Genomic DNA, 53,225 nt, shown 5'->3' on the forward strand with positions numbered 1-53,225 from the left:
CCACCTCTTCCCATTCCGAACAGAGAAGTTAAGCCCTGCAGCGCCGATGGTACTGCGTAAAAGTGGGAGAGTAGGTCGCCGCCGACCTTAGAAAGAAGCCGATTCAGAGATGAGTCGGCTTTTTTGTGTTTATGGTTAAACGCAAAGACGCAGAGTCGCAAAGTTTTTTTATATTTCTTATATGCCTTATATGGTAAAAAAAACTCTGTGCATCTCCGTGTTTTCTCTATGTCCCTCCGTGTAACTATAATTGCTTCTACGTATTTTGTTTCTCTAATTGACAGATATCTTACAACCTCTCGACCCAATAGCCAATTGACCTTATTACCCTCAATTAAAATCTTATGTGCGTTATGTGGTGAAAATTAACCACAAAGTTCACAAAGAGTACACATAGTTCACAATATCCATTGCGTTCATTGTGATAACATGGTGTCCATAGTGGTTAAAACCTTATGTGCCTTATGTGGTTCAAATTGCACACCTACGGAGTGCCGCTCGCCAGAGAGTTGTTATATTTCTATCAACATTTGTCACCTACGGCGACACTCCCAGCGATTTTTATAATGTTTTTAATACCTAATTATGATTAAATTCCATCACGAAAACTCGTTCCGGTTTCCTGTTTCCGATCTCCTGTCTCCCTTTCCCTGCGCCTTTATGTGTCTTATGTGGTGATTTTATGCAGAAACTGCCATCTTTGCAGGAACTACATTCCTTTGCTTTTTAAATTCTTTAAACAAGGCAGCTTTGTTTTTAAATTTCAATGTCTCAACAATCATCTTGTTGGTGTTGACTATTACACCTTGAAATCGCCCCATAGAGCACGAACCGCAGTTTATATATTGTTTTTTGTTTTGCAGATAGTAAGTTTTATAGGCTTCGAGTTTATGCGTGTGACCCATAATTACCATATCATATACTTTCAATAACTTTAGAGCATGTTTAAGATATTTATACGAGTTGTATTTTCTAGGAACTCTGTTGATGGCGTCATCAAATTCCAGAATTTTGAAATAGGTTTTATGAGCCCATTTAAATTTGATGATATGTCTGAGTATGGTATGAAGAAATGTTTGAATTTTGCGCCCTATTCTTGATCCGTTCATGAAATCAACACTGTGGCCGTGCTCTATAAATATGGTTTTGCCATCTTCATTTGTGATGGTTAAATTCTCCCTTGCTTTACCATTTATTGCATCGTGATTTCCCTGTAGCATTACGAATTTGGGATTTTTGAAGTAGGTAATAAGTTTATGCTGAGTCTGACATATTTCTTTATAAGTATACTTGTATAGTTCAAAGATGTCACCATTCAAAACTACCTTATCTATTTTGGCTTTTTTTATCACCAATTCCATGGATTCTATAAACTCATCAGCATTCCAGCCAAATGTTTCAAAAAAGTCGTTGTTGCCTATGTGAAGGTCCGCTATAACCAAAATATTCATTTTGATGTATTGTTAGGTTGTAACTATGAATTTAGATACTTGGGGTGTTCCGTTTCTTAGCGAAGCTTTTTGAATGTTCTGTTTGTAGTAATCCAGTTTCCCGGGATCTCTCAACAAACTTCTGGTTTTTAAGGGAAGTTTGTTAATGTCACGCTCATATATTCCGAGGTTGTTATCTCGTACAAATTCCATATTCCCTTTTTCCTGTTCCCAAATATAATTGTTGATTACGGGAATTTTCCCGCTTAATAATATCTCCATAAAAGTACTTGCGCCGCATTTGGTAACAACTATATCTGCAATGCTAATTAATTCATGCACGAAGTCGATAAACGTATATAGTTTTAGATTCTGAAATTGATGCTTCGCTTTCATCTTTTCTGCTTTTCGGTACAACTCTTTATTGTTGCCACACACAATTGCCACATAGTCATCAGGGTTGTCCTGAAGGAATGATTTTAAAATCTTTTTCCCTTTTGGAATTCCGTCTCCTCCTCCGAGTATAAGAATTATCTTCCTCTCAGGTTCAAAGCCAAGTTCTTGCTTGATTTTGTTTGTTCTCTCACTTGGCATGGGTTGGGTGAATTTCTCATCGAGAATAAAAGGGAAATGTGCTACCCTGCTATTTTCAATACCAATATTCAAGCAATGTTCTTTTAGTCGTTGGGAGAAAACAATAAACTTTGGCGTTTTATCAAGGAACCAGATGGGGTGTGCAGTAAATGGGTCGGTAACAACCACCATAACTGGTATTGAAAGGTTGTTTTTGTTGATGATCTCTAGTATTGGTTTAATGAGAAAGAAATGAAATATGACTATTTTATCTGGATGTTCCTTCATGATTTTTTTTTCGAGGCTCTTTCTGATAAAAAGGGAGACAATAAACGTGGTGAATAAAGCCACAGGCTTTATTTTATTAATGGCGTACAGTAATTCAAATACCCAAACAGCAGAGGATTGAGATATTCTGTAGCCATCTTCAATAAAAAACTTTATCCATTTGCCTGAATTGGCAAACCCGTCAAACAAGTCAATATTTATGTTGTTCTGATATTTTACCTTGATGTATTTTGCAACGGATTTGGCCGGAGCCAGATGTCCACCTCCCGTTTTTAAATAAAGAAAAAGATAGTTTTGCTGCATGGTTTTGTTTGAATAAATGGTTTGTTGAATTCATTATTAAAACCGAACATACATGTTCGGTTATTTTAAGCTGTTATCTTAATATCTGTGTTTCTCAGAATAATCAAACCCTTTATAATTATTCGTACTGCTCATATTATCTACCAATACAAAACTATTTGACAATTATTACTTAATCATTGAGTAAATGTTATGATATTGAAAACTTTAGTGGTGTTCATTATTGTAGTGAATCGTTTGATTCAGGCATCTGTCCGTGTTGTATAAAGTATTCTATATTGTATGTTCCATTTTTTCGTGCTTTGAGAAACCCTGCCCACGCAGCTTCTGCCAAACGTCCTTTGTGTAGCATGTCAGTTAGCCACTGATCGGTATAGACCGGATTCTCCTGTTTAACGCCTGCTTGTATTTCCTGAAGCCACTTTTTATTGAATCTTTCCTGCGAACCAATGGTTGGCGTCATAATTATTGGAATGCCAAGCGCACAATAAAATGAAAGTTCGCTGGGTTTGCTCCATAGAATATCTGTTGTTTGTAGGGCATCGTTCATTTTGTCGAAGTATTCATATATGTTATTGCTGTAAATAACCTTTATGCTTTCTGACTGAATGCTCTCTTTAACTTTTTTGAAATAGTTGGCAACTTCCCGACGAGTTCCGGCCACCAGGTTTAGCTTAATTTCTCCCTTTTTTAGTTTTGCCTTAAGACTGATGGCTATTTGTTCTCCGATTTTTGCCTGCGCACCTGCCCCTCCCACGGCATAGGTAATGGTTAAAACTCTGGAACTTTTGAATTCGCAGTTTTCTTTGCCCAGAAAGTGCTTAACGCTCTTTTTATATAGAGACCAGAACCTTTTGTTGGGATCCAGGTAATGAAGTCGTTGCCCCAAATTCTTTTTCAGAACTGATAATTCTTGATCCCCCAGCAGCTCTTTTGGAAGAGGAAACCCGGTTATATGAATATGATTTTCCGGAACACCGTATGCTTTAAGTCTTCCGGCTGTTCTTCCACATGGAGCAAAATAATTGATGTTGCTTTCCCATGGCTCTTTTCTAACCCAAACCCTGTTCAAATCGGTATCGCAAATAATACAGAAAGTGCGAGAATATCCTGCAATATCAGCGGCTATGGCAGGCGCATAAAAACTGGTGGTCAGAGGCAAACCGGACAGGGAAACTTTTTCTACAATACTTCTGCAAAGGCCATTTTTTATACTGGATTCAAGCATTCTCACCTGAAATGAGCTTTTTGAAAGGTTGCGGTATGGATAGTACGACGGGATCATCAGAAAATAATCCAGTATTTTAAAAATTTGATTCCCGATTACGGGAATCTCACGTGCTCTGGAGAGTAATTCATATATCTTAAGAGTCCTTCTCCACAGTCTTCGCTCCGATGCAGGGGTGTTTTTATTGTTACCGACAGATACGATGTTTCCTTGTCCAATATTTCTCAACGGATAAATTGCCCTCTGATGGCCGTAGCCCATATCTGCTGTTACAAGCCAGGTTGTTTTTTTTGAACTGTTTTGCATTTTGTCGGTTTTCTATATGCTTCTTTTATTTAATTCACTTGCTATTTTTATAGCTGGTGTCAAGTCAACCGTAAAAAGACGGGCTAGTATTGTGCGTTTGGCTTTCCCCCTTGGCTTCGGTGTGAGACTTCGGTGTGAGCTCAGTCGAACACTCAGCCGAACGCTCAGCCGAACGGGGTTAGGGGTGAGCTAGGGAAAAAAATCAGGTTTGACTTGACACTGGTTTGTTGTATTGCCGAAATGTTGATGGCTCAAATCTACCCATTGTTGATAAATAGGTATTTGCATTCATGTTAACTTTTTATTGCGATACTGTTAACGACTGGATGCAATAAAAAAAGGAGATGAATTTCTTCATCTCCTTTCCTTACCAATATTTAATCTCAAATTAATTTGCAGCGTATAAGTTATTCACGTTTACAAAAAGCTCAGGATAATAACAGGCAATAAGGCCTAAAGCTCTTTCCAGCGGAAGTTCTCCGTTGCTTAAACGTGCTTGGTACGAGAGTGCTTCACTGGATAAAAACAGCATGTTGGTTTGTTCTGGAAGCATTGCGTATTGACTGTTTATTCTTTCAGCTCCAAATCCCGTCCTTTTACAAGTGTATTGAACTTCCATTACATTGCTGCGCACAATATAGTCGGTGCATCTTCTGCGCTCATTAACCAGAATGGTGACTGGTGCAGCTCCGTTTTCATACGTCAATTCAAATTTGCGCATGGTGGCATTACCAACTTGCTCCGGCTCAACTTCCACGATGGTGTAGTCACCAAGTATGGATGGAGTTTCTCCTTGTAATTTTAAAGTTTCAGCTGTTGCAAAGTTTACACTCGCGAAAAACATAACCATTGTTATGACTCCAGATAAAATGTTTGCTCGTTTCATATCGTTTTGTTTTTAATTGTTTTTAATTTGTATGTGATAGATTAAAGTCAATCTGTGTGCCAAATATTGTAAGAGTCATAAAATCAGTATAAAAAGGTGTTTTAAATTGAAGTGTGATGTTCGGAAACGGATAATTTGTGTTCGAAAACGAACATTTGGGAACGATGATAGAAAATCTATAATTTGGATTGTTTATATCTCTTTAAGTGCCATATTTAGAGGGTTTATATGGTTGTTTGAGTTGCTTGATTATTATTCGTTTACAGTTGATTATTTTTGAAGACTGATAAAATGTAAGATTTAAGCTCTGAAATTTAGTTGTGATTGAAAAATGTGAGTGTGATGGTGTTTTAAAAGACATAAAAACAAGCAGATAGGGGGTAGTTATAATATGTAAGCTGGGTTGGTTTTGTTCTTGTTTTAAAGCATTGTTTTTATATGGAATGAATGGTGTGTATATTTGCACAAAAATGAACTCATGATTTCTGTTGAAAAAATTGAAGCTGCTCGCCAACAAATAAAGGAGGTTGTGGTGCGCACGCCATTGGTATTCGATCCTGTTTTGTCTGAAAGATACAATGCGAACATATATTTAAAGAGAGAAGATCTACAGGTTGTAAGATCCTACAAAATAAGAGGTGCATATAATAAAATCTCCAGTCTGAACCGGTCTGAACTAAAACATGGAATAGTTTGTGCCAGTGCAGGTAATCATGCACAAGGGTTTGCATACTCTTGCCGGAAACTTGATATCTCCGGAAGAATCTTTATGCCTGCCACTACCCCTAAGCAAAAAATCAGGCAGGTGCGCATGTTTGGGAAAGATCATATTGAAATAATTCTAACCGGCGATACTTACGATGATGCCTATAAGGCAGCAATGGAAGATTGCCGGGAGAAAGGGAGCGTTTTTATTCATCCCTTTGATGATGAAATGGTCATTGCTGGACAAGGGACAGTAGGGTTGGAAATTCTTGAAGATGCAAATTTCGCCTTAGATTATGTTTTAGTTCCAATTGGTGGTGGCGGATTAATATGTGGCCTTGGTTCCTATTTAAGGGAGAAAAGTCCCGAAACAAAAATAATTGGAATTGAACCCGAAGGAGCTCCTGCCATGAAACAGTCTCTTGATAAAGGAGAACGTGTTGTTTTGGAAAATTTTGAAAAATTTGTGGATGGAGCAGCAGTTTCCACTGTAGGTGAAATAAATTTTGCAATGGCCGAAGAGGTCATCGATGAAATGGTGTTGGTTCCCGAAGGAAAAGTTTGTACAACCATTCTTCAGTTATACAATGAGGAAGCAATTGTGGCTGAACCTGCCGGCGCATTAAGCATCGCCGCATTGGAATCCATGCGCCATCAAATTGCGGGAAAAAATGTAGTCTGCATTGTGAGCGGAGGTAATAACGATATAACCAGAACTGAAGAAATTAAAGAGAGGTCACTGTTGTATGAAGGGTTGAAGCATTACTTTATTATTAAGTTTCCTCAAAGAGCAGGTGCATTAAAGGATTTTTTAAATGATGTTCTTGGTCCGGATGATGACATTACCCATTTTGAATACACTAAGAAAAATAGTCGAGATGCAGGACCGGCATTGGTTGGTATAGAAACAAAAACCAAGGATGATTATCAACTTTTATTAGAACGAATGAAGGAGAAGAGAATCAACTTTACACCGGTAAACGACTCCCCGGATCTGTTTCATTTGCTTATTTGATGAATGATTGAAAACTATATGTAAAATTAAACGGGAAGTGCCTGTGGCAACTTCCCGTTTAATTTTTTGTTGGTCATAGTAAACAATAGTTCGCTAATATTTTTTTTATTTGCGTAATTAACCGGCGTTTACGAGTTCGCTGTCAAAATATTCAATTGGTTGATAATAGCTTGTTTGCTCGTGTCTAATATCTAATAATCTAACGTTCTATCGACTATCCTCTATTGTTGAAACTGTCCAATGTTTTCTGCTTCCGCGTTGCGATCAATCTTTTTTATCAACCCCTGAAGAACTTTACCCGGCCCAATTTCAGTAAAATGGGTTGCTCCGTCGGCAATCATGTTTTGTACTGTTTGCGTCCAACGTACAGGTGCTGTCAATTGAGCAATCAAATTTTCTTTAATCTCAGCAGGATCGGTAAAAGGTTTTGCACTTACGTTTTGATAAACCGGACATATAGGCTTAACAATATTGGTCTCTTCAATTGCTTTGGCAAGTTCTGCTCTGGCAGGTTCCATCAGGGGAGAGTGGAATGCTCCGCCAACAGGTAGTTTAAGTGCTCGCTTTGCACCTTTCTCTTTTAAAACTTCACAAGCTTTATCAACTCCTGATATCGATCCGGAAATCACCAATTGTCCGGGACAGTTATAGTTGGCGGCAACCACAACTTCTTCAATCGAGTCACAAACCTCTTCAACCACATTGTCCTCCAGCCCCACAATGGCAGCCATAGTAGATGGTTCTTTTTCACAAGCTTTTTGCATGGCCAATGCCCTTTGAGAAACAAGCTTTAAGCCATCCTCAAACGAAAGAGCTCCGGCTGCAACAAGAGCAGAGAATTCTCCAAGAGAGTGCCCCGCAGTCATTTCAGGTTGAAACGAATCGCCTAATGTTTTGGCCAATATCACAGAATGCAGGAAAATTGCCGGCTGTGTAACCTTTGTTTGTTTCAGATCTTCGTCGCTGCCTTCAAACATCAGTTCAGTAATCCGAAATCCAAGGATTTCGTTCGCTTTCTCAAACATCTCTTTGGCTAAGGGAGATTGCTCGTACAAATCTTTACCCATTCCGGTAAATTGTGCACCCTGACCAGGAAATACATAAGCTTTCATATAAGTATTGTTTTGATGTAATTTGAAATTACTGGTTTTTATTAAGTATCTGATTTTGTTTTTTGTTTCGCTTCTTTCCCTTCATGTATAATTTATGTATGATAATAGTTCGTTAATCTTTTTTATTTGCCTAATTATCAAATATTTATGAATTCGCTGTAATGCCGTGCAATCAGCTGATAATAAGAAACTTACTTGTGTTTAGTATCTAATAATCTAAAAGTCTAACGATCTATTGTATGATGAAGAGATTAAAAAAAACCGGTGCAAAGATAGAATTATTTTTTGACGTCAAAATGAATGTCCATTTTCCCGGTGTTGCATATTAGCGCGTTTTTAGTCCCACAGGCACTAAAAAGATGTTAAATGGATAATTCTCAGCAAAAAAGAAGGTTGGAGTTTTTTTATTTATAATTTAATTTCCTACTTTTGCACCGCTTTTTGTGCCAAGGTGTGAAATTATTTGAAAATCAGCGGGGTTTTTAAATTAAAAAATAATACCTTTGCAACCCGTTTTGAACGAGATTATTATAGTTTAAATTTAAGTATATATGCCAACAATTCAGCAATTAGTAAGAAAAGGACGTAATAAGCTGGTAGAGAAAAGTAAGTCTCCGGCTTTGGATTCATGTCCACAACGCAGGGGTGTATGTGTAAGGGTATATACCACCACTCCAAAGAAACCAAACTCAGCCATGCGTAAAGTTGCAAGGGTACGTTTGACCAATGGAAAAGAGGTAAATGCCTATATTCCCGGAGAAGGTCATAACCTACAGGAGCACTCCATCGTTTTGGTAAGAGGAGGAAGAGTAAAAGATCTGCCAGGTGTACGTTATCACCTTGTACGTGGTGCATTGGATGCATCCGGAGTAGATGGTCGTACCCAGCGTCGCTCAAAGTATGGAACTAAGCGTCCAAAGAAAAAGTAATTAACTGACTGATAGTTTTGTTTATTGGTTTGTGTTTAGGTTGAGTAAATGAAACAAATCATTGAAGAGTCAAATACAGCCAGTAAATTTTGAAAGACTAATAAACAAAAAGAGAAATGAGAAAAAGTAAACCAAAAAAGCGGGTATTGCTGCCCGATCCCAAGTTTAACGATACTTTGGTAACACAATTTGTGAACAACCTGATGTTAGACGGGAAAAAATCCATTGCTTATACCATTTTCTATTCTGCTCTTGATTTGATGAACGACAAAGCAGAAAAAGAGGGTAAACCAGCCCTTGAGATGTGGAAAAAAGCACTTGAAAACATTACCCCTTCTGTTGAGGTAAAAAGTCGCCGTGTTGGTGGTGCCACATTCCAGGTTCCTACCGAAATACGTTCCGAGCGTAAAGTGTCATATAGCATGAAGAATATGATTCTTTTCGCACGTAAAAGAAGCGGAAAGTCTATGGCTGAAAAACTGTCCGCTGAAATTGTTGCTGCATATAATCAGGAAGGTGGCGCTTACAAGAAGAAGGAAGACATGCATAAAATGGCTGAAGCCAACCGCGCTTTTGCTCATTTCAGATTTTAATAATCAGTTGATTGAGATAGACAAATGGCAAGAGATTTAAAATATACAAGAAACATTGGAATTATGGCTCACATTGATGCCGGAAAAACAACCACCACTGAGCGGATTTTGTTTTATACCGGTATCACTCACAAGCTGGGAGAAACCCATGATGGCTCCGCCACCATGGACTGGATGGAGCAGGAGCAGGAGAGAGGAATAACCATTACTTCTGCAGCCATAAGTACCCAATGGAATTACAACAACGAAGAGTATAAAGTCAACATCATTGACACCCCGGGACACGTTGACTTTACTGTAGAGGTTGAGCGTTCACTGAGAATTCTTGATGGTGCTGTTGCTCTTTTTTGTGCTGTAGGAGGTGTTGAACCACAGTCGGAAACTGTTTGGAGACAAGCTAACAAATACGGGGTGCCTCGTATTGGCTTTGTTAACAAGATGGACCGTTCAGGAGCTAATTTCTTTGAAGTTGTGCGTCAGGTGAAGGAAGTATTAGGAGCAAACCCTGTGCCTCTTCAGATTCCAATCGGTGCGGAAGAAACCTTCCGTGGAGTTGTTGACTTGTTAGACAACAAAGCTGTGGTATGGTATGAAGATGATGTACTTGGACAGCGTTATGAGTTGGAAGCAATTCCTGCTGATATGGTTGACGAGGTAAATGAGTGGAGAGGAAAACTGATTGAAGCTGTTGCTGAGTACGATGATCAGCTTATGGAGAAGTTTTTCGATGATCCGGACTCAATTACACCAGAAGAATTAATCAATGTTACCCGCCAGGCTGTTGTGGACATGAAAATTGTTCCAATGCTTTGCGGTTCTGCATTTAAGAATAAAGGAGTTCAGCGTCTGCTGGATGCTGTAATTCGTTACCTGCCTTCACCAAATGATGTAGGCGAAATTGAAGGAACCAATCCTAAAACGGATAAAACAGAATCACGTCCACACGAGGAAGACGCTCCGTTTACTGCATTGGCATTCAAAATTGCTACCGATCCTTTTGTTGGTCGTTTGGCGTTTATGCGTGTTTATTCAGGTAAACTTGAAGCTGGTTCTTATGTATATAACACCAGAAGCGAAAAGAAAGAGCGTATCTCTCGCCTTTATCAGATGAAATCCAATAAGCAGATGCCAATTGAGAGCATTTCTGCAGGAGATATTTGCGCAGGTGTTGGTTTCAAAGATATCCGTACCGGTGATACTTTATGTGATGAGAAACATCCAATTATTTTGGAATCTATGGATTTTCCGGAACCCGTTATTGGTATTTCTGTGGAGCCCAAGAGTCAGAAAGATATGGATAAACTTGGAACCGGTTTGAGCAAATTGGCCGAAGAAGATCCAACCTTTAGAGTTCATACCGACGCCGATAGTGGTCAAACTGTTATCAGCGGTATGGGTGAGCTTCACCTTGAAATCATCATCGACCGTTTGAAACGTGAGTTTAAGGTTGAGTGTAATCAGGGACGTCCTCAGGTTGCATATAAGGAGTCTATTAGCCAGACTGTTGACCACAGAGAAGTTTTCAAAAAGCAAACCGGAGGTCGTGGTAAATTTGCCGATATCATCGTTAAAGTAGGTCCAATTGATGAAGGTAAGGAAGGGCTTCAGTTCAACGATTTGGTTAAGGGTGGTAACATTCCGAAAGAATATGTCCCATCGGTTCAAAAAGGTTTCCAGAACGCTATGCAAAATGGTGTTTTAGCCGGATTCCCTGTTGAAAACCTAAAAGTTGAATTGTTGGATGGTTCATTTCACCCTGTTGACTCTGATCAGCTATCGTTTGAAATATGTGCGCGCCAGGCATTTAAAGCTGCCTGTGCTAAAGCAAAGCCAACCTTGCTTGAACCAATCATGCGAGTGGAAGTAGTAACCCCTGAAGAGTATATGGGTGATATTATTGGCGACTTTAACAAGCGCAGAGGTCAGGTTGAAGGAATGGAATCAAAGGCAGGAGCCCGTGTTGTTAAGGCCAGAGTACCTCTGTCTGAGATGTTCGGTTATGTGACTGCATTGCGAACCATATCTTCAGGTCGTGCAACTTCTTCCATGGAATTTTCTCATTACGAAGAAGTATCCAAGGCTATTGCCACTGAAGTTGTGAAAGAAGCTAAGGGTAAAATCGAATTATTGTAAGAACTCTTTTGCATATACTATTATGAATCAAAAAATAAGAATAAAACTGAAATCATACGATCACAACTTGGTAGATAAATCTGCCGAGAAGATCGTAAAAACGGTAAAGAGCACAGGTGCGGTTGTAAGCGGCCCCATTCCATTGCCAACTCACAAAAGAGTATTTACCGTTTTGCGTGCCACCTTCGTCAATAAAAAGTCAAGAGAACAGTTTCAGTTGTCAAACTATAAACGGCTGATTGACATCTACAGTTCTACTGCTAAAACCATTGACGCTCTCATGAAGTTAGAACTTCCCAGCGGTGTGGAAGTAGAAATAAAAGTGTGATAATTAATTGAAAATCGAAAAGCAATGCCAGGATTAATTGGAAAAAAAATCGGAATGACATCCGTTTTCAGTGCCGATGGAAAAAATGTTCCATGCACTGTTATCGAAGCTGGGCCTTGCGTCGTTACACAGGTTAAAACGGTGGAAACCGATGGTTATGATGCCGTACAATTAGCCTACGACGAAAAAAGAGAGAAGAGTACCACCAAGCCCATGAAAGGGCATTTTCAAAAAGCAGGTACCACTCCAAAGGCCAAACTGGTTGAATTCAAGGATTTCGAGCAAGAGTTCAAACCGGGTGACGTAGTCACCGTTGACATGATATCGGAAGATACGTTTGTGGACGTATGCGGTATCTCTAAAGGGAAAGGTTTTCAAGGCGTTGTAAAACGTCATGGTTTCCGTGGGGTAGGAGATGCTACTCACGGTCAGCATAACCGTTTGAGAGCTCCCGGATCGTTAGGTGCTTCTTCATACCCTTCAAGAGTATTTAAGGGCATGAGAATGGCCGGAAGAACCGGAGGCGACAGGGTTAAAGTTGAAAACCTGCGAGTGTTAAAAGTGATTCCCGAAAGCAATCTGTTATTAATCAAAGGATCTGTGCCGGGCGCGAAAGGGTCATATCTAATTATTGAAGTGTAATGGAACTGAATATATTAAACATCAAAGGAGAAGATACCGGCAGAAAAATTGAGTTGCCTGATTCAGTTTTTGCTATTGAACCCAACGACCACGCCATTTATCTTGATGTAAAACAGTATCTGGCCAACAATCGTCAGGGTACTCATAAAGCCAAAGAGCGTAATGAGATTGCCGGGAGTACCAAAAAGATCAAGAAACAAAAAGGAACAGGTACTGCCCGAGCTGGTAGTATTAAAAGTCCTGTTTTTAGAGGTGGAGGCCGCATTTTTGGGCCCAGACCACGTAACTACAGCTTTAAATTGAATAAAAAGCTAAAAAGATTGGCGCGTTTATCTGCCCTCTCATATAAAGCTAAAAACAATTCAATAGTAGTTGTTGAGGACTTTTCTATGGAAGTTCCAAAAACCAGCGAATTCAATAACATCCGTAAAAATCTGAAACTTGACGGAACACGTTCATTGCTGGTGTTGAAAGAGATGGATCGTAATGTATTTCTTTCTTCGAGGAACATTCAGAGAGCAGAAGTATCTGTTGCTTCAGGACTAAATACTTACAGCATCATGAAAGCCAATTCATTGGTGTTGACTGAAAGTTCTGTAGAGCAAATCGGTAAACTATTTAATGAATAAGGAGATCAGTCATGGATGTTATTGTAAAACCCATAGTCACTGAGAAGATGACCCAACAGGGAGAAGCCCTGAACAGATACGGCTTTATTGTGAAGGATCGCGTAAGCAAGTCCGAAATCAAAAAAGCAGTAGAAGAGATGTACGATGTTACTGTTGCGACTGTAAATACGATGCGTTATAGCGGCAAATTAAAAACCCGTTATACCAAGAGCGGAATTCTTTCCGGACGTACCGCATCATATAAAAAGGCCATAGTAACATTAGCCGAAGGAGATAAAATTGATTTTTATAGCAATATCTAATCAAAATGGCAGTAAGAAAGCTAAAGCCCACAACACCGGGGCAGAGACACAAAATTATTGGTGCATTTGATTCGATTACCTCGAGTGTACCAGAGAAGTCCTTGCTGAGGCCTTTGAAAAAATCCGGCGGTAGAAATAATACCGGAAAAATGACCATGCGTTATTTAGGAGGCGGTCACAAAAGGAAGTACCGGGTAGTCGATTTCAAACGAAATAAAGACGGTGTTCTTGCAACAGTTGATTCAATCCAGTACGATCCTAACAGGAGCGCACGAATCGCTTTGCTGGTATATGCAGATGGTGAAAAACGTTACATCCTTGCGCCAAACGGTTTACAGGTTGGTAGTGAGTTGAATTCAGGAAGCGGAATCGCTCCAGAAATCGGTAATGCTTTGCCTCTGGGCGAGATTCCATTAGGAACCATCGTTCATAACATCGAACTTCAGCCTGGAAAAGGTGGAGCATTGGCACGTAGTGCCGGTACTTTCGCTCAATTGGCTGCTCGTGAAGGAAAATATGTCGTGTTACGATTACCTTCAGGTGAAACGAGAATGGTACTTACAACTTGTCGTGCCACTGTTGGTGCGGTAGGGAACTCAGATCATGCGCTTGAGAAATCAGGAAAAGCTGGTCGTAGCAGATGGCTAGGCCGTCGTCCGAGAGTTCGTGGTGTTGTGATGAACCCGGTTGATCACCCAATGGGTGGTGGAGAAGGACGTTCATCAGGAGGACATCCACGTTCCAGAAAAGGATTGCTTGCTAAAGGGTACAAAACACGTGCTCCTAAAAAAGCATCCAGTAAGTATATTCTCGAAAGAAGAAAAAAGTAACCGCTTAATTATTTGAGATTATGAGCAGATCATTAAAAAAAGGTCCTTTTATCGATTATAAGCTGGAACGTAAGGTTTTAACCATGAACGATTCCGGTAAAAAATCAGTAATTAAGACATGGGCCAGGGCATCAATGATTTCACCTGATTTTGTAGGACATACCATTGCAGTTCATAACGGAAATAAATTTATTCCCGTGTATGTTACTGAAAACATGGTTGGTCATAAATTGGGTGAATTTGCCCCGACACGAACTTATCGTGGTCACTCAGGTAATAAAAAGAAATAATACCTGAAAGTGTTAATATTTTAATGCAAAAACAATGGGTGCAAGAAAAAGAATAAAATCCGAACAACGAAAAGAAGCCAGAAAGACACAGGCTTACGCCCGCTTGCGAAATGTTCCGACGTCACCACGTAAAATGCGCTTGGTGATTGACTTGATTCGCGGGAAAGAGGTGAATCTGGCCCTTGATATTCTAAAGTTTTCTACCAAAGAAGCTTCACGCAAGGTAGAAAAGCTCTTATTGTCCGCTGTTGCCAACTGGAAAGAGAAGAATGAAGGTGTGCGCATCGAAGATGCGAACCTTTATGTAAAAGAGGCTTACGTGGATTCAGCGAGAATTCTGAAAAGATTAAGACCTGCTCCACAAGGACGGGCACACAGAATCCGTAAAAGATCCAACCACGTGACATTACTCGTGGATAGCAAAGTTTCAATCGTAAACCAGGAAAATTAATAGCCAGATGGGACAAAAAGTAAATCCAATAAGCAACAGGTTGGGAATCATCCGCGGATGGGATTCCAACTGGTTTGGCGGAAAGAACTACGGCGATAAATTGCTGGAAGATTCTAAAATCCGTAAATATCTAAATGCTCGTTTGGCTAAAGCCAGTATTTCGCGCATTATTATTGAGAGAACTCTTAAGTTAATTACCATTACAGTTTATACCGCTCGTCCGGGTATCATCATCGGGAAAGGCGGTCAGGAGGTTGATAAGCTGAAGGAAGAGCTTAAGAAAATCACCGACAAAGAAGTTCAGATCAATATCTTTGAAGTAAAACGTCCTGAGTTGGATGCCATGATTGTTGCCAACAACATCGCACGCCAGGTAGAAGGTCGTATCGCTTACCGTCGTGCCGTTAAAATGGCCATTGCATCAACCATGAGAATGGGAGCAGAAGGTATTAAGGTACAAGTTTCCGGACGTTTGAATGGAGCTGAAATGGCTCGTTCAGAAATGTATAAAGAAGGACGTACGCCTTTACATACATTCCGTGCAGATATTGATTATGCCAAAAGTGAAGCACTTACTAAAACCGGACTGATTGGAATCAAAGTCTGGATTTGTAAAGGCGAAATTTATGGCAAGCCGGACTTGTCGCCAAACTTCAACGTCAAAGAAACTGGCGGCGGAGGAAAAAAAGGCGGCCAGGGAGGTGGTTTTAAAAAGAGAAGAAAGTAATCATCCGTTAACTGTTTAATCGACTTAGGAACGATGTTACAACCTAAAAAAGTAAAGTTTAGACGCCAACAAAAGGGAAGAATGAAAGGAATTGCTCAACGTGGGCATGAACTGGCATTCGGGTCTTTTGGAATAAAATCCCTTCAAAGTAAATGGATTACAGGACGTCAGATAGAAGCGGCAAGGGTTGCCGTTACCCGTTATATGCAACGTCAGGGACAAATATGGATCAGAATTTTCCCGGATAAACCAATTACCAAAAAGCCAGCCGAAGTAAGGATGGGTAAAGGTAAAGGTAGCCCGGAAGGATTTGTAGCTCCAGTTACACCCGGACGCATACTCATCGAGTGCGATGGAGTACCTTTTAACGTAGCTAAAGAGGCATTGCGCCTGGCAGCTCAAAAGCTACCCGTTACCACTAAATTTATAGTGAGAAGGGATTTTGTTGAATCTTCAAATGCTTAAACCGATGAAAACTTCTGAAATTGTAGAGATGACCATCAGTGAAATTGAGGAGCGTTTGGATGCCCAAAAAGCAGAGCTGACACGCATGAAACTCAATCACCATATATCTCCATTGGAAAACCCAATGAAGATTAGAGAGACACGTAGGAACATCGCACGTATGCTGACCATTCTGCGTCAGAAACAAGTTAATGAAAAATAATTCAAGCAGATGGAAACAAGAAACTTGAGAAAAGAACGTATTGGCGTTGTGGTGAGCGAAAAAATGGATAAAACCATTGTCGTTAGTGTTGTTGTTCGTGAAAAACACCCGATGTACGGGAAGTTTATGAAGAAAACCAAAAAGTTTTACGCGCACGACGAGCAGAACAACAGCCATGTCGGGGATACTGTTAAAATAATGGAGACCCGCCCGCTTAGTAAAACTAAACGTTGGAGATTAGTTGAAATCCTAGAAAGAGCTAAGTAATCATGATACAGCAAGAATCCAGATTAGGCGTTGCCGATAACAGCGGTGCAAAAGAAGTTTTATGTATTCGTGTTCTTGGAGGAACAGGACGCAGATATGCTTCAGTTGGCGATCGCATAGTGGTAACGGTTAAGAGTGCTGTTCCCTCTTCAGATATGAAAAAGGGAACAATTAGTAAAGCCGTTGTAGTGCGTACAAAAAAAGAGGTTAGAAGAGCTGACGGATCATATATCCGTTTTGACGATAACGCCTGTGTACTGCTAAACAACGTCGGTGAAATGAGAGGAACCCGTATTTTCGGACCTGTTCCCCGTGAATTACGCGAAGGATACATGAAAATTGTATCTCTGGCACCAGAAGTGCTTTAATCTATAAAGATTTAATCAGCAATGGGAAAATTACATATTAAAAAAGGCGATATAGTTGTTGTTAACGCCGGAACAAGTAAAGGGATGGAAGGAAAAGTCCTGGAAGTGTTCCCCGAAAAACAACGTGCTATTGTTGAAGGCGTCAATATGGTGAGTAAACACACCAAACCAAACGCCGAAAACCCACAGGGAGGTATTCTTAAGAAGGAAGCTCCCGTTCATATCTCAAATCTGAATTTGAAAGATCCTTCTTCGGGTAAACCAACCCGCATCGGACGCAGATTAGGAGATGATGGAAAATTGGTTCGTTATTCTAAAAAGTCAGGAGAGGAGATCAAGTAATGAGCTATACACCAAGTTTAAAAACAAAGTTTCATGACGAAATTGTACCATCTCTTCAAAAAGAGTTTGGTTTCAAAAGCGTTATGCAGGTTCCACACCTGGAAAAGATCGTGATCAACCAGGGTGTTGGTGCAGCTGTGGCAGACAAAAAACTTATTGAAACTTCAGTAAATGAACTGACTGCCATCACCGGACAGAAAGCTGTAGCTTGTCTTTCTAAAAAGGACATCTCTAACTTTAAACTAAGAAAGAAGATGCCTATTGGAGCAAAGGTTACTTTGCGCCATAATAAAATGTATGAATTTTTAGAAAGGCTTGTGAAGGTTGCTCTACCTCGTATCAGAGACTTCAAAGGTATTGAAAGTAAGCTCGATGGAAGAGGTAACTATACCTTAGGTATTACCGAGCAAATCATTTTTCCTGAAATAAATATTGATAATGTGAGCAAGATTATGGGTATGAATATTACCTTTGTGACCTCAGGAAAAACTGATGAAGAAGCATTTGCGTTGCTTCGTGAGTTTGGATTGCCTTTTAAAAACCTAAAAAAGAACTAGTTATATGGCAAAGGAATCAATGAAAGCCCGGGAGGTTAAAAGGGCCAAACTTGTTGCCAAATATGCAGATAAGAGAGCAAGGCTAAAAGAAGAGGGAGATTATGAAGGGTTGCAGAAACTTCCTAAAAATGCCTCGCCTGTTAGAATGCATAACAGATGTAAACTGACTGGTCGTCCTAAAGGATATATGAGACAGTTTGGTCTGAGTCGTATCACATTCCGTGAAATGGCTGCAGCAGGTTTAATACCGGGAGTAAAAAAGGCCAGCTGGTAACAGTTGGTAAGTGTTAAATATTGTCCCGGCTTGCCGGGATCAATTTAAACTTAATTTAAAATGACAGATCCAGTAGCGGATTTCCTGACACGAATCAGGAATGCCATCATGGCACGACATAAGGTTGTTGAGGTTCCTGCCTCTAACCTTAAAAGGGAAATGACCAAGATCCTTTATGACAAAGGATACATCCTCAATTACAAATTCCTTGAGGATGGAAAACAGGGAATTATTAAAATCGCTCTTAAGTATGATCCGGTATCCAAAATACCGGCCATCAAACATCTGAGCCGTGTATCATCTCCAGGGTTGCGTAGATATACCGGTTATAAGACTGTTCCCCGAGTACTTAACGGACTAGGAGTAGCGATTCTTTCCACTTCTAAAGGTGTAATGACCGATAAAGAAGCCAGGAATGAGAAAGTAGGTGGTGAAGTATTGTGTTACGTTTATTAAAAAAGGAGGATTGTTATGTCAAGGATAGGAAAAGCACCCATCAGCATACCCGCCGGCGTAAACGTAACGGTGAAGGATAACTTGGTTACTGTTAAAGGACCAAAAGGAGAACTTCAGCAGGAGATTCACCCTGAGATGAAAGTAGAAATCAATGACGGTGTTCTTAGTGTAGAACGTCCTTCTGAGGAGAAAAGTTTTAAATCATTACATGGTTTATATCGCTCACTTATCAACAACATGGTGGTAGGTGTATCAGAAGGTTATCAAAAGAAAATGGAACTAGTAGGTGTTGGTTATCGTGCCGCTTCTACAGGACAAATTCTTGAACTATCACTGGGATATTCACATGCCATTCATATACAGTTGCCTAAAGAAATTAAAGTGGAAGCTGTTACCGACCGGAAAAGTAATCCGATCATAACACTTGAATCCATCGATAAACAACTCTTAGGGCAGGTTTGTGCCAAGATTCGTTCATTGCGTAAGCCAGAGCCTTACAAAGGCAAAGGTATCCGCTTTGTGGGTGAAGTGATTAGGCGTAAGGCCGGAAAGAGTGCAAAAGTTTAATTTGATTAATTTAGTGTTATGGCTTTTTCAAAATTAGATAGGCGATTAAAAATAAAAAGACGCGTCCGCAGCAATGTTAAGGGCACTTCAGACAGACCCCGGATGAGCGTTTTTAGAAGCAATAAAGAGATTTCAGTGCAGATTGTTGATGACCTAAAAGGCAGTACACTTGTAGCTGCATCTTCACTGATCAAAGATATTGCCGAACAAAAAGGAACCAAAACAGATAAGGCAGCTCTGGTTGGAAAACTAATTGCTGAGCGTGCTAAAACCGCAGGCATCGAATCAGTGGTATTCGATCGTAACGGGTATCTGTATCACGGTAGAGTAAAACAATTAGCGGATGCTGCTCGCGAGGCAGGTCTTAAATTCTAAAAATATTATGGCAGGAAATACAAAAAGAGTTCGTACAACTAACGACCTTGAATTGAAAGACAGATTGGTGGCCATTAACAGGGTAACCAAAGTAACTAAAGGGGGTAGAACTTTCAGCTTCTCAGCCATTGTTGTTGTAGGTAACGAAAACGGCATTGTAGGTTGGGGACTTGGTAAAGCCAATGAAGTTACCACCGCCATTGCCAAAGGAGTGGAAGCCGCTAAAAAGAATCTGGTTAAAGTTCCTATTGTTAATGGAACCATACCTCACGAACAGGCTTTTCAATATGGTGGAGCCAGAGTTTTTATGAAACCAGCTTCTCATGGTACCGGACTGGTAGCAGGAGGTGCGATGCGTGCGGTGCTTGAAAGTGCCGGTGTTATTGACGTTCTTGCAAAGTCTAAAGGTTCATCCAACCCTCACAACCTTGTTAAAGCAACAATTGAGGCGTTATGTGAAATGAGAGACGCTCACACTGTGGCTCAACACAGAGGAGTAGCTCTTGATAAAGTGTTTAACGGATAAGTTATTTAGAAATGGCTAAGATAAAAGTAACTCAGGTTAAAAGTAAAATCGGAGCAACCACCCGTCAGAAAAGGACTCTGGAGGCTCTCGGTTTGAAAAAATTAAATAACACCGTAGAACATGATGACACACCTCAAATCATGGGTATGGTGGATAAAGTGAAACACTTATTGAGTGTTGAGAAATAATTGGTTTAACGATACTTTGAAAAACTAAAGATGTTTTTCATGAAACATCTCTTGGTTTTTCGATTTCAAACTATAGAAAAATGAAACTGAACGAATTGAAACCTGCATCCGGATCTACGCACAGCGAACGTCGCATCGGACGTGGTCAGGGTTCCGGATACGGAGGTACCTCCACACGTGGACATAAAGGTGCCAAATCCCGCTCAGGTTATTCCAAAAAAATCGGTTTTGAAGGTGGTCAGATGCCACTTCAGAGAAGGGTTCCTAAATTCGGATTTAAAAACATCAATAGAAAAGAGTACAAATCAATCAATATTGATGTGCTTCAGGGATTGGTAGAGAAAAACGGATGGAGCGTAATTAGCCCTGAAAACCTTATGGAAGCCGGTTTAATCAGCAAGAATGACCTGGTTAAAATCCTTGGAAATGGAAGCATTTCTGCAAAAGTTGAAGTAAAAGCTCATGCTTTTTCTAAAAGTGCAGAAGCTGCCATCGAAGCAGCACAAGGAACTGTTGTGAAACTGTAGAATAATGAAACTGGCCATACATTCAAATTACCATCATGTAATTTGAATGATGGTAAGTTACATTTAGCAAAAGATTCAAAATATATTTTACATGAAGCTATTTGAAACCATCCGTAATATTTGGAAAATCGAGGATCTCAGAAGTCGGATACTGACTACTCTGGGTTTTATCATGATTTACCGTCTGGGTTCTTTTGTTGTACTGCCCGGTATTGATCCCAATCAATTAACCGCACTGGCAGACCAAACCAGTTCTGGTGTTTTAGGATTGTTAAATATGTTTTCCGGAGGAGCATTTGCCAATGCTTCTATTATGGCATTAGGTATTATGCCATATATATCCGCTTCAATTGTAATTCAGTTGATGGGAATTGCCGTTCCCTATTTTCAGCGATTACAGCGTGAAGGTGAAAGCGGACGTAGGAAAATTAACCAGATTACCAGGTATTTAACCGTTGTGATCTTGTTGTTCCAGGCTCCAGGTTATATTGCTAACTTATATGTACAGCTGCCTGAGAGTGCTTTTGTTACTACAGGATGGAGTTTCACAATTACCTCTACCATCATTCTTACAGCAGGTAGTATGTTTGTTATGTGGCTTGGTGAAAGAATAACTGATAAGGGTATTGGTAACGGAATTTCTCTGATCATTATGATTGGTATCATTGCCATGTTGCCTTTCTCACTGTTTGCTGAATTTGTTTCCAGAGTTGAAGAAGGCGGAGGGTTGGTAATGTTGCTGATTGAGTTCGTATTCCTGTTCTTTGTTTTCAAAGGTGCTATTCTGTTGGTACAGGGAACACGTCGTGTTCCTGTTCAGTACGCTAAAAGAATCGTTGGAAATAAGCAATACGGCGGAGTTCGTCAGTATATACCGTTAAAGGTAAATGCTGCCGGTGTTATGCCTATCATTTTTGCCCAGGCAATTATGTTTATTCCTATTGTTTTTGCAGGATATGTAGATAGCGATGCAGCTACCGGATTTGCTGCCACTTTTGGTAATTTTACCGGATTCTGGTACAATTTCGTGTTTGCGACATTGATTATACTCTTTACCTATTTTTACACAGCTGTTACCATTAATCCGACGCAAATGGCAGAGGACATGAAGCGTAACGGTGGTTTTATACCAGGTGTAAAACCAGGTAAGAAAACAGCAGAATTTTTGGACTCAGTTATGTCAAAGATCACTCTACCAGGTTCTTTCTGTCTGGCCTTTATAGCAATTTTGCCAGCATTTGCAATGCTTGCAGGTGTAGATCAGAATTTTGCTCAGTTCTTTGGAGGAACCTCGCTATTGATTTTGGTTGGTGTTGTGTTGGATACTCTGCAACAAATTGAGAGTCATCTGTTGATGAGACACTATGACGGACTACTGAAGACAGGACGAATCAAAGGACGTTCTGGCGGTGGTGGAGCTGTATTGTAGAAATAGAGGTAGTATATAATAAATGGTTTATTTAAAGACTGACGAAGAGATTGAGTTGTTGCGGGAGAGCAATCTTCTGGTAGCAAAAACACTTGGGGAATTGGCAAAGGTCATTAAACCCGGAGTTACTACGCTCCAACTGGATAAAATTGCAGAAACTTTTATCAGGGATCACAAAGGTGTTCCCGGATTCCTTAATTATCAAGGATTTCCGAACACTCTTTGTACTTCTGTTAATGATCAGGTGGTACATGGAATTCCGAACGATAAGCCCTTAAACGATGGTGATATAGTTTCTATTGATTGTGGAGTTTTATTAAACGGCTTTTATGGCGATTGTGCCTATACTTTTGAAGTAGGGCAAGTTGACGAGAAGATTAGAAGACTTTTACAAACAACAAAAGAATCTTTATATAAAGGCATCGAACAGGCTTTTGAAGGAAACAGATTGGGAGATATTGGGCATGCTGTTCAAACCTTGTGTGAATCCAGAGGATATTCTGTTGTACGAGAGATGGTGGGACATGGAATCGGACGTAAACTGCACGAACCCCCTGAAGTACCCAACTACGGACGAAAAGGATCCGGAATTAAGTTGAGAAAAGGGATGGTTATTGCTGTGGAACCAATGATAAATCTTGGTAAAAGAGATATCAAAATGTGGAATGATAACTGGACCATCAGTACTATTGATAAAAGCATTTCTGCACACTATGAGCATACCATTGCCATAGGAAAAAATGAAGCTGATATATTATCTAGTTTCAAATTTGTAGAAGAAGTATTAACTTTGCAGTCTTAAAATCAAAAAAATAAATTGAGCTATGGCTAAACAAGCCTCTATAGAACAAGACGGAACCATCGTAGAAGCACTATCTAATGCCATGTTTCGCGTGGAATTAGAGAACGGACATGTGATCACCGCTCACATTTCCGGTAAAATGCGAATGCATTATATTAAAATTCTACCCGGTGATAAAGTGAAGGTTGAAATGTCACCTTACGATTTAACAAAAGGTAGAATCAGTTACAGATATAAATAATACTCAATACTTATTACAATGAAGGTAAGAGCATCTGTTAAAAAGCGTAGTGCCGACTGTAAAATTGTACGTCGCAAAGGCCGCTTGTATGTGATAAACAAGAAAAATCCAAAGTTTAAACAACGTCAAGGATAAATTTTATAGAATATGGCAAGAATTGCAGGAGTAGACATCCCGGCAAACAAAAGGGGTGAAATTGCATTGACCTATATTTATGGAATCGGACGCAGCAAAGCGAGCACCATTTTGAAAGAAATCGGTGTAGATCCTAATATGAAGGTCAAAGAATGGCAGGATGACCAAATTACTGCTGTTCGTGAGTACATTGGCAACAATGTTAAAACCGAAGGTGAGTTACGTTCTGAAGTACAATTAAATATCAAGCGATTAATGGATATTGGTTGTTACAGAGGAATTCGTCATCGTATTGGATTACCAGTGCGTGGACAATCTACAAAGAACAACGCTCGTACACGTAAGGGTAAAAAGAAAACTGTTGCTAATAAAAAGAAGGCTACTAAATAATCATTAGAAAATGGCAAAAAAGGCAGGATCATCTAAAAAAAGAGTTGTAAAAGTTGATGCACTTGGACAGGCGCACATTCACTCGTCGTTCAATAACATCATTGTTTCTCTTACAAACTCTAACGGCCAGGTTATCTCCTGGTCAAGTGCCGGTAAAATGGGATTCCGCGGATCAAAAAAGAACACCCCATATGCCGCACAAACCGCTGCAGCTGATTGCGCAAAAGTAGCTTATGACTTAGGCTTGCGCAAAGTGAAAGTGTATGTTAAAGGACCGGGTAATGGTCGTGAATCAGCTATTCGTTCTATTAATTCTACCGGAATTGATATTATGGAGATCGTTGACGTAACACCAATGCCTCATAACGGTTGTCGCCCACCAAAAAGAAGAAGGGTATAATTTTAATAATAACTAGTTGTTAACCATAAGTTTTTGTTTTGAATTTTGAATACTGGGTGGTTATTATAACCTTCCTTTCTATCATCTTGCGGCTGTCATATTCAATTTTTAAAATCAAAAATTTAAAATCAAAAATTTAGTAGAATGGCTAGATACATTGGTCCAAAGACTAAAATTTCACGTAAATTCGGAGAACCTATTTATGGTCCCGATAAATATTTTGAAAAGAAGAACTATCCCCCAGGACAACACGGTGCAAACCGTCGCAAAAAAACCAGCGAATACGGGGTTCAGTTAAAGGAAAAACAAAAAGCCAAATATACTTACGGTGTATTGGAGAAGCAATTCCGCAATTTGTTTGAAAAAGCAAACCGATCTAAAGGTATTACCGGTGAGGTATTACTCTCTTTGCTTGAGGCAAGATTAGATAACGTAGTTTATCGTTTGGGAATAGCTCCTACTCGTGCAGCTGCCAGACAGCTTGTTTCACACAGACACATCACCGTAGATGGCTCAGTAGTAAACATCCCATCCTATTCACTTAAACCAGGACAATTGGTTGGTGTACGGGAAAAATCAAAATCATTGGAAGCTATTGCTAATTCATTGGCCAGCTCCAGTGTTCATAAGTTCTCATGGTTAGAGTGGGATTCAGATAAAATGGTTGGTAAGTTTATGAACCTTCCTGAAAGATCTGACATTCCAGAAAACATTAAAGAACAGTTGATCGTTGAATTATATTCTAAATAATTTATTCTTATGGCAATATTAGCGTTCCAAAAACCTGATAAGGTCATCATGCTTGATGCTGATGACAAGTTCGGTCGTTTCGAATTCCGTCCTCTTGAACCAGGATATGGTATTACTGTTGGAAATGCCTTAAGAAGAATTTTGCTCTCTTCTTTAGAGGGCTTTGCGATCACAACTGTTAAGATCGAAGGTGTTGATCATGAGTTTTCCAGTATTCCCGGGGTTGTAGATGATGTTACCGAAATTATTATGAATCTGAAGCAGGTTCGTTTTAAACAAACTGTTGAAGATAATGACAGTGAAAAGGTGACCATCTCAATTTCAGGAAAAGAGGCGTTAACCGCCGGGGAATTGAATAATGTATTATCAAATTTCAAGGTTCTTAACCCTGATTTGATTATTGCAAGAATGAACCCCGAGGTGAATCTTCAAATGACCATTACGATCAATAAAGGAAGAGGTTATGTTCCGGCTGAAGAGAACCGGAATTCTGAAATGGAATTTGGAACCATCGCGGTGGATTCAATTTTTACACCTATTCGTAATGTTCAATACTCCGTTGAAAACTATCGTGTAGAACAAAAAACCGACTACGAAAAATTGTTGGTGGAGATCAGCACCGATGGATCAATTCATCCTAAAGATGCATTAAAGGAAGCTTCTAAGATATTAATTTATCACTTCATGTTATTCTCTGATGAGAAAATTACTCTGGATACAGATGAGAAATCAGGAAATGAGGAGTTTGATGAGGAGGTTCTTCATATGCGTCAACTGTTAAAAACCAAACTTGTAGATCTTGATCTATCTGTACGTGCATTGAATTGCCTGAAAGCTGCAGATGTTGAGACTCTTGGAGAATTGGTTCAATACAACCGGAACGACTTGTTGAAGTTCAGAAATTTCGGAAAGAAATCTCTTACCGAGTTGGATGATCTTTTGGTTAATCTGAATCTGAGTTTCGGTATGGATATAACGAAGTATAAATTAGACAAGGAATAATTAACGATGAGACATAATAAGAAATTTAACCACCTGGGGAGAACCAGTTCGCATAGAAAGGCGATGCTGTCCAATATGGCATCTTCGCTGATCTTGCATAAGCGCATCAAAACCACAGTGGCAAAAGCTAAAGCATTAAGAATGTATGTTGAGCCGTTGATCACCAAATCAAAGGACGATACAACGCATTCTCGCCGTATTGTTTTCAGTCACTTACAAAATAAAGAGGCTGTATCAGAACTGTTTCGTGAGATTTCACAAAAAGTGGCAGATCGCCCGGGAGGATATACGAGAATTCTGAAATTAGGAAACCGATTTGGTGATGCTGCTGCAATGTGCTACATTGAATTAGTTGACTATAACGAGAACATGCTTGTTGGTAAAGAAGGTGCAGCAGACGAAACGAAAAAGACTCGTAGAAGCAGAAGAGGTAGTAAATCTACCGCAAAAACTACTGAGCCTGTAGCTGCCGTAGCAGCAGATGTTGCAGAGGTTGTTGAATCCGGAGAAACTACAGAAGATAAAGTGTCTGAGGTAGAAGCCCCGGAAAGTTCCAAAGACGAAGCTGCTTCAGCAGAGTCTGACGATACTAAGGAAACTAAGGAATAGTTACAGATATGAATGTATCTGTTTAGATATTGTTCTTGAAAAAAGGGATAAAGACTTATTGACTTTATCCTTTTTTTATGAAACACGAGGGAGATTGATAATTATTTCCGGGCAGATGTGGTAAAAGATCTGTTTTGATGGAAGAATACAGTCGCTTTTTTGATTATAGATCATTGGAGTTTAGATAGATAGAATAGTTTAGAATGATTATTATACACAACTGGCTTTCTGTTTTATCTTGTCTATGAGTCTAAAAATCTATTTGATTTATTCAATATAAATTTAGACTGTATCTATACTTCGTTTTAATATGTGTTTCATATTACCTCTGATTTTATTAAATTATATGTTTATTTATCATTAATAGCTATGACTATGGGATTAATTGCAAACATCCACGGCCGTGAAATATTAGACTCTCGCGGCAATCCAACTATTGAAGTTGAAGTAACTCTTGAAAGCGGCATCATTGGCCGCGCTGCTGTTCCTTCAGGAGCATCTACCGGAGAAAACGAAGCTCTTGAGCTTCGCGACGGAGACAAGAAAAGATATCTTGGAAAAGGAGTTATCAAGGCTGTTGATAACGTCAACAAAGTTATTGCTCCTGCATTAATTGGTATGAGCTCCATTGATCAGGTTGCCATTGACAGAAAAATGCTGGAAATGGACGGCACTAAGAATAAGAGCAAATTAGGTGCTAATGCCATGCTGGGAGTTTCTATGGCAGTTGCTAAAGCAGCTGCTGAGTACTCAGGGATGCCTTTGTATCGTTACATTGGTGGAACCAATGCCAAAACGCTTCCTGTTCCTATGATGAACATCATTAACGGTGGATCTCACTCTGATGCTCCTATTGCATTTCAGGAGTTTATGATTCGCCCTGTAGGTGCTGAGAGCTTCCGCGAAGGTTTGCGTATGGGTGCTGAAATTTTCCACGCACTAAAGAAAGTTCTTCACGATCGTAACCTAAGCACTGCAGTTGGTGATGAAGGTGGTTTCGCTCCAGCATTGGATGGTACTGAGGATGCTCTAAATAGCATCATTAAAGCCATTGAAGCTGCAGGTTATAAGCCTGGTCGTTTGGAAGAGGGAGGACAGGTTTCTATCGCATTAGACTGTGCCGCTTCTGAGTTCTACAAAAACGGGATTTATGACTATTCTCTTTTTGAAGGAGAAAAGGGAGTAAAAAGATCTCGCGAAGAGCAAGTGGATTTTCTTGCTGAACTGGTTGCTAAATTCCCCATCGACAGTATTGAAGATGGCTGCGATGAAGGTGACTGGGATGGTTGGGTGCTTCTTAATAAGAAAATTGGCGATAAGTGCCAGTTGGTAGGCGACGACTTGTTCGTTACCAATGTTGAATATCTGCAAAAAGGTATTGAACTTGATGCAGCCAATTCAATTCTTATTAAAGTTAACCAAATTGGTACTTTAACTGAAACTTTGGACGCTATTGAAATGGCTCACCGTGCAGGCTATACTTCAGTTACTTCTCACCGTTCAGGTGAAACTGAAGATGCTACCATTGCCGACATTGCCGTAGCAACCAACAGTGGACAGATCAAAACCGGTTCATTAAGCCGTTCAGACCGTATGGCCAAGTATAACCAATTGCTTCGAATTGAAGAGGAACTTGGAGATGCCGCTATTTACGGATACAAGAAGGTTATTAAAAAATAATCATTTAATATGATTATTTTGATTGCAAAAAGGGGCACGTAAGTCGCCCCTTTTTTGTATATTATAAAGGAAAAGCATTTTAAAGCATTTCTGTAAAATTGATAGGGTAGGAGAACTTTTTTGATATGTTGAGTGTTTTTTATTTACGATAATAAATCATTTTGTCATATCTTAATACCAAAATAAATTTATGAGCTATGGATCAAGTTAAACAAAGGTTAAAAGAAGTAGGTGAATCAAAATCGGAACAACTTAAGGAATTAGTCAGAGAACATGGGAATAAAGTACTTCAGGAAGTAACCATCGGACAGGTATTGTCCGGTATGAAAGGGGTTGTTGCGTTGTTAACTGATACATCAAAACTTGATCCGTCAGAAGGAATTCGATTCAGAGGATATTCTATACCTGAGTTGCGTGCAAAGCTTCCAAAAATTAAAGAAGATGGAGAACCTTTGCCCGAAGGGTTGTTCTACCTGATGCTTATTGGAGAAATTCCAGACAAGGCTACGGTGGATTTTATTTCACAAGAATGGGCCCGTAGAGCCCAGGGAATACCTGATCATGTATTTAAGGTAATAGATTCTTTGCCAATAACTGCACACCCAATGATTCAGTTTAATACTGCAATATTGGCCATGAGTACCGAATCTCATTTCCGAAGAGCCTACATGGCTGGCATGGACAAAAAGGATTACTGGGATCCAATGTACGAAGGAGTAATGGATTTGATAAGCAGGTTGCCGGTAATTACAGCTTATATATATCGCCGTTGTTTTCATGGACAAAAACATATAAAGCCAGATCCTTCACTGGATTGGGCTGGAAATCTTGCTCACATGATGGGGCACTCCTCTGAAGAAGCAAAGCGCCTCATGCGACTTTACATGGTATTGCATGCCGACCATGAAGGTGGAAATGTTTCAGCGCATGCCACCCATCTTGTTGGAACCGCTTTGTCAAATCCGTATTACAGCTTTTCGGCCGGTATGAACGGATTAGCTGGGCCTTTACATGGAATGGCAAACCAGGAGGTTATGCACTGGCTTGAAAAACTGATAAAAGAAATTGGGACAGAAACACCATCGGTTGATCAAATAAAAGATTATGCCATAACAACTTTGGAGCAAGGACGCGTTATACCTGGATACGGACACGCTGTTTTAAGAAAAACAGATCCCAGATTTTCTGAACAACTAGACTTCGCAAAAAAGTACATTCCCGATGCGCCCCTCATCCAGTTGGTAAGTAAGATTTACGAGGTTGTACCTGACGTATTAGCCTCAACAGGGAAAGTAAAAAATCCCTGGCCAAATGTTGATGCCATTTCAGGCAGTTTGTTATCCAGCTATGGGATTAAGGAGTTCCCTATTTATACAGTGCTTTTTGGAGTTTCACGATCATTGGGTGTACTAACATCTCTTATTTGGGACAGAATATACGGAATGCCATTGGAAAGGCCTTCTTCACAAACATTTGATTGGTTTGGAGAACAGGGCAAAAATAAATAAGGTCATTTGCAATGCAATTTGTCAAATCCAACCATCTGCCTAGTTCATTAATATAAAGAATTGCCCGATGGGTTTTTAAAAAGAAGAGTTTGGTGTATGTAAACTTGATGAAAGTATAATCATCCCAGATAGCATATGAAATTAACAAGGACTGTTATTACAGTCCTTGTTTTTTGTGTTCAATTAAGCTGTGTAGGGATTAAATGCATCATATGTTTCCATAATAAATTAGAATCCAAATAAAACATTCGTCACAAAAAAGTCGTATACTAAAGGTTGAGAGAAAATAAAAGTAAGAATTTCATAATGATAAACTTTGTTGCTCTTAGCTATTTTAAGCATATTTGTCTGACTTAAATAAGATCATGAGCTTGATAGAATTGAAATACATCCGGCAATTTCTCGGGCTGCTCTTTTGCCTGCTGCAGCTTCCATTATCTGCAGCTTTATCTTCGATACAGCAATTCACGATCATGGATGGACTTTCAAATAATTCAGTGAACACTATATTTCAGGATAGTCGTGGTTTTTTATGGATTGGTACTGAAGATGGATTAAACAGATACGATGGCTATAGATTTGAAGTCTTTCGATTTATTCCCGGGCAAAATGAATGCCTCACTGGGAACCGAATTGTAGCAATAACAGAAGATTCTCATGGCAATATATGGATTGGGACCCGCAGTCGGGGAATCAGTGTTCTTCAGAAAAAAGACGGACGATTTCGGACATATCAACACGATCTACAAAACCAATATTCCCTGCCTGAAAACGGGGTTTTTGGATTCTTCACTTGCAATTTGGGAGAATTATGGGTAAAAACAGAGAATTATCTCTGCAGATATGATTCATTGACCGATAAGTTTCATGCATTCGGTCACTTTTCCAATGTGTTCAAAAGAATCCATGCGTTTGGGTTTCCGGTTTTTGAAGAATCAGACAGTACATTTCTCATAGGAACAAAAGATGGATTGAATCGCTTCGACCGGGAAAGAAGAGTTTTTCACCGTTTGTACATGGAGCCCGAATCTCAGGAAGGTAATCAACATGGCGTATTTGATATTCTATCACTTAATAATGAACAGGTTTTACTTGGCACTACCGGTGGCCTTAAAATTTTGAATACTAATGAAATAAGTATAGTTCTTATCCCCGGTGAGGACAGACATGCAAAGGTTACAGTAAACTCTTTAATGCGAGATAAAACCGGACGATTATGGGTTGGGACAAATAGTGGGCTGGATATTTTTGATCCTCAGCGATTTCAGCACAGGAGCGCTCCTCTTGGAGGGATTGAGGCTGAACTACTAGATAGAAAGGAAATTACCAGCGTGTTTGAAGATGAATCGGGAATAATATGGGTAGGTACCAGGCATCATGGTATTTTTAAACTCAACTTTCTCCCACCTAAATTTAAGTCGATTGGAAAATCAGATTTAGAACAGTGGCCTGGCCACTCCTTAAATATTCTTTCAGTAATTAATGATAGCCAGGGAAATATTTGGGCTGGGACTTTAACACGTGGATTGTTTAAATTCAACAGAGAAAAAAGAGTCATCAATCATTACATAATTAACAGAGAGTCATACCTTAACAAAAAAGATGCAGTTTGGTCACTACATGAAGATTATCAAGGTCGAATATGGATTGGCACAGAACGTGGGATTTACTACATTGAGCCCTTTAGCAATGTTTTACGAGAATTTAATTACGGATATGATGCTCGTTACGCAACTTTATTAAGGAACAATGTCATCACATCAATAACCAGCAATCATTCAGGCATTTGGTTTGGTACACGCTTTGGCTTATACCAATATGTCAATGGTCGGATTTCCAGTTACTTTAAAGGGCAAGGTTCTATTGATGGACTTAGCTCTGACGAGATTCTTTCATTATCAATTGACCAATCAGAAAGATTATGGATCGGTACCTCCTCGGGAATAAATTATTTTGATGAACTGATGGGAGAAATTAGGGAGGTGAATTTCATCTCTTCCGGATTAGAACCATTGAATCAGGTTTTTTCAATAGCTCATGATCAGACAGGAAATATCTGGTTAGGAACAGGATCAGGATTGCTGCGAATGTATAAAACTGAATCCGATTCCATGCGCACGGAACTATTGCCAAGCCTGTCAAATGAACTCATTGCTTCGGTCATTACAGATAAAAGCCGAAACATTTGGTTTAGTTCAAGCCGAGGTGTTTCATTGTTAACACCTGATGGAGTGATCAGAGATTTTGATACACATGATGGTTTACCCGGGCACCAATTTAATACGGGGAGTGGCTCTTTAGGAGTTGAAGGCGAAATATACTTTGGTGGGGTAAATGGACTTTGTTGGATTCATCCGGACTCCATTCAATACAACCTACACCAGCCAAGGGTCACAGTAACAGGTATAACATTATGTCACAGAGGCGAGTGCACTGAAATTCTAGAAGGCTATCCTGATCAGGTGAAATTTCGTTTCAAACCTGGTATGCTTATGGAAATAAATTATGCAGCCATGGATTTTGCCCAACCACACAAAAACAGTTTTAAAGTAAAGCTGGTTGGATATGATAAAACCTGGCGCCCATTAACCCGAAACAACTCTGTTGTTTTCTCCAATTTGTTACCCGGAAAGTACAAATTCATGGTTTTAGGATCCAATAATGACTTAATTTGGAGTGAAGCTCCATTTGAAATGAAAATTGAAATTACTCCACCCATATGGATGACAAATTATGCTTATGCTTTTTATTTATTAATGATCATCTTTTTAATTCAGATGATCATCAATTACCGCATAAGGCATTACAAGAAAGTGAACCGATCGCTCACTGAGAAAAACGTAGATAAAATTAGGCTGGAACAACAACGGGAAGCTTTAACACGCATCAATCAAAACCTTACAGACAGCATCAATTATGCTACCAGAATTCAATCAGCCATGATTCCTTCAGAAAAGGTGTTTCGTAGTGTGTTTCCGCAATCTTTTATTTATTTCAGGCCACGTGATTTGGTTAGTGGCGATTTTTACTGGATGCACAAAGATGGTCACAAATTATATGTTGCAGTGGTAGATTGTACTGGTCATGGTGTGCCTGGAGCTTTCATGTCCATTATTGGAATGGATTTGTTAAAAAACATCATAACAGGGAAAAAAATAGATAGTCCTGCTCAGGTTCTAAAGCAATTAAGCCTGGAATTAGATGCCACATTGCGAAAAAATGATCAGAGCCTTTTTGGCTCTGAGACCATAAAAGACGGAATGGATATGGGGCTATGTGTGATCGATACTCAAAAACGCGAAATCGAATTTGCAGGTGCAGTAAATGGTTTGTATCTGATCAGAAACAATGAATTACTAACTTATAAAGGAGATCGCTTTGCAATAGGACGCTTTAATGAAGGCAACATTCCTGAATACACCTCTAAGCGTATTGAACTAATGGAAGATGATATCATCTATCTGTTTACTGATGGCTATGTGGATCAGTTTGGAGGTGCAGAAAAGAAAAAGTTTAAATACAGAAGGTTCCGTCATTTGCTCTTAAATATTCACAAACTACATCCGGATGATCAGAAAGCCATTCTTCACCAGAAATTTGAAGAATGGAGAAATGGTGAAGATCAGGTTGATGACATTCTTATTGTAGGTTTGAAGCCCTTAAAGGAAGACGCTCCTGAGTACTAGAAACTGATTCAATTGTTTCTTCAAGCCATAGGGGCATAATGAAGTCCCTTATGATGTGATTTTCCAAAAATGTGGTAATCTGTTCACATCTTATTTGCCCATCTAAATAATTGCGCTCTAAAAATCTGAAATTTCTGTTGTAAGAAAACAAAGCAGATCCTAAATCAAGATATACTAGATGTTACAACATCCATCAAGCTAACCATTGGTTAGCTTGATAAATGTTGTTTTATTTTATCAATCAGTTCCTCAGGTTGAAAAGGCTTACTGATATAATCATCCATTCCTGAAGCCAGGCAGCGCTCTTTATCTTCCGGGAAAGCATTGGCAGTAACTGCAATAATTGGAACACGCGTATTTGTGCTTTTTTCCAGTTCTCTTATTTTAATGGTTGCTTTAAATCCATCAATAATGGGCATTTGAACATCCATCAGTATCAAATCGTATTTAGCCATTCCGAACTTCTCCAGAGCCTCTTTTCCATTAAAGGCAAAATCAATTTTCTTGACCTTATTCCTGATGTATAAATTGATGATTTGCTGATTACTAAAATTGTCTTCAACCAATAGAATGTGTGCATCTTTCATGTCGACAATTGTCTTAAACGTGGTGTTGCTGTTTCGACTTTTATCTGAAGCAGCAATATTGGCGAAGTTAGAAGACGCAGTTGAGAAGGTGGCACCAAATTCAAAAATGGTTTGATCGGGTTGTGGTGTAATATTTAATGAGTGCCCGTCTACTTCAATCATCTTTTGAGTAATCCCCAAATCAAGATAGTTGATGATTTTCCCGGCATTGAGCTTTACCAGATCCTGATAATTGAAAAAACCTTCTTCAGAATGATTATCCTTTTTTGAAGAATATATAAAATCGCTGATGATCCGGAAAATAAGTTCAACCCTGTCGGGCATACTTTCAACTTTAACTACCTCCAGTGTAATATGCTTTTGATCAGCTTTGTTTTCTCTGATAATGCTGTTAATGAGATTCAGTAATATCTGTTTAATTTTTATATTATTACCGGTGAGTTGAGTTGGAATATCGGGGGCAAGAGAAAGATTAAACCTGACTTTGCTTTCTTCGTAAGGAAAAAGTCGGAGGACATTGTTCAAAGTATTGTAGAGGCTGAAATTGGTTATCTCCTGTGAGTCAGCCGGGTTCGATTTAGATGTTAGCACCAGGTTATTGACTACACTTACCAGGTTATTCGCTGAAGCATGAATCGTGTTAATGTAATCTTTTTGCTCATCATTCATTGAAGTTGACTCAAGCATGTCAATTATTCCTGTGATGTTACTTAGAGGGGTTCGAATCTGGTGCGAAAGTTTTGATAATAAATCTTCTTGTGCTTTATTTTTATTCTGGCTATCGAGTATAATCCTCTCCTTTTCCAATAAAACCTCCGAACGAATAAACTGAAAAGCAAAAGCAATGATGATGCTAAAAACAAAAAGAATAAGGTAAAAAATACTGCTTTCAGTCGAATATTGTTGGAAAAAAGGACTAAGGTTTTGAATAAAAAAGAAATGAGCCAGCATGAAGAGAACCAAAATAGCGGTCCATCGGTAACCTGTTCTTCGTCCGCGAATAGCTGTAGTAAAAAAAGGAAAAAACAGAACCCATACAATTCCCAATTCTGTGTTGCCGCCTAACAGAACGAAAAAAACGCAGGCCAGAAAAAGGATGGAAAGCAGAAGGTTCTGATGAATCAATCCTGTGAATTTTCTTAAATAGAGATGACTTATAGCGAGCAAAAAACTCAGGGAGAGGAATGGAATTGCCAGCTCTGCGCGATCTAACACCAGTGCCCAGATCCCCTCGGCAAGCACAATAAGGGAAAATGAAAGACTGGCAATATTTAACAGCAAAGATTTTACTTTTGTATCCATATCCGCCTTTTCATCTTGCTCAGAAATAAAAAGGCCTATAAGACGGTTAAGAAGATTGGTTACCATCGACAAATATGATTTAGAATTCGGATTGTTTTTTTCGCAAAATAGTTAAAAAACATAATTTATTAAAACATCGCGACTTAATTCTACATAATTCGTTGCCTTGCTACCCGAGTGATGCATTAAAGTACATATATCCGGCATGAAACAATCCCTGTTAAATCAGCACTTTGATAGATCATGCAGACAACTGTTCGATAACAGATGTCTGATTTTTTGTTTTGACCAATAAAAAAATATGTATTAACTTGAACATGATAAGTTTAATCTTTCAAATCTCTATTATGTCAAAACTTTCTTACCCCCATTTTCTGCCAAAACACTTCTTTGTTCTCATTTTCGCCTTTTTGCTCATAACTTCATCATGCCGTATTCAGTTGATCGCTGATTATGACGCAAATATATCCGAACAGATAGAAAGAACGGCTATGAAGGTCGAAAGATTTTATCTGACAATGCTCGAAACCACAACTGTTGAAAACAATGGTCGTGCATACGACCATTTTACTGAAGGCTATATTGATATCGAGGTTGAGTTGATATCGTTACTAAACCGAAACCAGGTTCGACCACTGAACGAGAATTCGGTAAGAATTTGTGAAATCACTCTTGAATTGTGGCAAAAATATAAATTGGAGCACAAGGAGGACAACTCTATCAGTGATGGGGTTATCGGGTTGAACAGACTAACCTTCAGTGATCTTTTCTTTGCCATGCAAGTGGCAGAAAGAGCCAAAGAACTAATTGATTAAAACATCTAAACTATGAGTGAATTTAATATTGACACAACCTTGAAAGAAATGGCAGACGCCATAGGTGACACCATTTCAAAAGACAAAGAGAAAATAAAGGAAATTATAGTAGAAATTCTAAACCGCAGAAAGGAGCGAATGAAAATGTTGGTTGAGTTGCGAATTACCGGAGATCTAACGCAACAACGATTCGAATCAAGATTAGAGGATGAGAAAAAAGTACTTGAAGCGGAATTCAATGCCATTGCGGCATTGAATAAAGCAATGGTGCAAAAAGCGGTCAATGCAGCTTTAGATGTATTGACAAAAACGGTTAGAGCCTTACTATAATGCGAAATGTCAATTCAAAATGGCTTCATCCAGTAAATACACAAAAATATTTTTTGTCATGATTATTGAAACCAAATATGCAACATTCATGTATTAATGCAAAGTAACTGATTTAATCAATAATCATCTATAATTCCTATTTATGAAGAAATATGTTGTTGCATTATTAATTCTTGCCTTACCAATTGTAACGTTCTCACAACAGCACGTTCCCGAAGTGGAAGATTACGAGCGCTTTCTAAAGTCTAAAACCATGGTGGTTTTAGATGACGCTTTAATGAGTTTTTACAATTCAAGAATTCAAGAGGTGGTTGAGCGTGCATGGACCATCACTCCCTATGAATTTATCTCTTCACGTGAGTTTGAAGAGAAAAAAAATGATCCCAATCTCTCGTTTTTACTGACAACCATTGTGACTTTTGACCGTGACAAAACCCGAGCGAGGTATAATTTCCTGAGTCTGCTTATGGGACAACCAAATGCTGATGTAAAAACCATGCCAGACTTGTGCTCACTGCCATTATCCTACCTGGATGTTGAAGAAGATAGCTATCTATATAAACTTGAGGCATTTGTTCTATTCATGCAGAGTCATGTTAGAAACGCACTTGAGGACAGCAGATTTATTGGCGATCGAGGATTTCGACGATACAACAGAGAGCGCGGAAGCCTGGAAGGCAAAAAACTTCTCTTAACCAAGGAAGATCTTGCAGCAGATATCTCAACCCGTGCCGCCATTGCCGAAAACTATCCTTACGATTTTGAGATTGTTACCCGCGATGAAATTGAGGCAGCCATTGCCCGTCAGGATCCTGATGTGGTTTTTTTACACAAAGTAGGCCCGGAAGGAACAAGAATTCGTGCAAGAGTATACAAACTTTTGGTTGGCGCTGCCGATTCAAAACTATACTATTGGAATTATCAAATGATTAAACACAGAAGCGATGATGCTTTTCAAAGACGTGATTTAAGAAGACTTCGATAGAATGATTAACATTTGTTTTAAGAACAAACAATCGCCATAACTCCTTCGAGTTATGGCGATTGTTTTTTGTCGTTGTCTCAAATATCTAATTTTAAGACAATTTATCAAACACTTTCAACCAGTTTGTCTATTACATGTTCGTTAATATCTGTATAATATTGTATTATAAAATCAGTCCAATATTCACTTTTCTAAATTTTATAATATGAAAAAATTTACATCTTACATTTTTTTAATGTTGGTTCTATCGTATACTTCATTTGCACAAAATGGAGCCAATGAACCTGAACCATTTTACATTAACTTCAATTCAAATCCTGCTGAGTTTCCCTTTGACTTTACAGAGGGTAATGTAACCGTTACAGTAAATGGAGTAAGGAGTTCCTCTACAAGTGATCCAATATGCGGATTTGATGAAAGCAACACTGTAATTACTCGAAGAAATCAAACAAACTTTTTGGAATTGGAACTAAATGGAATCTCTATGGCAGAATTCCATGTTTCAGGAGCATCAAGTGGAACCGCTCCCCGAACTATTCATACTGTGTATTTATGGAATGAAGCGACATCTGATTGGGATGATATTTCCGGCGACAAAAGTGGCATTTACTCCACATTTACTGATCCTACAACCAGTACCACTTGTCACACTACCGGGATAACTGGACTCGCATTGCCAGATGGATCCAAAATTCGTGTAGAGTTTAATTCTTCAATTGAAAGTGAAGGTTCAATCCAAAATGTTAGAGTTAGTGAGTTGAAAATTATCCCGATGGAAGGTGATCCGGGAAATGGCAATGGTGGTGATGATGTTGAACCTTTCTATATGAACTGGAACTCAAACCCAAGTGCTTTTCCATATGACTACACAGTTGGAGATATTACAGTGAGCATCGACCCTGTTTCAGGTTCAACCAGCACGTCTGCTCCATTATGTGGATTCGATGAAAGCGATGTAGTTATAGAAAGAAGACTCCAAACCAACACATTAATTCTCGAATTAAATGGAATCTCAATGGCTGAATTCCATGTGGCAGGAGGTTCGAGTGGCGCGACATCTACCCGAACAATTCACAGCGTCTTCTTGCTGGATGATCAGGATAATGAAACACTAATCAGCAATCCAGACAATATATATTCGACCATTGATGGTGGTGATTGCGGTTTAACTGGTGTTACCGGGCTATCTGTCGCAGATGGTTCTCGAGTAAAAATTCTGTTCAACACAACCATCAGCAGTAACGTGGATAACCCACAGAATGTTCGTGTTGGTGAGATGAAGATTATACCTATGGCAGATGATGCTCCACCTGTCTTAAGCGATGCTAAAGAGATTCTATCAGCATCGGTAGCCGACATGCTATCAAGTGTTGTTGAAAGCACAACCAAAGAAGTAAACATTGTTCTGCCTCAGGGAGCAGATCTTTCATCAATTGCCCCAGAGTTTACACTTTCTGAAGGCGCATCAATCTCACCGGATGATGCACAAGACTTTTCTCAAGGTCCTGTTGTATATACTGTAACTGCTGAAGATGGATCAACAGCTGAATGGACTGTTTCAATAACCATTGTTGTTTTAAGCGATGCTAAAGAGATTCTGACTGCATCGGTAACCGACATGGTATCCAGCGTTGTGGAAACCTCAACCAACGAAGTAACCATTGTTTTGCCTCAGGGAGCAGATCTTTCATCAATTGCACCAGGGTTTACGCTTTCTGAGGGCGCATCAATCTCGCCGGAAGACGCACAGGATTTTTCTGGAGGATCAGTTGTTTACACTGTCACTGCTGAAGATGGATCAACAGCTGAATGGACTGTCTCAATAACTCTTGAAGATGGTTCTTCAATTCCTGTACACAAAAATGCTGCCGTATGGTATGTTTCCAACAACTCACTTCATCTATCAAATATTTCAGCAGGAAGCATAGTGCAGCAGATTGCATTATCCGGATCTGTTGTAAGTGAAGGTGTTGCTCATGGAAATAGTTATGTGTCGCCTTTGGTTAGCGGAGTTCAGATTATTCGTATCATTTCAAATAATTATGTGGAAGTGATTAAAGTAACAGGCAAATAGTTCTCATAGATAATGATTGAAAAGGGAGGAATTGAAAAGTTCCTCCCTTTTTTTATGGCTATTTTTTTTAAAAAGTAACCACAACTTGTCCCGATTTATCGGGATGGAACTCGCCAATCCAGTCATTCTTACTTCGACTGGGCTCAGTACTTTGCCTGTGTGAGAAAAACTTTCTCATGGCTCGTTTCATTTCGTCGTTTTTGATACATTTGCATTTTGAAACTTGCCAAGAATTTAAAAACAATAATATGTCAGACGATAAGAAGATTATTTTCAGCATGGTGGGTGTAAGCAAGGTGTACCCTCCTCAAAAAAAAGTTTTAAGCAACATCTACCTTTCATTTTTTTATGGTGCTAAAATCGGTGTTATTGGTCTGAATGGCTCCGGGAAATCTACCCTTTTGAAGATCATTGCCGGTTTGGAAAAAAACTACCAGGGAGAAGTGGCATTTTCTCCGGGATATTCAGTTGGATATTTGGCTCAGGAACCAGAACTGGATAACAGCAAAACTGTAAAACAGATTGTTGAAGAGGGAGTACAGGAAATTGTAGACGTATTAAAGGCTTACGAGGCCGTTAACGAACGATTTGGAGATCCTGAAGTGCTGGAAAATCCTGATAAAATGGAAGCCTTAATGGATGAACAGGCAAAACTTCAGGAGAAAATTGATCAGTTTGACGCATGGAATCTGGACAGCCGTCTGGAGCGAGCAATGGATGCCTTGCGCTGCCCGCCTGAAGATCAACTGGTAAGCGAACTGTCTGGAGGAGAGCGTCGTCGTGTGGCATTGTGCCGATTATTACTTCAGGAACCTGATATTTTACTGCTTGATGAGCCAACCAACCATTTGGATGCTGAATCTGTACAGTGGCTTGAAATGCACCTTCAGCAGTATAAAGGAACAGTCATTGCAATCACTCACGACCGTTACTTCCTCGACAATGTGGCGGGATGGATTCTTGAACTGGACAGAGGTGAAGGCATCCCTTGGAAAGGAAATTATTCATCGTGGCTCGACCAGAAATCTAAACGTCTGGAGCAGGAGGAGAAACAGGCATCAAAACGCAGGTTAACTCTGGAGCGTGAGCTCGAATGGGTGCGTATGGCGCCAAAAGCGCGTCAGGCAAAATCCAAAGCGCGTTTAGCAGCCTACGAAAATTTGCTTAAAGAAGATGTAAAACAGAAGGAAGAGAAACTTGAAATCTTCATTCCTAATGGCCCCCGATTGGGAGAGAAGGTTATTGAGGCTCATGGTGTGGCCAAGGCTTTTGGTGAACGTTTATTGTTTGAAGATCTGGAATTCTCTTTGCCGCGCAACGGAATTGTAGGTGTAATCGGCCCCAATGGAGCGGGTAAAACCACCCTGTTCAGGATGATTATGGGACAGCAAGCGGTAGATAAGGGAACATTTGAGGTAGGAGAGACTGTTAAAGTTGGATACGTAGATCAATCCCATACCGATATTGATCCCGAAAAAACAGTTTATCAGGTTGTTTCAGGAGGACAGGAAACCATAAGAATGGGAGGCAGGGAGATTAATGCACGAGCATTTTTGTCGAGGTTTAATTTTGCCGGTGCCGATCAGGAAAAGAAATGCGGAGTTCTTTCAGGGGGAGAGCGAAACAGGCTACATTTGGCCATGACACTGAAAGAAGAGGCCAACGTTTTGCTTCTCGATGAGCCAACCAACGACATTGATGTAAATACTCTGCGAGCTCTGGAGGAAGGCTTGGAAGATTTTGCCGGTTGTGCCGTCATCATCTCTCACGACCGCTGGTTTCTTGACAGGGTAGCCACTCACATCATTGCATTTGAGGGCAACTCAACTGTATATTCTTTTGAAGGTGGATATTCCGATTACGAAGAGAACCGTAAAAAACGTCTGGGAAATGAAGGCCCCAAACGAATCAGATACAGAAAACTGGTTAAAGACAGTTAAAACAAGATTCTATATTGAGGAATAATTAAACGGGCAGGCTGGTAAACCAACTCGGTTTCCCCTGTCTGTTTATTAAAACTTTCGCTGAAAATATTCTTTCTGTTGAATAAATTGGTTATTTCCAAACCCCATTGTTGTGTAATTCTACCTCTGTTTGTTTTTAGGGTAATTGAAAAATCAGTACGTGCATAGTTATTTAGCTTTCTGGAAAAAGCCCTGGTATAATCGAACTCTCTTTCATATTCATTTAGTTCATTATTAAATGAAGCAGTCCACGGAGTAGCACGCATACCCCCGGCATGCGTGGTCTTAAAATCAAAAGCCAGCATTTGCCGTGAATTTGGATTGCTTTTTCTTATTTCAAACTCTTTGCCCACAAGCGCATTTACCACATGATTATTGTTGAAAGCGGTGCTGCTTGAAATTTCATTACTTCCCTTATATGCTGATTCAAACAGCGATGCTGTTATCAGGTAGTAAAAGCCTCTATTGAGAAACCTTTCCAGTGTAAGTTCTACACCGTGGTTCCTGCCCGTTCCTTTACTTTCCATATATTCAGCCAATTTGAACTGAAAAGAAGCACCCTGGTTCAGCACCGACCAGGCATTGCGCTCAGCAGCATCAATTGCGGCACGGGATATATCCTGTCGGTAAATCTCCGTTTTAATGCGTGTAAATGCGTTGATACGAAAATCATATCCTAAAACCAGGTGTCTGCTTCTGATGAAATCCAGATTCCTGTTTGGCATTACAAAATCTCCATTATTATTCACTTGCAGAAAATAGAGAATTGGTGATGGGGTTTGATGATGCATTCCATAACCAAAACTGAATATGTGTCGAGGTAAAGGTTGCCACTTTATTCCCAAACGCGGGTCAAATACATTCTTCCCGTTCAGTGTATTATGCTGATGGTTAATCCCTGTGTTTAAAGTAATTTCATCAATGGGAATGAACTGCCATTGTATATAAGATTGCAATAACGTGAAGTTTCCTTTATGGTTGAACTGTTGTTCCCAGCGTTGTTCATACTTTCGGTGAATGCTGTCCTGAAGGCTGGGAAAAACTATGGTTGATGAAAAGCCGGCTCGCAACAGATGTCGGAAAGAGAAACTTCTATTGAGCATTACCGAAGCAAAAAGTCTGTTGTCAGTCATGTTATCCCGGTAAAATGGTTCAATTGAGTATGTCTCCGGGGTGATTGTGTCGACTTTATTAGTGGCAGATTGCGACATTGCCGCCAGAGTAACTCGCGTATATGTATTTGAGTTGATATGATAAAGTTGATTTAATCCAACAACACCAGTTCGTGCCGAACTGGTTATATCAAACCCATCAATACCATACAAATCGAGCCTCTCATTGATTGTATCCTTACGGCTGTCCCAAATTTCAATAAAACTCTTTCCTCCCAACGCAAATAAAGAAATTCCCCCCAGCCTCGTATTTGGGAAATTGACTTTAAAAGAAATATCCTGATAGTATGGCACCCCAACGGTGCCAAAATCCATCCCAAACCTCTCGAATAAAGCAAGTGTTGAGTAGCGATAATTGATGAGAAATGATGATCCGTTTTCCTCGCTTATAGGACCTTCAGCACCCAATTCAAACCCATTAAAACCTATCTGTCCGAGAAATTCGTTTTGTTCATTATTTCCATTGCGCATTCGCAGATCGAACACCCCTGAAATGGCATTGCCATATTCAGCCGGGAAAGCACCGGTAAAAAAATCAGAATTGCTTAACAATGTGTTGTTGAGCATAGAAACAGGCCCACCTGTGCTTCCCATCATTCCCCAATGATTGGGATTCGGAACATCCACGCCTTCAAGTTTCCAGAGAAGTCCGACTGGAGAATTCCCCCTGATGATGATGTCATTCCGTGAGTCGTCATTCCCCATTACTCCGGCAAAGTTGGCAGCCATTCTTGCCACATCGTTAAACGATCCGGCGTAGCGTTCTGTCTCTTCCACTGTAAAGCTCCTTGCACTTACCGTTGCCAATCTGTTAATTGGTGCTGCCTTATCTACATCAGCAGTAATGGTAACTTCCTCCCCCAATATACCGGATTGATCCAATTCAATATTCAGAACAAGTTCCCTGCCCGATTGTAACTCTAAATTATTGAGAGCAACATTTCGATAACCAATGAAAGATACAGTAATACTGATTCTGCCAACAGGTACATTCTCAAAACGGAAATAACCGTTTTGATTCGTAACGGCTCCCCGTTGAGTATCCAGGCTTGTGATCACAATATTGGCTCCCGGAAGTGTAGTCTGGGTCTGTCGGTCAATCACTGTTCCTCTTAAGGTTTGAGTTAAAGATATTGAATAAAGAGAAAAGTGAAAAACCATCATCAGACAAAGCAGTATAAAGGCTTTTATCATGAATGAGATTAGATTTTAAAAAGTTGTTAATTTGCGTATAAGCAAATTAAACTAAAAAAAGGTATTTTGATAGGGGTGAAATTCGTTAGTTCTGGAAATTTTTGAAACAATCGGCCTGTGCAGATAATACATATTGAGTGAACCTTTCCCTTTAACCTTTCGGGAAATGCGTTTAATCAGTGTATAATAATCCTTAATCAGGTCATAGGTTGATTGTGAGACATTGATTTGCATGGGATTTGAGTATCCCTGCATTCGTGCAGCAGTATTTACAGTGTCTCCAAAAATGTCGTATGACAGGTTGTCTTCGCTGATGATTCCGGCAACAATGTCACCGGAATTCAATCCAATACGAATTTCCCAATCTATTTTGTACTTCTGATTGTGTTCAATAATATACTGCCGCATTCGTTCAGCCATTTTGGCAGCCACAAGTGCGTGGTTCCTATCATTGTTCCACATTCCGCTTACAGCCAGGTAGGCGTCTCCAATTGTTTTAATTCGCGTACAATTAAATTTGCTGGAGATTTTATCAAAGGCAGTAAAGATGGTTTTTAGTTCATCCAACAACCGCTTTGGCGACATCTTTTGTGACTTTGGCGTGAAGTCAACCAAATCGGCCATAATAACTGTAACATTCCTGAATCGTTTAGGAGCAATGACATCCGACGTCTTAAGAGATTCAAGTATCTGTGCAGGAAGTAATCCCTTGAGAATATTGTCCGTTTTCACTTTCTCTGATTCGAGTTCACTCTTCTGCAAACGGAGCTCCTTCATCGTTTTTGCCAGAGTGGCTGCAGTTCGCACCCGTGCCAGCAATTCGTCAGGCTCAATTGGTTTTCGAAGATAATCAATGGCTCCGGCCTCCAAGGCCATTCTTACATGATCCGACTTGGTGAAGCCACTAACCATAATAACCGGAATATCTTTGGTCTCTTCATGCTTATTAAGTGTTTGAAGAGCATCCATCCCTGAAAATTCAGGCATTTCCCAGTCCAATAATATTAAATCCGGTTTTTTCCTCATAGCAATAGTAAACACCTCATAACCATTGCGTGCTCTGTAATAGGTAGCATTGTTGCACATGGTATCCAAGTGGCTTTTTATAAACTCCACCAGGTAATCTACATCATCAGCTATAAGAATTTTAGGACTCTCCATTTAGTTGATTAATAAGCTAGCCGTGTCAAAATTAATATTTTTTAGCAGTTTAATACTGTTGTTTAGTAATATTTATTTCGGATGAAATAGTGTAAAATATAAATTGTAAATTGCATTCAAACATCATTTATCTTAACTTGCATTCTTTTATAAAACACCGAAGTTATGACAGAAAAAAATTGGCAATTGTTATGCCATTTATCGGCATTAGCCATGTTCATTATCCCGTTTGGGAATATTATTGGACCATTGATAATATGGCTATTAAAAAAGGATGAATTTCCAATTGTAGATCAAGAAGGAAAAGAATCTTTAAACTTTCAGATCACTGTAAGTATAGCTGCATTTGTGGCAGCGATTCTGACATTTGTTTTGATCGGTATTCCCCTGTTAATTTTGATTGCATTAGCGAATGTCGTACTGGTCGTCATGGCTTCGGTAGAAGCTAATAATGGTCGTCCATACAAATATCCGTTTAATTTAAGGTTAATTAAATGATTCTGATTAACAGGAACCTTTTAGATGAAGTCTCAAGCCAGGCAAAAAGTTCATCCCGTTTAAGAAAGAATTATAATTTTCATACGGTACTTAAAGACCCTATCAACAGAATGCTCAATGCATTTGAGCCTGACACTTACGTCAGGCCTCACATGCATAAAAATCCCGACAAAAGGGAAGTATTCATAGTACTGAGAGGCAAATTGGCCATGTATTTCTTTGGCGAGGATGGGATTGTTGAAAATTATATAACTCTTGATGCTTTGAAAGGAAATTACGGGGTTGAAATTCCCCCCGGAGTTTGGCATACTGTTCTTTGTTTGGAAACAGGAACAGTTGTTTATGAAGTAAAGGATGGCCCTTATAACGTAACCGACGACAAGCATTTTGCTCCGTGGGCTCCCGAAGAAGGGAGCCCGGAAGCATCCAATTATCTTAATGAACTAAAGAAACACCTGCCCAAATAGATTCCTGTTTTTATTTGGGCTCCCAAAAGCATCTCTTAGGGGATACTATTTTTTCTTCTTTCTTAAGTTCTTTCATTGCAGCATCCACGCTGCCTTTGTCCAAACCAGCCAACTCAGCTATTTCCCCTGCTTTAAGAGGTTTAGCCGCTTTCTTCATAGCGTCTAATACTTTTGCAACATTATCCATAACATTCAGTTTTTAGTAGTTAATCTATTCAATTTCGTTTTAAAACATTTCATTGATTTTTCTACAACCTGATCCACCATCACGAACCTCAATGAAGATCCATCAACCATGCATTTTTCTCTTCTACTTCAAGCCATAAATGATCATTTGTTGCCTGAAAATCAGATGAGACATGCACAAAAAGATCCATCCCTGCTTCTGAGCCGGATTGAATACTGCATATAAGCTCAGTGTACTCGCCCATAAAAATACGCTTTTTTACTAAAACCTGGACTGTTCCGCGGCGTTCAGTGGTGTGGACCAAGAACGAATTAGGACGAACCGATATGGAAACGTTCTCTCCAAAATCTTTTCCTTCAGGCAAATTGAACACTCCAATTTCTGATGCAACCTTTCCATTTTCATCGGCATTGCCCTGAAATACATTTGTTTTTCCAAAAAAATGAGCAATGTATTCGTTAGCCGGATGGTTAAATATTTCTTTTGGTGTTCCTTCCTGCATTAACACGCCCTCTTTCATAACTGCTACCCGATCTGCAATTGCAAGAACATCTTTGGTGTCATGAGTTACAAAAACAACTGTTGTTCCGGCCGCCTTTAATATCTCTCTGATCTCCTCTCTGATTTGATTTTTCTTCATAGAGTCGATGTTAGAGAATGGTTCATCCATGAGTAACACTCCGGGATTTGGAGCCAATGCGCGTGCCAATGCGACTCTTTGTCTCTGGCCTCCCGATAATTGATGGGGATACCTCTGTTCGTAACCCTTTAATCCCGTTAAAGAAAGAACTTTCTCAGCAACAGATTGCTGTTCACTTTTTGAAAGTTTATTGAGACCGAAAACGATGTTCTTCCATACTGTTTTATGAGGAAACAGTGCATAATCCTGAAATACAATACCAACACCCCGATCGTTCGGCTCTGTAAAAAGCCGGTCGTTTGCCATTACACGGTTATTAATAATAACCTCCCCCTTTTCAGCGCTTTCGAAGCCTGCTATAATTCTCAAAGCTGTTGTTTTCCCGCAGCCGCTTTCGCCCAATAGAGCTGTTATCTGACCTTTCTCTACGTTCAGATTAAAATTTATCAATGACCGGTATTTGTTTCCCGGATATGTTTTTGTGAGATTTTTTGCGCTAAGGATGATGGACATAACCTTGCTTTTTAAGTGTTTTTCTTAATAAAAGGACGGCCATTAGGCCAACAAAAATAATCACCAATGAAGCAGGAGCAGCTTCAGGTACTCGCTCGTCGGAGGCAAATTCAAATGCACGAATGGCCAGTGTGTCAAAGTTAAATGGACGCAGAATCAGGGTAAGAGGCAATTCCTTTAAAACATCAATAAAAACCAGTAGTGCACCGGCCAGAATTCCGGGATGAATGATTGGAATTAATACCTTAAAGAGAGTGTTTCTGTTTGACATACCAAGAGATCTCGATGCTTCATCCAAGGAGACAGATGTCTTTGTCATAACACTTTCTATGCTGTTATAACCAACAGCCATAAACCTGACTGTATAAGCAAAAACAAGTGTGAACCATGTTCCGGTAATGATGATACCACCGGCACTCCCTGTAATGCGAGCCAGTTGATTGTCAATCCAGATAAAAGGAACCAGCAACCCGACTGCTATAATTGCACCCGGTATGGCATAACCAATAGTAGCAAAACGGGTCATAAAGCGAGCCATTCTTGATGGAAATGTCCTGACTGTAAACCCGATTAAAACGGAAATAGAAATAACCGCCAAAGCAGCCAATGAAGCTAACAGGAAGCTGTTTTTAAGAAGACTTAAAAACCGGTGATCAAAGGCCAGATGGCTTGTTTGAATGCTCCAGTAAATCAGCATCGAAACTGGCAAAACAAACCCCAGTAAAATAGGAAGCATTACTGTAATCATGGCTAGAAAACCATTCAAACGGTTTAATTCTTTTTGTCGCAACGGACGAAACTGACTCCCCACGGAATCATACCGCCTGTTCCCCCTGTCCATGCGTTCAGCCATTAATAGTATCAACACAAATATCATCAGGTATCCACTGAGTTTAATGGCGGAAACGGGACTCCCAAAAGCAAACCAGGCAGAAAAAATGCCAGTGGTGAACGTGTCAACACCAAAATAGTTCACAAGTCCGTAATCGTTTAATACTTCCATTAAAGCCAAAGAAACACCTGCAACCAAAGCTGGGCGCGACAATGGAAGCGCTATTCTAAAGAAAACGGATAACGGCTTGTGTCCCAGTGAGTATCCGGCTTCTAAAATCGAAGCAGATTGCTGCATAAACCAGGTGCGCGCCAGTAAATATACATATGGGTAAAAAGAGAGAGACAAAATGATGATGGCGCCAGGCATCGATAAAATATTAAAAAACAGAAACTGTCCGGTTTCTACCCCAAAATTATTTCTTAAGAAAACATAGGCCGGAGAGGTATAATCCAACATACCAACCCATGTAAAACCTAGAATATATGCAGGAATTGCAATGGGCAGAACCAGTAACCATTGAAATACACGTCTGCCCGGAAATTTGTACATGCTCACCAACCAGGCGGTTGAAACACCAATAAGGGTAACCAATAAAGCGACTCCTCCCATCAAAATCAGTGTGTTGATGGTGTAGGCAGGCAGCAGATTTGTAGTAATATGTTGCCAGGATGAATCTCCTGTTTTAAAAAGATGCCCGAAAATAACCATCAAAGGGAAAGCCACGGCCAGACAAACCAATAACGAGATGCCCATCCAACCGTTAAAATAGTTTCTAATACGAATTGGTGTTGAAAACCCTTTTAGTTTCTTAATCATATATCTGTTTTATTCCCAGCCGGCATTATTGAAAGTAATCATAGCCTGGTGAATAAATTCGCCCAAATTGTGTAATGGTAATGTGTCTGATTTAAACTCTCCCCAACTTTTTAATAGTTCCGGCCATTCAACATTGGGGTTTACCGGGTATTCATAATTCTCGGAAGCAAACACATTCTGTGCCTGGTCGGCCAAAAGGAACTCGGTAAGCAATACAGCATTTTTGTAGTTTGGAGAATTTGCTGTAATTCCAATCCCGCTAATATTGACATGCGTACCCCTGTCATTCTGGTTTGGGAAAAACACCCCCATTTGTGAAGCCACTTCTCGCTCTTCACGATTCACCGAGTTTAACATAAGCCCGATATAATATGTGTTAGTAATGGCAACATCTCCTTCTCCGGCAGCAATCCCCTTAATCTGATCCCTGTCGTTGCCAATGGGATTTCGCGCCATGTTATTTACAATTCCGCGTGCCCAGTTCTCTGCACCTTTCTCTCCATGAGCAGCCAAAACTGAGGCCATCAAAGTTTGGTTATAATGATTCTGAGAAGATCTGACAAGAACTCGGCCGTTCCATTGATCACCAGTAAGGGACTCGTAACTGTCAAGTTCAGAAGGGTTAATTCTCCCTTTGGGATAAATTATTACGCGTGCGCGCTTGGTGAATCCCAGCCAGAAATTTTCGCTATCTCGAAAATGTGAAGGCACCAGCTGTGTTGCCTTTTCTGAATCAATTGACTGCAGTAAACCTTTCTCTTTGGCAATGATTAGTCGCCCGGCATCTGCCGTGATGATGATATCAGCAGGTGACCTTTCACCTTCCATCTCCAACCTGTTAAGCAATTGATCTGAATTGGCTTTTACAAGATTTACCCGGATCCCTGTCTGTTCAGTGAATTCTCTGAACAACCGCTCATCGGCCTGGTAATGCCGACCGGAATAAACATTTACCACCTCGGCGTGACGAGCGCACCCAACCATCAGAACAGCTGCAACAGATACTGCCAGTATACGTTTTAATAACATAGATATCTTTTTTAGTTATTTCTTTTTCCGGATTCTTCAAATCCGAAAACACTCTTTATCCATCCTTCAATCTGCAAATTTAATTAGAATCATTCTAAACAAAAAGACTTAATCGTTTTTTTGAAATCTTTAAACCATTAATGTCCGGTAAATTTTTAGACAAGATGCTATAATGCCTGCTAATTGTTGTGTCCCTAAGGGACACATGGAATTGGGGTTAAATTTTCTCTACCGATATTCATGTGTCTATAATTTGTTATCAGTTGCCACATGGAACTCGCCATTTAGTCATACTTACTTCGACCGGGCTCAGTACATCGCCTGTGTGTCGAAATTATTCTACATGGCTCGTTTCTGTACCTACGGCACAGTCCCGTTAGGGACTAAAGATCGGTAAAACAATTAGTTGAAAAAGAACTATTGCCCCGTTAGGGGCAAAACAACTTTTTACCGGACACTAATGTCTTTAAACAAACACATCATCTCTTTTCTTTGTAGACTGGCTTCAATCCCTGTTTATTCAATTTCAAAATTGAATAAAGATTATTCAACAATTTATTAGAATAAATCATCTCGATTTAAAGATATATTTGCTATCCATTTTTTTACAAAAATGCATCTCATATTTGAACAGTTTGATAATTATTGCAATAAAACCTATAAGGTGGTTTTCGAAATCTCGAATTTCGAAAAGATTATGCGTATCTTTCGGAGCTAATTATGGCTCTGACTCAAATATGTAAATCATGTTATTAAAACTACATATTACACTCATTTTTACACTTTTGGCATGTGCCATAAAGGCGCAGCACATGCCATCACACCGTGATTTTCGTTTTCTTGAGATACGCGGGCATTCCGGAAATCACTTATATACAGGAGAATCACTTTCTGAAGCCCTATCAAACGGATACGGAGCCTTACAGGTACGATATGGCTGGCAAAGCAGCAACCCTGAAGGTTGGCAAAACATGTATCTCTACCCGGCATATGGTTTTGGCTGGTACAGCGGTTTTATTGGCAATCCCGATTTGTTAGGTACTCCAAGTGCAGTATATGGATTTATTTCTTTCCCGCTGTTTCATCATCACCGACATCAAATGGTAATTGATCCTGCTCTTGGTTTGAGTTATGATCTCAAACCATTCGACGAAGAGAAGAATGAGTTGAACGATGCCATTGGCTCCCGATTTAATGTGTATTTCAATCTAAACATTGGAGCCAGGTATCGACTTAACCGGGAATTGGATTTCCTTTATGGGCTGGATATTACCCACTTCAGCAATGGACGGACTTTTCGTCCAAATGCCGGGTTAAACATGTGGGGGTTTAATATGGGGTTAAGGTATCACTTTAATACACAACAAAACAGAATTGACAACTCATCTCATCCAACTACAATACTGGATGTACGACCAGTACTTGAGGTGTTTAAATCTCCCGAGAAAATTCGTCAGGGATCTGTTTGGATTTATGGTGCCGGCGGCTTGGTTCAGAACGATGAAGACAAAGGAACCGGGAAACAATATGGAACCATTACCGCCACCGCAGAGTATCAGTATAAACTGAACAGTAAAAACGGACTTACCGGCGGTCTAAACTTTTTCTATGACAATAGCCTGAAGTCCAGGTATCCGGATAAACGACATGACTTCTATGGAGCCCATGCAGGTTATGATTTCATGTTTTGGCAATTAACCCTAAGAATGCAAGTGGGATCCTATCTACATGCAAGAGGACACGATCTAAAAGGGAACTTCTTTTTCAGACCCGCCATAAAAATAGATGCCGGAGAGCGTTTCTATTTTCAACTGGGATTAAAAACCCAGGCCGGCTTCAAAGCCGACTGGGTAGAATATGGCGTAGGTGTGCGATTATGGCAATGATATTTTGCGATTCTTTTTTAACTTTGCACCCCTAAATTCGCTATCCCATTTAAAAGCTAAGAAAATTTATAAGTCGTAAAAGAGTACATCATGGCACAGAAACCATCCATTCCAAAAGGCACCAGAGATTTTTCACCGTTAGAAATGGTGAGACGCAACTACATTTTTGACACAATAAAGAGTGTTTTCAAGATGTATGGTTATATGCCCATTGAAACTCCTGCCATGGAAAATCTGGATACTCTGCTGGGAAAATATGGAGAGGAAGGCGATAAATTGCTTTTTAAAATTCTGAATTCGGGAGATTTCTTATCGAAAGCAGACAAGACTCTTCTTGAAACAGGAGATTCCGGCCGGGTTACCGGCCAAATCAGCGAGAAGGGTTTGCGTTATGATTTAACCGTACCATTTGCCAGATTTGTTGTACAACATCAGAACGAACTCACTTTCCCTTTCAAAAGATACCAAATACAACCGGTTTGGCGTGCCGACAGGCCTCAAAAGGGAAGATACCGGGAGTTTTTCCAGTGTGATGTAGATGTTATTGGCAGCAATGGCTTGCTGAATGAAGTCGAATTGATTCAAATTGTGGATGAGGTTTACCGACAACTTAACATTAGGGTGGTTGTAAAGCTGAACAATCGTAAGGTTTTGGCTGGCATCGCCGAAATTATTGGGGAACCCGAACGGATGATAGACATCACTGTAGCCATTGATAAACTTGAGAAAATTGGATTGGAGAAAGTTAATCAGGAACTTCTCGAAAAAGGCCTGAGCAACGAGGCCGTATCAAAACTTCAACCAATACTTGCACTTTCAGGTGATAACGAATCAAAGCTTGATGCTTTATCAAATGTGCTTGCAAGTTCAGAAGCAGGATTAAAAGGTGTTGAGGAACTGAAAACAGTTCTCGGGTATATCAACCAACTTGAAATAAGCACTCCTGTTGAAATAGACCTGACCTTGGCTCGCGGGTTAAACTACTATACCGGTGCCATCTTTGAAGTTAAGGCATTGGATGTGGAAATTGGAAGTATAACCGGTGGGGGTAGGTACGATGATCTTACCGGAATATTTGGACTCAAGAATGTTTCGGGAGTAGGTATTTCCTTTGGTGCAGACCGTATTTTTGATGTCATGAATCAGCTGGATATGTACCCAAAAGATGTGACCGCTTCAACACAGCTGCTTTTCGTAAATTTCGGAGAGAAAGAGGCTGCTTGTGCTTTAAAAATTGCCAGCATCATGCGAAAGAATGGTATTCGCACAGAAATATATCCAGATGGTGCCAAAATGAAAAAGCAGATGAATTACGCCGATAAAA

Annotated in this window: 59 protein-coding genes and 1 rRNA gene; 47 read left to right on the forward strand and 13 right to left on the reverse strand. The window is 39.7% G+C overall.

The genetic code is table 11. The features are described 5' to 3' along the window. A 5S ribosomal RNA gene (gene rrf, locus EV194_RS15775) occupies nucleotides 1-87 on the forward strand; the annotation flags it as partial. A gap of 593 nt (nucleotides 88-680) precedes the next feature. On the opposite strand, the gene EV194_RS15780 is transcribed toward rrf, so the two are convergent. From EV194_RS15780 to EV194_RS15795, 4 genes are all read right to left on the reverse strand, one after another. Further along, the gene (locus EV194_RS15780) at nucleotides 681-1,451 is read right to left on the reverse strand and encodes a metallophosphoesterase (protein WP_132435337.1); all 771 of its coding nucleotides are present in this window, start codon (nucleotides 1,449-1,451) and stop codon (nucleotides 681-683) included. A 12-nt stretch (nucleotides 1,452-1,463) separates the two neighbouring features. Further along, on the reverse strand, nucleotides 1,464-2,594 hold the full coding sequence (locus EV194_RS15785) for an MGDG synthase family glycosyltransferase (RefSeq protein ID WP_132435339.1): 1,131 nt from the start codon (nucleotides 2,592-2,594) through the stop codon (nucleotides 1,464-1,466). A 220-nt stretch (nucleotides 2,595-2,814) separates the two neighbouring features. Then, nucleotides 2,815-4,128: a DUF6938 domain-containing protein gene (locus tag EV194_RS15790; RefSeq protein WP_132435341.1), complete on the reverse strand. Its 1,314-nt coding sequence runs from the start codon at nucleotides 4,126-4,128 to the stop codon at nucleotides 2,815-2,817. 388 nt (nucleotides 4,129-4,516) lie between these two features. After that, nucleotides 4,517-5,014 (reverse strand): hypothetical protein, encoded by a 498-nt coding sequence (locus tag EV194_RS15795; protein ID WP_132435343.1) that lies wholly within the window; start codon nucleotides 5,012-5,014, stop codon nucleotides 4,517-4,519. A gap of 478 nt (nucleotides 5,015-5,492) precedes the next feature. Between EV194_RS15795 and ilvA the strand changes: the two genes are divergently transcribed. Next, entirely contained in the window at nucleotides 5,493-6,734 is a 1,242-nt protein-coding gene (gene ilvA, locus EV194_RS15800; RefSeq protein WP_132435345.1) for a threonine ammonia-lyase, read from the forward strand. 221 nt (nucleotides 6,735-6,955) lie between these two features. Here the strand turns inward: ilvA and fabD are convergent, their stop codons facing one another. After that, entirely contained in the window at nucleotides 6,956-7,846 is an 891-nt protein-coding gene (gene fabD / locus EV194_RS15805) for an ACP S-malonyltransferase (protein ID WP_132435347.1), read from the reverse strand. 551 nt (nucleotides 7,847-8,397) lie between these two features. On the opposite strand from fabD, the gene rpsL reads away from it, so the two are divergent. The 36 genes from rpsL (at nucleotide 8,398) to EV194_RS15985 (ending at nucleotide 33,446) form a co-directional block, all read left to right on the forward strand. Next, nucleotides 8,398-8,775: a 30S ribosomal protein S12 gene (rpsL, locus tag EV194_RS15810; protein WP_132435349.1), complete on the forward strand. Its 378-nt coding sequence runs from the start codon at nucleotides 8,398-8,400 to the stop codon at nucleotides 8,773-8,775. A gap of 116 nt (nucleotides 8,776-8,891) precedes the next feature. Further along, complete coding sequence (gene rpsG / locus EV194_RS15815) at nucleotides 8,892-9,368, forward strand: 30S ribosomal protein S7 (RefSeq protein WP_132435351.1); 477 nt, start codon at nucleotides 8,892-8,894, stop codon at nucleotides 9,366-9,368. 24 nt (nucleotides 9,369-9,392) lie between these two features. Beyond that, nucleotides 9,393-11,501 carry an elongation factor G gene (fusA, locus tag EV194_RS15820; RefSeq protein ID WP_132435353.1) on the forward strand — a complete coding sequence of 703 codons (2,109 nt, stop codon included), beginning with the start codon at nucleotides 9,393-9,395 and terminating at the stop codon, nucleotides 11,499-11,501. Between the two features lie 22 nt (nucleotides 11,502-11,523). After that, on the forward strand, nucleotides 11,524-11,829 hold the full coding sequence (rpsJ, locus tag EV194_RS15825) for a 30S ribosomal protein S10 (protein ID WP_079558276.1): 306 nt from the start codon (nucleotides 11,524-11,526) through the stop codon (nucleotides 11,827-11,829). Nucleotides 11,830-11,853: 24 nt separating this feature from the next. Next, nucleotides 11,854-12,471, forward strand: coding sequence for a 50S ribosomal protein L3 (gene rplC / locus EV194_RS15830; RefSeq protein WP_079558277.1), 618 nt, complete (start codon nucleotides 11,854-11,856; stop codon nucleotides 12,469-12,471). Next, on the forward strand, nucleotides 12,471-13,100 hold the full coding sequence (rplD, locus tag EV194_RS15835) for a 50S ribosomal protein L4 (RefSeq protein WP_132435355.1): 630 nt from the start codon (nucleotides 12,471-12,473) through the stop codon (nucleotides 13,098-13,100). The genes rplC and rplD overlap by 1 nt, the downstream gene beginning before the upstream one ends. A gap of 11 nt (nucleotides 13,101-13,111) precedes the next feature. Next, complete coding sequence (gene rplW, locus EV194_RS15840) at nucleotides 13,112-13,402, forward strand: 50S ribosomal protein L23 (RefSeq protein ID WP_132435357.1); 291 nt, start codon at nucleotides 13,112-13,114, stop codon at nucleotides 13,400-13,402. A gap of 5 nt (nucleotides 13,403-13,407) precedes the next feature. Then, nucleotides 13,408-14,232, forward strand: coding sequence for a 50S ribosomal protein L2 (rplB, locus tag EV194_RS15845; protein WP_132435359.1), 825 nt, complete (start codon nucleotides 13,408-13,410; stop codon nucleotides 14,230-14,232). 20 nt (nucleotides 14,233-14,252) lie between these two features. Next, the gene (gene rpsS, locus EV194_RS15850) at nucleotides 14,253-14,522 is read left to right on the forward strand and encodes a 30S ribosomal protein S19 (protein WP_132435361.1); all 270 of its coding nucleotides are present in this window, start codon (nucleotides 14,253-14,255) and stop codon (nucleotides 14,520-14,522) included. A 34-nt stretch (nucleotides 14,523-14,556) separates the two neighbouring features. After that, nucleotides 14,557-14,973 (forward strand): 50S ribosomal protein L22, encoded by a 417-nt coding sequence (gene rplV, locus EV194_RS15855; RefSeq protein ID WP_132435363.1) that lies wholly within the window; start codon nucleotides 14,557-14,559, stop codon nucleotides 14,971-14,973. A gap of 7 nt (nucleotides 14,974-14,980) precedes the next feature. Continuing rightward, nucleotides 14,981-15,700, forward strand: coding sequence for a 30S ribosomal protein S3 (gene rpsC, locus EV194_RS15860; RefSeq protein ID WP_079558283.1), 720 nt, complete (start codon nucleotides 14,981-14,983; stop codon nucleotides 15,698-15,700). Nucleotides 15,701-15,733: 33 nt separating this feature from the next. Further along, a complete protein-coding gene (rplP, locus tag EV194_RS15865) occupies nucleotides 15,734-16,165 on the forward strand; it encodes a 50S ribosomal protein L16 (protein ID WP_079558284.1) in 432 nt (143 codons plus the stop codon). 4 nt (nucleotides 16,166-16,169) lie between these two features. Beyond that, the gene (gene rpmC, locus EV194_RS15870; protein WP_079558380.1) at nucleotides 16,170-16,367 is read left to right on the forward strand and encodes a 50S ribosomal protein L29; all 198 of its coding nucleotides are present in this window, start codon (nucleotides 16,170-16,172) and stop codon (nucleotides 16,365-16,367) included. Between the two features lie 9 nt (nucleotides 16,368-16,376). After that, nucleotides 16,377-16,634: a 30S ribosomal protein S17 gene (gene rpsQ, locus EV194_RS15875; protein ID WP_079558285.1), complete on the forward strand. Its 258-nt coding sequence runs from the start codon at nucleotides 16,377-16,379 to the stop codon at nucleotides 16,632-16,634. A gap of 2 nt (nucleotides 16,635-16,636) precedes the next feature. Next, on the forward strand, nucleotides 16,637-17,002 hold the full coding sequence (rplN, locus tag EV194_RS15880) for a 50S ribosomal protein L14 (RefSeq protein ID WP_079558286.1): 366 nt from the start codon (nucleotides 16,637-16,639) through the stop codon (nucleotides 17,000-17,002). A gap of 21 nt (nucleotides 17,003-17,023) precedes the next feature. Further along, nucleotides 17,024-17,344 carry a 50S ribosomal protein L24 gene (gene rplX / locus EV194_RS15885; RefSeq protein WP_132435365.1) on the forward strand — a complete coding sequence of 107 codons (321 nt, stop codon included), beginning with the start codon at nucleotides 17,024-17,026 and terminating at the stop codon, nucleotides 17,342-17,344. Continuing rightward, nucleotides 17,344-17,901, forward strand: a complete 558-nt coding sequence (gene rplE / locus EV194_RS15890) for a 50S ribosomal protein L5 (protein ID WP_079558288.1) — start codon at nucleotides 17,344-17,346, stop codon at nucleotides 17,899-17,901. The genes rplX and rplE overlap by 1 nt, the downstream gene beginning before the upstream one ends. 4 nt (nucleotides 17,902-17,905) lie before the next feature. Beyond that, entirely contained in the window at nucleotides 17,906-18,175 is a 270-nt protein-coding gene (gene rpsN / locus EV194_RS15895; RefSeq protein WP_079558289.1) for a 30S ribosomal protein S14, read from the forward strand. A gap of 60 nt (nucleotides 18,176-18,235) precedes the next feature. Next, on the forward strand, nucleotides 18,236-18,631 hold the full coding sequence (rpsH, locus tag EV194_RS15900) for a 30S ribosomal protein S8 (RefSeq protein WP_079558290.1): 396 nt from the start codon (nucleotides 18,236-18,238) through the stop codon (nucleotides 18,629-18,631). Nucleotides 18,632-18,646: 15 nt separating this feature from the next. Next, nucleotides 18,647-19,198: a 50S ribosomal protein L6 gene (gene rplF, locus EV194_RS15905; protein WP_132435367.1), complete on the forward strand. Its 552-nt coding sequence runs from the start codon at nucleotides 18,647-18,649 to the stop codon at nucleotides 19,196-19,198. Between the two features lie 18 nt (nucleotides 19,199-19,216). Next, nucleotides 19,217-19,573: a 50S ribosomal protein L18 gene (gene rplR, locus EV194_RS15910; RefSeq protein WP_132435369.1), complete on the forward strand. Its 357-nt coding sequence runs from the start codon at nucleotides 19,217-19,219 to the stop codon at nucleotides 19,571-19,573. Nucleotides 19,574-19,580: 7 nt separating this feature from the next. After that, complete coding sequence (gene rpsE / locus EV194_RS15915; RefSeq protein WP_132435371.1) at nucleotides 19,581-20,099, forward strand: 30S ribosomal protein S5; 519 nt, start codon at nucleotides 19,581-19,583, stop codon at nucleotides 20,097-20,099. 11 nt (nucleotides 20,100-20,110) lie between these two features. Further along, nucleotides 20,111-20,287 carry a 50S ribosomal protein L30 gene (gene rpmD, locus EV194_RS15920; protein WP_079558294.1) on the forward strand — a complete coding sequence of 59 codons (177 nt, stop codon included), beginning with the start codon at nucleotides 20,111-20,113 and terminating at the stop codon, nucleotides 20,285-20,287. An 80-nt stretch (nucleotides 20,288-20,367) separates the two neighbouring features. Further along, nucleotides 20,368-20,814 carry a 50S ribosomal protein L15 gene (rplO, locus tag EV194_RS15925; RefSeq protein ID WP_132435373.1) on the forward strand — a complete coding sequence of 149 codons (447 nt, stop codon included), beginning with the start codon at nucleotides 20,368-20,370 and terminating at the stop codon, nucleotides 20,812-20,814. 91 nt (nucleotides 20,815-20,905) lie between these two features. Beyond that, a complete protein-coding gene (gene secY, locus EV194_RS15930) occupies nucleotides 20,906-22,243 on the forward strand; it encodes a preprotein translocase subunit SecY (RefSeq protein ID WP_079558296.1) in 1,338 nt (445 codons plus the stop codon). 22 nt (nucleotides 22,244-22,265) lie between these two features. Further along, nucleotides 22,266-23,045, forward strand: a complete 780-nt coding sequence (map, locus tag EV194_RS15935; protein WP_079558297.1) for a type I methionyl aminopeptidase — start codon at nucleotides 22,266-22,268, stop codon at nucleotides 23,043-23,045. Between the two features lie 22 nt (nucleotides 23,046-23,067). Next, on the forward strand, nucleotides 23,068-23,286 hold the full coding sequence (gene infA / locus EV194_RS15940; RefSeq protein ID WP_079558298.1) for a translation initiation factor IF-1: 219 nt from the start codon (nucleotides 23,068-23,070) through the stop codon (nucleotides 23,284-23,286). 18 nt (nucleotides 23,287-23,304) lie between these two features. Continuing rightward, nucleotides 23,305-23,421, forward strand: coding sequence for a type B 50S ribosomal protein L36 (gene ykgO / locus EV194_RS15945; protein WP_009779203.1), 117 nt, complete (start codon nucleotides 23,305-23,307; stop codon nucleotides 23,419-23,421). A 12-nt stretch (nucleotides 23,422-23,433) separates the two neighbouring features. After that, the gene (rpsM, locus tag EV194_RS15950) at nucleotides 23,434-23,811 is read left to right on the forward strand and encodes a 30S ribosomal protein S13 (protein ID WP_132435376.1); all 378 of its coding nucleotides are present in this window, start codon (nucleotides 23,434-23,436) and stop codon (nucleotides 23,809-23,811) included. A 10-nt stretch (nucleotides 23,812-23,821) separates the two neighbouring features. Next, the gene (gene rpsK / locus EV194_RS15955) at nucleotides 23,822-24,211 is read left to right on the forward strand and encodes a 30S ribosomal protein S11 (protein ID WP_079558300.1); all 390 of its coding nucleotides are present in this window, start codon (nucleotides 23,822-23,824) and stop codon (nucleotides 24,209-24,211) included. Between the two features lie 144 nt (nucleotides 24,212-24,355). Next, nucleotides 24,356-24,961 (forward strand): 30S ribosomal protein S4, encoded by a 606-nt coding sequence (rpsD, locus tag EV194_RS15960; RefSeq protein ID WP_132435378.1) that lies wholly within the window; start codon nucleotides 24,356-24,358, stop codon nucleotides 24,959-24,961. A 9-nt stretch (nucleotides 24,962-24,970) separates the two neighbouring features. After that, complete coding sequence (locus EV194_RS15965) at nucleotides 24,971-25,963, forward strand: DNA-directed RNA polymerase subunit alpha (RefSeq protein WP_132435380.1); 993 nt, start codon at nucleotides 24,971-24,973, stop codon at nucleotides 25,961-25,963. Between the two features lie 6 nt (nucleotides 25,964-25,969). Next, nucleotides 25,970-26,572 (forward strand): 50S ribosomal protein L17, encoded by a 603-nt coding sequence (gene rplQ / locus EV194_RS17240; protein ID WP_132435382.1) that lies wholly within the window; start codon nucleotides 25,970-25,972, stop codon nucleotides 26,570-26,572. Nucleotides 26,573-26,947: 375 nt separating this feature from the next. Continuing rightward, complete coding sequence (gene eno / locus EV194_RS15975) at nucleotides 26,948-28,252, forward strand: phosphopyruvate hydratase (RefSeq protein ID WP_079558304.1); 1,305 nt, start codon at nucleotides 26,948-26,950, stop codon at nucleotides 28,250-28,252. Between the two features lie 197 nt (nucleotides 28,253-28,449). Beyond that, entirely contained in the window at nucleotides 28,450-29,760 is a 1,311-nt protein-coding gene (locus EV194_RS15980; RefSeq protein ID WP_132435384.1) for a citrate (Si)-synthase, read from the forward strand. A 365-nt stretch (nucleotides 29,761-30,125) separates the two neighbouring features. Further along, nucleotides 30,126-33,446 carry a two-component regulator propeller domain-containing protein gene (locus tag EV194_RS15985; RefSeq protein WP_132435386.1) on the forward strand — a complete coding sequence of 1,107 codons (3,321 nt, stop codon included), beginning with the start codon at nucleotides 30,126-30,128 and terminating at the stop codon, nucleotides 33,444-33,446. Nucleotides 33,447-33,655: 209 nt separating this feature from the next. On the opposite strand, the gene EV194_RS15990 is transcribed toward EV194_RS15985, so the two are convergent. Next, nucleotides 33,656-35,401 (reverse strand): ATP-binding response regulator, encoded by a 1,746-nt coding sequence (locus tag EV194_RS15990; protein WP_132435388.1) that lies wholly within the window; start codon nucleotides 35,399-35,401, stop codon nucleotides 33,656-33,658. Nucleotides 35,402-35,682: 281 nt separating this feature from the next. Between EV194_RS15990 and EV194_RS15995 the strand changes: the two genes are divergently transcribed. The 4 genes from EV194_RS15995 (at nucleotide 35,683) to EV194_RS16010 (ending at nucleotide 39,539) form a co-directional block, all read left to right on the forward strand. After that, the gene (locus EV194_RS15995; RefSeq protein WP_132435390.1) at nucleotides 35,683-36,150 is read left to right on the forward strand and encodes a hypothetical protein; all 468 of its coding nucleotides are present in this window, start codon (nucleotides 35,683-35,685) and stop codon (nucleotides 36,148-36,150) included. Nucleotides 36,151-36,162: 12 nt separating this feature from the next. Further along, on the forward strand, nucleotides 36,163-36,480 hold the full coding sequence (locus EV194_RS16000) for a hypothetical protein (RefSeq protein ID WP_132435393.1): 318 nt from the start codon (nucleotides 36,163-36,165) through the stop codon (nucleotides 36,478-36,480). Between the two features lie 142 nt (nucleotides 36,481-36,622). Further along, nucleotides 36,623-37,465, forward strand: a complete 843-nt coding sequence (locus EV194_RS16005; RefSeq protein ID WP_132435395.1) for a hypothetical protein — start codon at nucleotides 36,623-36,625, stop codon at nucleotides 37,463-37,465. A gap of 205 nt (nucleotides 37,466-37,670) precedes the next feature. Further along, the gene (locus tag EV194_RS16010; RefSeq protein WP_132435397.1) at nucleotides 37,671-39,539 is read left to right on the forward strand and encodes a DUF5018 domain-containing protein; all 1,869 of its coding nucleotides are present in this window, start codon (nucleotides 37,671-37,673) and stop codon (nucleotides 39,537-39,539) included. Nucleotides 39,540-39,606: 67 nt separating this feature from the next. On the opposite strand, the gene EV194_RS17175 is transcribed toward EV194_RS16010, so the two are convergent. Then, a complete protein-coding gene (locus tag EV194_RS17175) occupies nucleotides 39,607-39,729 on the reverse strand; it encodes a hypothetical protein (protein WP_262708682.1) in 123 nt (40 codons plus the stop codon). A 58-nt stretch (nucleotides 39,730-39,787) separates the two neighbouring features. Here EV194_RS17175 and ettA point away from each other — a divergent pair, with 58 nt between their 5' ends. Next, complete coding sequence (ettA, locus tag EV194_RS16015; protein WP_132435399.1) at nucleotides 39,788-41,479, forward strand: energy-dependent translational throttle protein EttA; 1,692 nt, start codon at nucleotides 39,788-39,790, stop codon at nucleotides 41,477-41,479. On the opposite strand, the gene EV194_RS16020 is transcribed toward ettA, so the two are convergent. Then, nucleotides 41,476-43,869, reverse strand: coding sequence for a TonB-dependent receptor (locus EV194_RS16020; protein WP_132435402.1), 2,394 nt, complete (start codon nucleotides 43,867-43,869; stop codon nucleotides 41,476-41,478). The two genes, ettA and EV194_RS16020, sit on opposite strands and share 4 nt — an antisense overlap. Before the next feature lie 51 nt (nucleotides 43,870-43,920). After that, nucleotides 43,921-45,030: an adenylate/guanylate cyclase domain-containing protein gene (locus EV194_RS16025; RefSeq protein ID WP_132435404.1), complete on the reverse strand. Its 1,110-nt coding sequence runs from the start codon at nucleotides 45,028-45,030 to the stop codon at nucleotides 43,921-43,923. A 165-nt stretch (nucleotides 45,031-45,195) separates the two neighbouring features. Here EV194_RS16025 and EV194_RS16030 point away from each other — a divergent pair, with 165 nt between their 5' ends. Together EV194_RS16030 and EV194_RS16035 are read left to right on the forward strand one after the other, a co-directional pair. Further along, nucleotides 45,196-45,528 carry a DUF4870 domain-containing protein gene (locus tag EV194_RS16030; RefSeq protein ID WP_132435406.1) on the forward strand — a complete coding sequence of 111 codons (333 nt, stop codon included), beginning with the start codon at nucleotides 45,196-45,198 and terminating at the stop codon, nucleotides 45,526-45,528. After that, entirely contained in the window at nucleotides 45,525-45,995 is a 471-nt protein-coding gene (locus EV194_RS16035; RefSeq protein WP_132435408.1) for a WbuC family cupin fold metalloprotein, read from the forward strand. The genes EV194_RS16030 and EV194_RS16035 overlap by 4 nt, the downstream gene beginning before the upstream one ends. Before the next feature lie 10 nt (nucleotides 45,996-46,005). On the opposite strand, the gene EV194_RS16040 is transcribed toward EV194_RS16035, so the two are convergent. The 4 genes from EV194_RS16040 to EV194_RS16055 form a co-directional block, all read right to left on the reverse strand. Next, complete coding sequence (locus EV194_RS16040) at nucleotides 46,006-46,182, reverse strand: helix-turn-helix domain-containing protein (protein WP_132435410.1); 177 nt, start codon at nucleotides 46,180-46,182, stop codon at nucleotides 46,006-46,008. Between the two features lie 88 nt (nucleotides 46,183-46,270). Further along, on the reverse strand, nucleotides 46,271-47,335 hold the full coding sequence (locus tag EV194_RS16045; protein ID WP_132435412.1) for an ABC transporter ATP-binding protein: 1,065 nt from the start codon (nucleotides 47,333-47,335) through the stop codon (nucleotides 46,271-46,273). Continuing rightward, a complete protein-coding gene (locus EV194_RS16050; protein ID WP_132435414.1) occupies nucleotides 47,319-48,986 on the reverse strand; it encodes an ABC transporter permease in 1,668 nt (555 codons plus the stop codon). The genes EV194_RS16045 and EV194_RS16050 overlap by 17 nt, the downstream gene beginning before the upstream one ends. 9 nt (nucleotides 48,987-48,995) lie before the next feature. Further along, complete coding sequence (locus tag EV194_RS16055) at nucleotides 48,996-50,015, reverse strand: Fe(3+) ABC transporter substrate-binding protein (RefSeq protein ID WP_132435416.1); 1,020 nt, start codon at nucleotides 50,013-50,015, stop codon at nucleotides 48,996-48,998. 746 nt (nucleotides 50,016-50,761) lie between these two features. Between EV194_RS16055 and EV194_RS16060 the strand changes: the two genes are divergently transcribed. Beyond that, entirely contained in the window at nucleotides 50,762-51,901 is a 1,140-nt protein-coding gene (locus tag EV194_RS16060) for an acyloxyacyl hydrolase (protein ID WP_132435418.1), read from the forward strand. 90 nt (nucleotides 51,902-51,991) lie between these two features. Beyond that, on the forward strand, nucleotides 51,992-53,225 hold a 1,234-nt coding region (gene hisS / locus EV194_RS16065), incomplete at its 3' end, for a histidine--tRNA ligase (RefSeq protein WP_132435420.1).

This window comes from Natronoflexus pectinivorans (assembly GCF_004345615.1).
Lineage (GTDB): Bacteria > Bacteroidota > Bacteroidia > Bacteroidales > Marinilabiliaceae > Natronoflexus > Natronoflexus pectinivorans.

Bases quoted from the DNA above. Each gene is read 5' to 3' on its own strand.
- EV194_RS15780 (WP_132435337.1), bottom strand. From the start codon at position 1,451: ATGAATATTTTGGTTATAGCGGACCTTCACATAGGCAACAACGACTTT.
- EV194_RS15785 (WP_132435339.1), bottom strand. From the start codon at position 2,594: ATGCAGCAAAACTATCTTTTTCTTTATTTAAAAACGGGAGGTGGACAT.
- EV194_RS15790 (WP_132435341.1), bottom strand. From the start codon at position 4,128: ATGCAAAACAGTTCAAAAAAAACAACCTGGCTTGTAACAGCAGATATG.
- EV194_RS15795 (WP_132435343.1), bottom strand. From the start codon at position 5,014: ATGAAACGAGCAAACATTTTATCTGGAGTCATAACAATGGTTATGTTT.
- ilvA (WP_132435345.1), top strand. From the start codon at position 5,493: ATGATTTCTGTTGAAAAAATTGAAGCTGCTCGCCAACAAATAAAGGAG.
- fabD (WP_132435347.1), bottom strand. From the start codon at position 7,846: ATGAAAGCTTATGTATTTCCTGGTCAGGGTGCACAATTTACCGGAATG.
- rpsL (WP_132435349.1), top strand. From the start codon at position 8,398: ATGCCAACAATTCAGCAATTAGTAAGAAAAGGACGTAATAAGCTGGTA.
- rpsG (WP_132435351.1), top strand. From the start codon at position 8,892: ATGAGAAAAAGTAAACCAAAAAAGCGGGTATTGCTGCCCGATCCCAAG.
- fusA (WP_132435353.1), top strand. From the start codon at position 9,393: ATGGCAAGAGATTTAAAATATACAAGAAACATTGGAATTATGGCTCAC.
- rpsJ (WP_079558276.1), top strand. From the start codon at position 11,524: ATGAATCAAAAAATAAGAATAAAACTGAAATCATACGATCACAACTTG.
- rplC (WP_079558277.1), top strand. From the start codon at position 11,854: ATGCCAGGATTAATTGGAAAAAAAATCGGAATGACATCCGTTTTCAGT.
- rplD (WP_132435355.1), top strand. From the start codon at position 12,471: ATGGAACTGAATATATTAAACATCAAAGGAGAAGATACCGGCAGAAAA.
- rplW (WP_132435357.1), top strand. From the start codon at position 13,112: ATGGATGTTATTGTAAAACCCATAGTCACTGAGAAGATGACCCAACAG.
- rplB (WP_132435359.1), top strand. From the start codon at position 13,408: ATGGCAGTAAGAAAGCTAAAGCCCACAACACCGGGGCAGAGACACAAA.
- rpsS (WP_132435361.1), top strand. From the start codon at position 14,253: ATGAGCAGATCATTAAAAAAAGGTCCTTTTATCGATTATAAGCTGGAA.
- rplV (WP_132435363.1), top strand. From the start codon at position 14,557: ATGGGTGCAAGAAAAAGAATAAAATCCGAACAACGAAAAGAAGCCAGA.
- rpsC (WP_079558283.1), top strand. From the start codon at position 14,981: ATGGGACAAAAAGTAAATCCAATAAGCAACAGGTTGGGAATCATCCGC.
- rplP (WP_079558284.1), top strand. From the start codon at position 15,734: ATGTTACAACCTAAAAAAGTAAAGTTTAGACGCCAACAAAAGGGAAGA.
- rpmC (WP_079558380.1), top strand. From the start codon at position 16,170: ATGAAAACTTCTGAAATTGTAGAGATGACCATCAGTGAAATTGAGGAG.
- rpsQ (WP_079558285.1), top strand. From the start codon at position 16,377: ATGGAAACAAGAAACTTGAGAAAAGAACGTATTGGCGTTGTGGTGAGC.
- rplN (WP_079558286.1), top strand. From the start codon at position 16,637: ATGATACAGCAAGAATCCAGATTAGGCGTTGCCGATAACAGCGGTGCA.
- rplX (WP_132435365.1), top strand. From the start codon at position 17,024: ATGGGAAAATTACATATTAAAAAAGGCGATATAGTTGTTGTTAACGCC.
- rplE (WP_079558288.1), top strand. From the start codon at position 17,344: ATGAGCTATACACCAAGTTTAAAAACAAAGTTTCATGACGAAATTGTA.
- rpsN (WP_079558289.1), top strand. From the start codon at position 17,906: ATGGCAAAGGAATCAATGAAAGCCCGGGAGGTTAAAAGGGCCAAACTT.
- rpsH (WP_079558290.1), top strand. From the start codon at position 18,236: ATGACAGATCCAGTAGCGGATTTCCTGACACGAATCAGGAATGCCATC.
- rplF (WP_132435367.1), top strand. From the start codon at position 18,647: ATGTCAAGGATAGGAAAAGCACCCATCAGCATACCCGCCGGCGTAAAC.
- rplR (WP_132435369.1), top strand. From the start codon at position 19,217: ATGGCTTTTTCAAAATTAGATAGGCGATTAAAAATAAAAAGACGCGTC.
- rpsE (WP_132435371.1), top strand. From the start codon at position 19,581: ATGGCAGGAAATACAAAAAGAGTTCGTACAACTAACGACCTTGAATTG.
- rpmD (WP_079558294.1), top strand. From the start codon at position 20,111: ATGGCTAAGATAAAAGTAACTCAGGTTAAAAGTAAAATCGGAGCAACC.
- rplO (WP_132435373.1), top strand. From the start codon at position 20,368: ATGAAACTGAACGAATTGAAACCTGCATCCGGATCTACGCACAGCGAA.
- secY (WP_079558296.1), top strand. From the start codon at position 20,906: ATGAAGCTATTTGAAACCATCCGTAATATTTGGAAAATCGAGGATCTC.
- map (WP_079558297.1), top strand. From the start codon at position 22,266: ATGGTTTATTTAAAGACTGACGAAGAGATTGAGTTGTTGCGGGAGAGC.
- infA (WP_079558298.1), top strand. From the start codon at position 23,068: ATGGCTAAACAAGCCTCTATAGAACAAGACGGAACCATCGTAGAAGCA.
- ykgO (WP_009779203.1), top strand. From the start codon at position 23,305: ATGAAGGTAAGAGCATCTGTTAAAAAGCGTAGTGCCGACTGTAAAATT.
- rpsM (WP_132435376.1), top strand. From the start codon at position 23,434: ATGGCAAGAATTGCAGGAGTAGACATCCCGGCAAACAAAAGGGGTGAA.
- rpsK (WP_079558300.1), top strand. From the start codon at position 23,822: ATGGCAAAAAAGGCAGGATCATCTAAAAAAAGAGTTGTAAAAGTTGAT.
- rpsD (WP_132435378.1), top strand. From the start codon at position 24,356: ATGGCTAGATACATTGGTCCAAAGACTAAAATTTCACGTAAATTCGGA.
- EV194_RS15965 (WP_132435380.1), top strand. From the start codon at position 24,971: ATGGCAATATTAGCGTTCCAAAAACCTGATAAGGTCATCATGCTTGAT.
- rplQ (WP_132435382.1), top strand. From the start codon at position 25,970: ATGAGACATAATAAGAAATTTAACCACCTGGGGAGAACCAGTTCGCAT.
- eno (WP_079558304.1), top strand. From the start codon at position 26,948: ATGGGATTAATTGCAAACATCCACGGCCGTGAAATATTAGACTCTCGC.
- EV194_RS15980 (WP_132435384.1), top strand. From the start codon at position 28,450: ATGGATCAAGTTAAACAAAGGTTAAAAGAAGTAGGTGAATCAAAATCG.
- EV194_RS15985 (WP_132435386.1), top strand. From the start codon at position 30,126: ATGAGCTTGATAGAATTGAAATACATCCGGCAATTTCTCGGGCTGCTC.
- EV194_RS15990 (WP_132435388.1), bottom strand. From the start codon at position 35,401: ATGGTAACCAATCTTCTTAACCGTCTTATAGGCCTTTTTATTTCTGAG.
- EV194_RS15995 (WP_132435390.1), top strand. From the start codon at position 35,683: ATGTCAAAACTTTCTTACCCCCATTTTCTGCCAAAACACTTCTTTGTT.
- EV194_RS16000 (WP_132435393.1), top strand. From the start codon at position 36,163: ATGAGTGAATTTAATATTGACACAACCTTGAAAGAAATGGCAGACGCC.
- EV194_RS16005 (WP_132435395.1), top strand. From the start codon at position 36,623: ATGAAGAAATATGTTGTTGCATTATTAATTCTTGCCTTACCAATTGTA.
- EV194_RS16010 (WP_132435397.1), top strand. From the start codon at position 37,671: ATGAAAAAATTTACATCTTACATTTTTTTAATGTTGGTTCTATCGTAT.
- EV194_RS17175 (WP_262708682.1), bottom strand. From the start codon at position 39,729: ATGAAACGAGCCATGAGAAAGTTTTTCTCACACAGGCAAAGTACTGAG.
- ettA (WP_132435399.1), top strand. From the start codon at position 39,788: ATGTCAGACGATAAGAAGATTATTTTCAGCATGGTGGGTGTAAGCAAG.
- EV194_RS16020 (WP_132435402.1), bottom strand. From the start codon at position 43,869: ATGATAAAAGCCTTTATACTGCTTTGTCTGATGATGGTTTTTCACTTT.
- EV194_RS16025 (WP_132435404.1), bottom strand. From the start codon at position 45,030: ATGGAGAGTCCTAAAATTCTTATAGCTGATGATGTAGATTACCTGGTG.
- EV194_RS16030 (WP_132435406.1), top strand. From the start codon at position 45,196: ATGACAGAAAAAAATTGGCAATTGTTATGCCATTTATCGGCATTAGCC.
- EV194_RS16035 (WP_132435408.1), top strand. From the start codon at position 45,525: ATGATTCTGATTAACAGGAACCTTTTAGATGAAGTCTCAAGCCAGGCA.
- EV194_RS16040 (WP_132435410.1), bottom strand. From the start codon at position 46,182: ATGGATAATGTTGCAAAAGTATTAGACGCTATGAAGAAAGCGGCTAAA.
- EV194_RS16045 (WP_132435412.1), bottom strand. From the start codon at position 47,335: ATGTCCATCATCCTTAGCGCAAAAAATCTCACAAAAACATATCCGGGA.
- EV194_RS16050 (WP_132435414.1), bottom strand. From the start codon at position 48,986: ATGATTAAGAAACTAAAAGGGTTTTCAACACCAATTCGTATTAGAAAC.
- EV194_RS16055 (WP_132435416.1), bottom strand. From the start codon at position 50,015: ATGTTATTAAAACGTATACTGGCAGTATCTGTTGCAGCTGTTCTGATG.
- EV194_RS16060 (WP_132435418.1), top strand. From the start codon at position 50,762: ATGTTATTAAAACTACATATTACACTCATTTTTACACTTTTGGCATGT.